General features: G+C 67.5%; 44 protein-coding genes (2 of these 44 cut by a window edge). 19 read left to right on the top strand and 25 right to left on the bottom strand.

Going from position 1 to position 57,671, the window contains the following annotated elements; translation table 11 throughout:
* Nucleotides 1-1,182 carry the 5' portion of an ATP-binding cassette domain-containing protein gene (locus QZ670_RS05060; RefSeq protein WP_294252692.1) on the bottom strand. The gene continues 519 nt to the left of window position 1, outside the view, so only the first 1,182 of its 1,701 coding nucleotides appear in the window; it begins with the start codon at nt 1,180-1,182; the stop codon falls past the left edge of the window.
* Nucleotides 1,183-1,300: 118 nt separating this feature from the next.
* Between QZ670_RS05060 and QZ670_RS05055 the strand changes: the two genes are divergently transcribed.
* Genes QZ670_RS05055 through cydX form a run of 3 tightly spaced genes read left to right on the top strand, consistent with a single transcriptional unit; the run spans nt 1,301 to nt 4,186 of the window.
* The gene (locus QZ670_RS05055; RefSeq protein ID WP_294252691.1) at nt 1,301-2,890 is read left to right on the top strand and encodes a cytochrome ubiquinol oxidase subunit I; all 1,590 of its coding nucleotides are present in this window, start codon (nt 1,301-1,303) and stop codon (nt 2,888-2,890) included.
* Between the two features lie 21 nt (nt 2,891-2,911).
* A complete protein-coding gene (gene cydB / locus QZ670_RS05050) occupies nt 2,912-4,057 on the top strand; it encodes a cytochrome d ubiquinol oxidase subunit II (protein ID WP_294252690.1) in 1,146 nt (381 codons plus the stop codon).
* A gap of 12 nt (nt 4,058-4,069) precedes the next feature.
* Complete coding sequence (gene cydX, locus QZ670_RS05045) at nt 4,070-4,186, top strand: cytochrome bd-I oxidase subunit CydX (protein WP_264607953.1); 117 nt, start codon at nt 4,070-4,072, stop codon at nt 4,184-4,186.
* A gap of 101 nt (nt 4,187-4,287) precedes the next feature.
* Here the strand turns inward: cydX and QZ670_RS05040 are convergent, their stop codons facing one another.
* The gene (locus tag QZ670_RS05040) at nt 4,288-4,515 is read right to left on the bottom strand and encodes a hypothetical protein (RefSeq protein ID WP_294252689.1); all 228 of its coding nucleotides are present in this window, start codon (nt 4,513-4,515) and stop codon (nt 4,288-4,290) included.
* A gap of 150 nt (nt 4,516-4,665) precedes the next feature.
* Here QZ670_RS05040 and QZ670_RS05035 point away from each other — a divergent pair, with 150 nt between their 5' ends.
* Nucleotides 4,666-5,760: a mechanosensitive ion channel domain-containing protein gene (locus tag QZ670_RS05035; RefSeq protein WP_294252688.1), complete on the top strand. Its 1,095-nt coding sequence runs from the start codon at nt 4,666-4,668 to the stop codon at nt 5,758-5,760.
* Here QZ670_RS05035 and QZ670_RS05030 read toward each other — a convergent pair.
* The 7 genes from QZ670_RS05030 to paoA form a co-directional block, all read right to left on the bottom strand.
* Nucleotides 5,711-7,120: a trehalose-6-phosphate synthase gene (locus QZ670_RS05030; RefSeq protein WP_294252687.1), complete on the bottom strand. Its 1,410-nt coding sequence runs from the start codon at nt 7,118-7,120 to the stop codon at nt 5,711-5,713. The genes QZ670_RS05035 and QZ670_RS05030 overlap by 50 nt on opposite strands.
* Nucleotides 7,117-8,910, bottom strand: coding sequence for a glycoside hydrolase family 15 protein (locus QZ670_RS05025; RefSeq protein WP_294252686.1), 1,794 nt, complete (start codon nt 8,908-8,910; stop codon nt 7,117-7,119). Before QZ670_RS05025 ends, QZ670_RS05030 begins: the two co-directional genes overlap by 4 nt.
* Nucleotides 8,907-9,665, bottom strand: a complete 759-nt coding sequence (gene otsB, locus QZ670_RS05020) for a trehalose-phosphatase (protein WP_294252685.1) — start codon at nt 9,663-9,665, stop codon at nt 8,907-8,909. The genes QZ670_RS05025 and otsB overlap by 4 nt, the downstream gene beginning before the upstream one ends.
* A gap of 47 nt (nt 9,666-9,712) precedes the next feature.
* Nucleotides 9,713-11,053: a chloride channel protein gene (locus QZ670_RS05015; RefSeq protein WP_294252684.1), complete on the bottom strand. Its 1,341-nt coding sequence runs from the start codon at nt 11,051-11,053 to the stop codon at nt 9,713-9,715.
* 210 nt (nt 11,054-11,263) lie between these two features.
* Complete coding sequence (gene paoC / locus QZ670_RS05010) at nt 11,264-13,471, bottom strand: aldehyde oxidoreductase molybdenum-binding subunit PaoC (RefSeq protein WP_294252683.1); 2,208 nt, start codon at nt 13,469-13,471, stop codon at nt 11,264-11,266.
* A gap of 3 nt (nt 13,472-13,474) precedes the next feature.
* Nucleotides 13,475-14,425, bottom strand: a complete 951-nt coding sequence (locus tag QZ670_RS05005; RefSeq protein WP_294252682.1) for a xanthine dehydrogenase family protein subunit M — start codon at nt 14,423-14,425, stop codon at nt 13,475-13,477.
* Nucleotides 14,422-15,066: an aldehyde dehydrogenase iron-sulfur subunit PaoA gene (paoA, locus tag QZ670_RS05000; RefSeq protein ID WP_294252681.1), complete on the bottom strand. Its 645-nt coding sequence runs from the start codon at nt 15,064-15,066 to the stop codon at nt 14,422-14,424. The genes QZ670_RS05005 and paoA overlap by 4 nt, the downstream gene beginning before the upstream one ends.
* 306 nt (nt 15,067-15,372) lie before the next feature.
* On the opposite strand from paoA, the gene QZ670_RS04995 reads away from it, so the two are divergent.
* Nucleotides 15,373-18,300 (top strand): TonB-dependent receptor, encoded by a 2,928-nt coding sequence (locus QZ670_RS04995; protein ID WP_294252680.1) that lies wholly within the window; start codon nt 15,373-15,375, stop codon nt 18,298-18,300.
* A gap of 80 nt (nt 18,301-18,380) precedes the next feature.
* Here the strand turns inward: QZ670_RS04995 and QZ670_RS04990 are convergent, their stop codons facing one another.
* Entirely contained in the window at nt 18,381-18,635 is a 255-nt protein-coding gene (locus QZ670_RS04990; protein ID WP_294252679.1) for a hypothetical protein, read from the bottom strand.
* 90 nt (nt 18,636-18,725) lie between these two features.
* Between QZ670_RS04990 and hemN the strand changes: the two genes are divergently transcribed.
* From hemN to QZ670_RS04975, 3 genes are all read left to right on the top strand, one after another.
* Nucleotides 18,726-20,048: an oxygen-independent coproporphyrinogen III oxidase gene (hemN, locus tag QZ670_RS04985; RefSeq protein ID WP_294252678.1), complete on the top strand. Its 1,323-nt coding sequence runs from the start codon at nt 18,726-18,728 to the stop codon at nt 20,046-20,048.
* Between the two features lie 123 nt (nt 20,049-20,171).
* Complete coding sequence (locus QZ670_RS04980) at nt 20,172-23,486, top strand: glycosyltransferase (RefSeq protein WP_294252677.1); 3,315 nt, start codon at nt 20,172-20,174, stop codon at nt 23,484-23,486.
* 351 nt (nt 23,487-23,837) lie between these two features.
* Complete coding sequence (locus QZ670_RS04975) at nt 23,838-26,429, top strand: TonB-dependent receptor (RefSeq protein ID WP_294252676.1); 2,592 nt, start codon at nt 23,838-23,840, stop codon at nt 26,427-26,429.
* Nucleotides 26,430-26,462: 33 nt separating this feature from the next.
* Here QZ670_RS04975 and QZ670_RS04970 read toward each other — a convergent pair whose 3' ends face one another.
* Nucleotides 26,463-27,092: an alpha-ketoglutarate-dependent dioxygenase AlkB gene (locus QZ670_RS04970; protein ID WP_294252675.1), complete on the bottom strand. Its 630-nt coding sequence runs from the start codon at nt 27,090-27,092 to the stop codon at nt 26,463-26,465.
* Nucleotides 27,093-27,260: 168 nt separating this feature from the next.
* Between QZ670_RS04970 and QZ670_RS04965 the strand changes: the two genes are divergently transcribed.
* A complete protein-coding gene (locus tag QZ670_RS04965) occupies nt 27,261-27,611 on the top strand; it encodes a helix-turn-helix domain-containing protein (RefSeq protein WP_294252674.1) in 351 nt (116 codons plus the stop codon).
* Between the two features lie 33 nt (nt 27,612-27,644).
* On the opposite strand, the gene QZ670_RS04960 is transcribed toward QZ670_RS04965, so the two are convergent.
* Nucleotides 27,645-28,652, bottom strand: a complete 1,008-nt coding sequence (locus QZ670_RS04960) for an AAA family ATPase (protein WP_294252673.1) — start codon at nt 28,650-28,652, stop codon at nt 27,645-27,647.
* Between the two features lie 82 nt (nt 28,653-28,734).
* Nucleotides 28,735-29,889, bottom strand: coding sequence for an endo-1,4-beta-xylanase (locus QZ670_RS04955; RefSeq protein WP_294252672.1), 1,155 nt, complete (start codon nt 29,887-29,889; stop codon nt 28,735-28,737).
* 112 nt (nt 29,890-30,001) lie between these two features.
* On the opposite strand from QZ670_RS04955, the gene QZ670_RS04950 reads away from it, so the two are divergent.
* From QZ670_RS04950 to QZ670_RS04935, 4 genes are all read left to right on the top strand, one after another.
* On the top strand, nt 30,002-32,158 hold the full coding sequence (locus QZ670_RS04950) for an alpha-glucuronidase family glycosyl hydrolase (RefSeq protein ID WP_294252671.1): 2,157 nt from the start codon (nt 30,002-30,004) through the stop codon (nt 32,156-32,158).
* A 13-nt stretch (nt 32,159-32,171) separates the two neighbouring features.
* Complete coding sequence (locus tag QZ670_RS04945; RefSeq protein ID WP_294252670.1) at nt 32,172-33,995, top strand: glycoside hydrolase family 9 protein; 1,824 nt, start codon at nt 32,172-32,174, stop codon at nt 33,993-33,995.
* A gap of 66 nt (nt 33,996-34,061) precedes the next feature.
* Complete coding sequence (locus QZ670_RS04940) at nt 34,062-34,343, top strand: hypothetical protein (protein ID WP_294252669.1); 282 nt, start codon at nt 34,062-34,064, stop codon at nt 34,341-34,343.
* 183 nt (nt 34,344-34,526) lie between these two features.
* Nucleotides 34,527-35,219, top strand: coding sequence for a DUF6683 family protein (locus tag QZ670_RS04935; protein WP_294252668.1), 693 nt, complete (start codon nt 34,527-34,529; stop codon nt 35,217-35,219).
* Between the two features lie 138 nt (nt 35,220-35,357).
* Here QZ670_RS04935 and QZ670_RS04930 read toward each other — a convergent pair whose 3' ends face one another.
* Nucleotides 35,358-37,757 (bottom strand): glycoside hydrolase family 3 N-terminal domain-containing protein, encoded by a 2,400-nt coding sequence (locus QZ670_RS04930; protein ID WP_294252667.1) that lies wholly within the window; start codon nt 37,755-37,757, stop codon nt 35,358-35,360.
* A gap of 167 nt (nt 37,758-37,924) precedes the next feature.
* Between QZ670_RS04930 and QZ670_RS04925 the strand changes: the two genes are divergently transcribed.
* The 4 genes from QZ670_RS04925 to QZ670_RS04910 all read left to right on the top strand — a co-directional run bounded on the left by QZ670_RS04925 (nt 37,925) and on the right by QZ670_RS04910 (nt 43,264).
* The gene (locus tag QZ670_RS04925; protein WP_294252666.1) at nt 37,925-38,971 is read left to right on the top strand and encodes a LacI family DNA-binding transcriptional regulator; all 1,047 of its coding nucleotides are present in this window, start codon (nt 37,925-37,927) and stop codon (nt 38,969-38,971) included.
* 116 nt (nt 38,972-39,087) lie between these two features.
* A complete protein-coding gene (locus QZ670_RS04920; RefSeq protein ID WP_294252665.1) occupies nt 39,088-40,494 on the top strand; it encodes a sugar porter family MFS transporter in 1,407 nt (468 codons plus the stop codon).
* A 142-nt stretch (nt 40,495-40,636) separates the two neighbouring features.
* Nucleotides 40,637-42,415, top strand: coding sequence for an IlvD/Edd family dehydratase (locus QZ670_RS04915; protein WP_294252773.1), 1,779 nt, complete (start codon nt 40,637-40,639; stop codon nt 42,413-42,415).
* Between the two features lie 216 nt (nt 42,416-42,631).
* Complete coding sequence (locus tag QZ670_RS04910; RefSeq protein ID WP_294252664.1) at nt 42,632-43,264, top strand: TetR/AcrR family transcriptional regulator; 633 nt, start codon at nt 42,632-42,634, stop codon at nt 43,262-43,264.
* 15 nt (nt 43,265-43,279) lie between these two features.
* Here the strand turns inward: QZ670_RS04910 and QZ670_RS04905 are convergent, their stop codons facing one another.
* The 11 genes from QZ670_RS04905 to QZ670_RS04855 all read right to left on the bottom strand — a co-directional run bounded on the left by QZ670_RS04905 (nt 43,280) and on the right by QZ670_RS04855 (nt 54,067).
* A complete protein-coding gene (locus QZ670_RS04905; protein WP_294252663.1) occupies nt 43,280-45,052 on the bottom strand; it encodes a retroviral-like aspartic protease family protein in 1,773 nt (590 codons plus the stop codon).
* A gap of 173 nt (nt 45,053-45,225) precedes the next feature.
* Nucleotides 45,226-46,119 (bottom strand): SMP-30/gluconolactonase/LRE family protein, encoded by an 894-nt coding sequence (locus QZ670_RS04900; RefSeq protein WP_294252662.1) that lies wholly within the window; start codon nt 46,117-46,119, stop codon nt 45,226-45,228.
* Nucleotide 46,120: 1 nt separating this feature from the next.
* Nucleotides 46,121-46,918 carry an SDR family oxidoreductase gene (locus QZ670_RS04895; protein ID WP_294252661.1) on the bottom strand — a complete coding sequence of 266 codons (798 nt, stop codon included), beginning with the start codon at nt 46,916-46,918 and terminating at the stop codon, nt 46,121-46,123.
* A gap of 8 nt (nt 46,919-46,926) precedes the next feature.
* Nucleotides 46,927-48,039, bottom strand: coding sequence for a fumarylacetoacetate hydrolase family protein (locus QZ670_RS04890; protein ID WP_294252660.1), 1,113 nt, complete (start codon nt 48,037-48,039; stop codon nt 46,927-46,929).
* 116 nt (nt 48,040-48,155) lie between these two features.
* Nucleotides 48,156-48,812, bottom strand: a complete 657-nt coding sequence (locus tag QZ670_RS04885) for a dTMP kinase (RefSeq protein ID WP_294252659.1) — start codon at nt 48,810-48,812, stop codon at nt 48,156-48,158.
* Nucleotides 48,813-48,919: 107 nt separating this feature from the next.
* Nucleotides 48,920-49,396, bottom strand: coding sequence for a hypothetical protein (locus QZ670_RS04880; RefSeq protein WP_294252658.1), 477 nt, complete (start codon nt 49,394-49,396; stop codon nt 48,920-48,922).
* Between the two features lie 97 nt (nt 49,397-49,493).
* Entirely contained in the window at nt 49,494-50,549 is a 1,056-nt protein-coding gene (locus QZ670_RS04875) for a sigma factor-like helix-turn-helix DNA-binding protein (RefSeq protein WP_294252657.1), read from the bottom strand.
* Nucleotides 50,550-50,786: 237 nt separating this feature from the next.
* Nucleotides 50,787-51,851 carry a peptidoglycan-binding protein gene (locus QZ670_RS04870; RefSeq protein ID WP_294252656.1) on the bottom strand — a complete coding sequence of 355 codons (1,065 nt, stop codon included), beginning with the start codon at nt 51,849-51,851 and terminating at the stop codon, nt 50,787-50,789.
* Nucleotides 51,848-52,279 (bottom strand): hypothetical protein, encoded by a 432-nt coding sequence (locus QZ670_RS04865; protein WP_294252655.1) that lies wholly within the window; start codon nt 52,277-52,279, stop codon nt 51,848-51,850. Before QZ670_RS04865 ends, QZ670_RS04870 begins: the two co-directional genes overlap by 4 nt.
* Nucleotides 52,276-53,649 carry a flagellar protein export ATPase FliI gene (gene fliI, locus QZ670_RS04860; RefSeq protein ID WP_125971819.1) on the bottom strand — a complete coding sequence of 458 codons (1,374 nt, stop codon included), beginning with the start codon at nt 53,647-53,649 and terminating at the stop codon, nt 52,276-52,278. The genes QZ670_RS04865 and fliI overlap by 4 nt, the downstream gene beginning before the upstream one ends.
* Nucleotides 53,650-53,662: 13 nt before the next feature.
* Nucleotides 53,663-54,067: a flagellar biosynthesis repressor FlbT gene (locus QZ670_RS04855; RefSeq protein WP_294252654.1), complete on the bottom strand. Its 405-nt coding sequence runs from the start codon at nt 54,065-54,067 to the stop codon at nt 53,663-53,665.
* A 198-nt stretch (nt 54,068-54,265) separates the two neighbouring features.
* Here QZ670_RS04855 and QZ670_RS04850 point away from each other — a divergent pair, with 198 nt between their 5' ends.
* Together QZ670_RS04850 and QZ670_RS04845 are read left to right on the top strand one after the other, a co-directional pair.
* Nucleotides 54,266-55,579 (top strand): flagellar hook protein FlgE, encoded by a 1,314-nt coding sequence (locus QZ670_RS04850; RefSeq protein ID WP_294252653.1) that lies wholly within the window; start codon nt 54,266-54,268, stop codon nt 55,577-55,579.
* A gap of 28 nt (nt 55,580-55,607) precedes the next feature.
* Nucleotides 55,608-57,671, top strand: the 5' portion of a protein-coding gene (locus tag QZ670_RS04845) for a flagellar basal body rod C-terminal domain-containing protein (RefSeq protein WP_294252652.1). 42 nt of this gene lie beyond the right edge of the window; the window shows 2,064 of its 2,106 coding nt (coding positions 1-2,064); its start codon is at nt 55,608-55,610; the stop codon falls past the right edge of the window.

Raw genomic sequence — 57,671 nt, 5'->3', positions numbered from 1 at the left:
TAGCCCCTCCCGCAAGCGGGAGGGGGATTGATGGCTGAGGCGGTCGGGCGCTTCTTCCAGCGATAGGAACCGCAGGCTGCCGGCGCTGGGGACGATCTGTCCTGCAATCGCCGCCAGCAGGCTGGTCTTGCCGCTGCCCGTCGGCCCGGTCAGCGCCACCAGGCCCGTTGTCCCGATCGACAGACTGACCGGCCCAATCGTCCGTCCCGGCCAGGCGATCACCAAGTCCTTTGTCGCCACGCCCGCGAACACCTCCGGTGCAGCGGCAGGCGCCACCACCTCCGGCACCGCCGCGATTGCCCCCCGCGCCGCCTCGCCGAGCTGCTTGTCGTGATACGCCGCCGCCAGTCGCCGCATCGGCAGGTAGAATTCGGGCGCCATCGCCAGCGCGAAAAAGGCTTCGCGCAACGTCAGCGTTTCGGGATCGGGGAAGGGGAGCAAGCCGAGCAGGCTGAACCCGCAATATACCGCGACCAGCGCCACCGCGAGCGCCGAGAAGAACTCCAGTACCGCGCTCGACAGGAAGGCGACGCGCAGCACCGCCACGGTGCGGGCAGCGACTTCGCGCGTAGCGACGCCCACCTGCCGCGCGATCCGGTCCTCGGCACCGAAATGGCGCAGGATCGGTAGGGTGCGGACGCGGTCGACGAACAGGTCGGACAAGTCCCCCAGCGCCTCCAGCTGGCGCTCCGAGGCGCGCTTGGCAGCCGTGCCCGCGAGTATCATGCCGAAGATGAAGGGGACGAGGGTGCCGATCAGGATACCCGCCGCTACCACGCTCGCACAGGCGATGATCGTCACCGCCACCAGCGGCGCGGCGGCCGCCGCCATCCGGGCGGGGACGAAGCGCGTTTCATAGCCTTCGATCGTCGCGACATGGTCGATCGCCAGCACTGCCGATTGCCCGCTCGACGGCGCCGCACCACTGCTCAGCAGTCGCTCGACAAGGCTGCGGCGAAGCGGCGCGGTCGTCGCCTGCGCGCCGCGCACCGCCAGCAGCGGCACACTCCAGGCGGTGGCGGCACGGATCAGCCCGCCGCCCAGCATCGCCGCGAACGCGGCAGCCGGCACGGCATCGCCCGCGGCTGCTGCGGCAACTCCGTCGGCGATGCCCCAGGCGAACAGCGCGGCGCCGCCCAAATCGATGATCCAGGCGAGCCCGGCCTGCTTCTGAAGGGTCATATGCGCCAATGCTAAAGCCGCATTCCGGCTGTGACAGGAATAGGGGATGTTCCGCATAGGCGGCGCCCGTGCCGAAGCCTAGGCCGCGGATCACCGGCTCTTTGCTGAGGACAAACCTATGGATATGGCAGTCGTTGAACTGTCGCGCCTGCAATTCGCGCTGACAGCGATGTACCACTTCCTGTTCGTGCCGTTGACGCTGGGCCTTTCCTTCATCCTCGTGATCATGGAAAGCGTCTATGTCGTCACCGATCGCCCGATCTGGAGGGACATCACCCGTTTCTGGGCCAAGCTATTTGGCATCAACTTCGTCCTCGGTGTCGCCACCGGGCTGACGATGGAATTCGAGTTCGGGACCAACTGGTCCTATTACTCCCATTATGTGGGGGACATCTTCGGGGCACCGCTGGCGATCGAGGGTTTGATGGCCTTCTTCCTCGAAGCCACCTTTGTCGGCCTGATGTTCTTCGGCTGGGATCGCCTGTCGAAGCGCCAGCATTTGATGGTCACCTTCCTCACCGCGCTCGGCACCAATTTGTCGGCGCTGTGGATCCTGGTCGCTAATGGCTGGATGCAGCACCCGGCGGGTGCGGTGTTCAACGCCGACACGATGCGCATGGAAGTCGTCGACTTCATGGCGGTGATCTTCAATCCCGTCGCGCAAGCGAAGTTCGTCCACACCGTCAGCGCCGGCTATGTCTGTGCCAGCGTGTTCGTGCTCGGCATCTCGGCCTATTATCTGCTGCGCGGGCGGCACCTGGAGCTCGCCAAGCGCAGCTTCGCGGTGGCGGCGGCGTTCGGCCTGGCGGCCTCGCTGTCGGTGGTCGTGCTCGGTGACGAGAGCGGCTATGCCCTGACCGACAACCAGAAGATGAAGCTCGCCGCGATCGAGGCCGAATGGCACACCGAAGCGGCACCGGCCGGCATCACCGTGTTCGGTTTCCCCTCCAACTCGGGCCGCGAAACCTATTTCCAGGTCAAGGTGCCCTATGTGCTGGGCCTGATCGGTACGCGTAGCCTTACCGGCCAGGTGGAAGGCATCTACCCGCTGGTCGGCAAGGCCCGGCTGCGCATCGAGAACGGCCTCACCGCCTATGATGCGCTGCAGACGCTGAAGACCGATCGCCAGAACGTCGCCGCACGCGCGAAGTTCGAAGCCGCCAAGGGCGACCTGGGCTATGCCCTGCTGCTCAAGCGCTGGGTCGCCGATCCGCGCCAGGCCACCGAAGCGCAGAAGGATCGGGCCGCCTGGTCGACCGTTCCCAACGTGCCGGCCGTGTTCTGGCTGTTCCGCGGCATGGCAGGCCTCGGCTTCTTCTTCATCGCCTTCTTCGCCGCCGCCCTCTACTACGCCAATACGCGCCGCTTCCACCGCAAGTGGTTCCTGCGCACGGCGATGTGGGCGATCCCGTTGCCCTGGCTCGCGATCGAGTTCGGCTGGGTCGTCGCCGAAGTGGGCCGCCAGCCCTGGGCGGTGGACGGCGTGCTGCCGACCTTCCTCGCCACCTCCAGCCTGACCGTGCCCGCCTTGTGGACCACGATCATCGGCTTCACCGCGCTCTACGGCGTGATGGCGGTGATCGAGTTCCGCCTTATGCTGGCGGCGATCAAGCACGGGCCCGAGACCTACGAGCCCTGGCAACCCCGCCACGATCCGGTGCCGACCACGCCCGAGCCGCGGCCGCTCCACGCCGTTCCTGCGGAATGAGCGCGAGCAAGGAGAAAGAACATGTCCATCCCGCTCGATTATGAAATCCTGCGCCTCATCTGGTGGGCGCTGCTGGGGGTGCTGCTGATCGGCTTCGCGCTGACCGACGGCTTCGACCTGGGGACGGCAGCCTTGCTGCCGTTCGTGGGCCGCACCGATGAAGAGCGCCGCATGGTGATCAACACCGTCGGCCCGACCTGGGAAGGCAACCAGGTGTGGTTCATCCTGGGCGGCGGCGCCATCTTCGCCGCCTGGCCGTTCGTCTATGCGGTCAGCTTCTCGGGCTTCTACCTCGCAATGTTCCTGGTGCTGTCGGCGCTGATCCTGCGTCCGGTCGGCTTCAAATATCGCTCCAAGCGGCCCGACGCCGCCTGGCGTTCGCGCTGGGACTGGGCGCTGTTCGTCGGCGGCTTCGTGCCCGCCCTCGTCTTCGGCGTCGCGGTGGGCAACGTGCTGCTCGGCGCACCCTTCCGGCTCGATAGCGACCTGCGCTCCTTCTACGAAGGCACGCTGCTCGGCCTGTTCACCCCGTTCAGCCTCGTTGCGGGCCTGCTCTCCGTCGCCATGCTGGTGCTGCACGGCGCCGGCTGGCTGAGCCTCAAGGCCGAAGGCGTGGTGGTGGAGCGCGCCCAGCGCTTCGGCACCGTCGCGGCGATCCTCGCGATCGTGCTGTTCGCCGTGGGCGGCATGTTCGTGGCGTACGGGGACATGGGCTACCGCCTGGTCGGCGCGGTCGATCCCAACGGCCCGTCCAACCCGCACCTGATCCAGACGGTGAAGGCGCCGGGCGCGTGGCTCGACAACTACGCCAAGTATCCGTGGATGCTGATCGCTCCGGTGCTCGGCTTCCTGGGCCCGGTGCTGGCGCTGGTCGGGATCCGCGGGCGCAAGAGCGCGCTGGTGTTCGCCGGTTCGTCGATCGCCAATGTGGGCATCATCGCCACCGTCGGCCTGTCGATGTTCCCGTTCATCCTGCCGAGCGCGATCGACCCGGCCTCCAGCCTCACTGCCTGGAACGCCTCGTCGAGCCACCTCACGCTGTTCATCATGCTGGTGTGCACGCTCGTCTTCCTGCCGATCGTGCTGGCCTACACCGCCTGGGTGTACAAGGTGATGTTCGGCCGTGTCAGCGGGGAAGAGCTGCGGCTCAACCCCGACCTCTACTGAGGAGTACGAACCATGTGGTATTTCGCCTGGATCCTGGGGACCTGCCTGGCCGTTGCCGCCGCCGTGTTGAACGGTATCTGGCACGAGTTCCATTCGGACCCCGCCTCGGACCTGACGGTCCTCGACTGACCACTCACGAAAAAGGGGCGGCCGCACCGCGACCGCCCCTGCTTCCCCCAAAGACCGGTGCGATCCTGACAAAGGATCGGCCGGCCTTTTCCGTTTATTCCCTAGACCGGCCCGCCCTCGGCGCGGCGCTCGAAAATCGCCGCGAGCTCCAGATGCAGCCGCTTGTGCCGCTCGTTGGGTGCGCGAGTCGCGCGGTCCCGCTCCTGCTCGGCGCGCAGGCGGAAGTGATTGGTGAGGGGCGCCTGGTGCAGGGAGGACATCGACCCGATCTCTTTTTGGGTTTCGTTCATTGCCTGCCTAATGTCGTATTTATCGCCGTGTTCGGCCATTCCGTAGAAGTCACGGTGTGTGTCGCTACGGGACTGGCCACTTGCGCTGGACGCACGCTCGATCCGCCCTGTCGCGTGAGGCGCACCGCCCGGAACCGAGGGCCGCCGCCTCCCGTTACCCGGGCATCGCCATCACGACAGGAGCATGATTTGGAGCGGTTGATTGCCGACCTTCCCGGCTGGGTGACGAGTACCGTGGTGATCGCGATCGCGATCGCGGTTGCGCTGCTGGTCCATCGCCTGGCTTTTTCGCTGGGTCGCCGGGCGGCGGCGCACAGCAAGGGCCAACTCGACGACATCGTCATCCGGCGGCTGTACCGCCCGGCACGCTGGCTGCTGGTCGCCATCGCCCTGTCCTTTATCCAGCCTGGGCTGGATCTCGGCACGAGCGGCACCCGCGCCTGGGCGCAGGCGGCGGGCCTGCTGGTGCCGGGACTGATCGGCTGGCTGCTCGTCGCGCTGCTCGGCGTGATCTTCGACTGGGTGCTGCTGCGCGCCGACGTTACCGTGGAAAATAATCTCCGCGCCCGACGGCGGCGCACCCGCGCCTCGATCCTCCACCGCGTGATCGTGTTCGTGGTACTCTCGATCACCTTCTGCCTGATGCTGATGAGCATCCCCAGCGTGCGCAGCATCGGCGTGACGCTGATCGCCTCGGCCGGCCTTGCCGCCCTTGCGGTGGGCGCCGCCGCCCAGCCTGCGCTCAAGAACCTGATCGCCGGCATCCAGATGGCCTTTTCCGAGCCGATTCGTCTCGACGACGTGGTGATCGTGGAAGGGGAGTGGGGGCGGATCGAGGATATCCGCCTGACTTATGTCGTGATCCGCCTGTGGGACGAACGGCGGCTGGTGGTGCCGGTGTCGCAGTTCCTCGAAAAGCCCTTCCAGAACTGGACGCGCGAGACCAGCCAGCTGCTCGGCAGCGTCTTCTGGTATCTCGATCCCGCCGCCGACATCCCGCGGCTGCGCGCCAAGCTGGAGGAACTGGTCAAGGCCAATCCGCGCTGGGACGGCCGCTTCTGCAACCTGCAGGTGACCGACACCAAGCCCGAGGCGATCGAGGTGCGCGGACTGATGACGGCCAAGGATGCCTCGACCGCCTTCGACCTGCGCTGCGACATCCGCGAGGGGCTGCTCGCCTATATCCGCGCCGAGATGCCCGAGGCGCTGGTCCGCACCCGCGGGCTGCTCGACTTCACGCCTCGACCGGAAGCCGCGTCTCCGTCTCCATCGGCACGTTCCTGAGCTCGTCGGTGAACTTCTTGAGCCACCACATCACGTCCTGCTCGTCGACGCCCTGCTTCAGCGCTTGCCAGCGCTCGATCCGCTCCTCGAGCGACATGTTGAGCGCTTGGCAGATCGCGTCGGAGACTTCCTCGGCGCTATAGGGGTTCACCAGCAGCGCCTGCTCCATCTGGATCGCGGCGCCGGCGAACTTGGAGAGGATCAGCACACCGGGATCCTTGGGATCCTGCGCGGCGACATATTCCTTCGCCACCAGGTTCATCCCGTCGCGCAACGGCGTGACCAGGCCGATCTTGGCGGCGCGGTACACGCCCGCCAGCACGTCGCGCGGATAGCCTTGGTTGACGTAGCGCAGCGGCACCCAGTCGAGATCGGCATGCGCGCCGTTGATCTTGCCCGACAGGCCTTCCAGCGTGTTGCGGATGCGCTGATAGGTCTCCACCGTCGCCCGCGACGGCGGCGCGATCTGGAGCAGATACACTTCCTTGCGCTGCTCGGGGTACGTCGTGAGGAAGCGCTCGTATCCGAGGAACCGCTCCTCCAGCCCCTTGGAATAATCGAGCCGGTCGACGCCGACGATCAGCGAGCGACCGACCGAGCTGGTGCGCATCTGCTCGAAGGTCTCGCGCGCGGAGTCGCTTTCGGCCAGCGCCGCGAATTCCTTGGCGTCGATGCCGATCGGGCAGGCAACCAGCTTCACGCTCTTCAGGCCGATGCGTAGCACGCCGTCGGGCTGGACCACCGCTTCCATCTCGGCGCGGGCGAAGTCGATGAACGATTCCATCCATTCCTGGGTGTGGAAGCCGATCACGTCATAGGCGAACAGCGTCTCGATCAGCTCGTGCGCCTTGGGCAGGCTGGAGAGCAGGCGGCGCGGCGGCCAGGGGATGTGGAGGAAGAAGCCGATGCGGTTTCGGCAGCCGCGACGGCGCAGCTCCTGCCCGAGCGGGAACATGTGATAGTCCTGCACCCACACGACGTCGTCGGGCTCGATCAGCGGCCGCACAGTCTCGGCGAAGCGCTCGTTGACGCGCTGATAGCCGCCGGCAAAGCCGCGCTCATATTCGGCCAGGTCGATCCGGTAGTGAAACAGCGGCCACAGCGTGCGGTTGGCATAGCCGTTATAATATTCGTCGATGTCCTGCTCTTCGAGGTCGACCGTTGCGGTGGTGACGCCCTCGTTCCGCTGCATGCTGATCTGGCCGGTGAACTGGTCGGTCTGCTCGCCGGACCAGCCGAACCAGATGCCGCCATTTTCGCGCAGGGCTGCGGCGAGGGCGACGGCGAGGCCGCCCTGCGCCCCCGAATTGGAGCCGTTGGGTGCGGTTACGCGGTTCGAGATGACGATAAGGCGGCTCAACGAATCGAACTCCAGGGCTTGCTCAGCAGGACGGCGCAATTGATCATGCCGACCAGCGAGTAGGTCTGGGGATAATTGCCCCACAATTCCCCGGTGACGGGGTCGATATCCTCGGAGAGCAGGCCGGCGGCGGTGCGGCGGCCCAGCATCTCCTCGAACAAGGCGCGCGCCTCATCGGTGCGGCCGGTGATGTGCAGCGCTTCGATCAACCAGAACGTACAGAAGTTGAACGCGGTTTCGGGCAGGCCGAAATCATCCTCGGTATCGTAGCGCAGCATCGTCGAGCCGCGGCGGAGACCCGCTTCCACGGCCTTGAGCGTCGAGACGAAGCGGGGATCGTCGGGTGCCAGGAAGCGCATCTCCAGCAGCTGGAGCAGGCTGGCGTCGAGATCGTCGCCCGAGAAGGTGGCGGAGAAGCGATCGGTCTCCGCGCGCCACGCCTTGTCGAAGATCGTCGTGCGGATCGTGTCGGCGCGGTGCTGCCAGAAGTCGCGGCGCTCGGGGAGATTGAGCACATGCGCGGCGTTGGCGAGCCGGTCGCACGCCGCCCAGCACATCGCCACCGAATAGGTGTGGACGCTCTGGCGCGTGCGCAGCTCCCACAGGCCCGCATCGGGGGAATCGTGATACTGCCAGGCACGCTCGCCGACGCGCTCCAGCGATTCAAAATCCTCGACGCTGGCGATGCGATACAGCCGCTGGTCGAAAAAGGCCTGCACGTTGGACAGGACGATCTGGCCATAGGCGTCGTGCTGGACCTGCTCATAGGCCTGGTTGCCGACGCGCACCGGGCCCATGCCGCGATAGCCGGCGAGATCGGGCGCCTCGCGCTCGACCAGGGTCGGTTCGCCGAGCACGCCATAGAGCGGCTGGATATGGCCGCCGCGCGGCTCGGCGCGGGCATCGTCGACGATGTTGCGCAAGTATCCGAGATAGGTCTCGAGAACGTCGAGCGCGCCCAGCCGGTTGAGCGCCTGGACCGTATAATAGGCGTCGCGAATCCAGCAGTAGCGATAGTCCCAGTTGCGCTGCGAGCCGGCATGCTCTGGGATCGAGGTAGTGAGCGCTGCCACGATCGCACCGGTCTCCTCGTGCTGGCAGAGCTTGAGGGTGATGGCCGAGCGGATCACCACCTCCTGCCATTCGAGCGGAATGGCGAGGCCGCGCACCCAGTGCTGCCACTCCGCGATGGTGTTGAGCAGCATGTCGTCGACCGTCTCGGCGACATCGCCGCTGAAGCTTTCGTCCGGCCCGAGGAAGAAGTGCAGCGGCTTCTCGACGCGGAAGACACGTTCTTCCTCCACCATGCCGACCGGCGCGGTGGTGGTGAGGCGGAGCGTCATCGGCTCGACCAGATAGCGCAGATGATTGGAGCCGCCGATGCGCGTCTTGCAGCCCTTGCCCCAGCCGCAGGTGGGGCGCAGCTTCACCCGGATGCGTGGGCTGCCCGCCACCGGCTTGACGATGCGGGCGAAGGCGACCGGGCGATAGACCCGGCCGAGCCGCGAGAAGCGCGGGCAGAAGTCGGTGACTTCGATCGCGTTGCCGGCGGCATCGGTATGGCGGCTGACCAGGATCGGGGTGTTGCGCAGATAGCGCTGCTCGACCGAGACCACGCCTTCCAGCGCGATGTCCCAATAGCCGGCGTCGGGGTCCTCACCGCCGACAAGGGCGGAGAAGAGCGGATCGCCGTCGACGCGGGGCACGCAGCCCCAGACGAAGCGGCCGGCGCGGTCGATCAGCGCGCTGACCTGGCAATTGCCGATCGGCCAGAGGTCGAGCGTGGTCATGCATGGACTCCGGTTGCAGCGGCCAGCCAGGCGAGCACGCCCGACACGTCGTCGAGGCGGTAGCGCGCATCGGTGGGGCGGGGATCGCCAACCAGCACGCCCGCGCCGCCGAGCAGCGCCACGGCAGAAAAGCCCGGCTCGTCGGTCACGTCGTCGCCGAGGAATACGGGGCGGCCCGCGGCGAAGCGGGGATCGGCCATCAGCGTGCGGATCGCGCTGCCCTTGTCGCCGCCCGCGGTGCGGACCTCGACCATCATCTTGCCGTGCTGGAGATAGAGGCCGTGCTCGGCGGCAAGCCGTTCGCCCAGCGCCATGGCCTCGGCTTCAAGCGCGGGGTTCAGGCGGTAGTGGACGGCGGCGCCCAGCGGCTTGTCTTCGAGGATTGCGCCGTCGTTGCTCTCGGTGAAGGTCCGCATCGCGTCCAGCGCGGCGATCAGCCCGGCGGGGCGCTCCGCCTGTTCGCGGCGGCCGTCAGACCAGTGGAATTCCATGCCGTGGCTGCCCACCAAGGAGGGGGCATGGTCGCCGAACAGCGCTGTCAGGTCGCCCGCGGGACGGCCGCTGACCAGCGCCAGGCGACCGTCGAGCTTTTCCTCCAGCGCACGGATCAGGTCGACCAGCACCGGCGCGACCACCACGCCATCGGGCCGGTCGGCGAGTTCGACCAGGGTCCCGTCGAAATCGAGGAACAGGCTGGCAGTATCGAGCAGATCCGCCGGGGGCGGCATCAGCAGAACGGGGTCCCGGTCGGGCATGCAACTCCTCATCGGGGCGCCAGGAAGGGGCGCCCGCCACAGGATCGTTACGCGCGCGGGCCCGATCCGTTCCCCGCCTCGTCGGATTCATGCTGCACCTGCGTGGTACCGAAGCGCAGCGACAGGCCGTGATAGAGCCGTTCCTTCGAGATGATCTGCGCGGTGAAGTCGGCGATCAGCGCGGCGGCGAGCAGCGGCAGCATCAGGCCGCGGCTGGCGGTGGTCTCGGCGATGATGATCACCGCGGTCAGCGGCGCGCGCACCACCCCGGTGAAATAGGCGACCATGCCGAGCAGCACGATCGTCCCGCCCGGCGCAGTGGGGAAGATCGGGCGGACGAGGTCGCCGACACCCGCACCGACGGAGAGCGACGGCGCGAAGATGCCGCCGGGAATGCTGGCAATCGCGGTGGCGAGCGTCGTCGCGAACTTGGCGGGAGCGTACCACCAGGCGATCTCGCTGCCGGTGATCGCGGCGCGGGCGGCGTCATAGCCGGTGCCCCAAGTCAGCCCCGTCGTCACGCCCAGTACCGCGACGACAAGCCCGCAAACGGCGGCGAAAAGCAGCTTGTGGCGGCGGACGGCGACCAGCGGCCGCCAGTCCGATCCACCTGCGGCAAGCATCAGGCGCGAGAACAGGCCCCCGGCGAGACCACCCACCACGCCCGCGACGGGCGCCGCAAGAACCGCCTGGGCGAGCGGCAGCGTGCTGCGCATCGCACCGAAATAGACATAGTCCCCAGCGATGCCGAGGCTGGTCATGCCCGCGATCAGCACCGCGGCCATCACCAGCACCGCCATGCGCTGCTCATAGGCGGCGGCGAGTTCCTCGATCGCGAAGGCGACCCCGGCGAGCGGCGTGTTGAACGCCGCCGCCACGCCGGCCGCGCCGCCGGCGATGAACACCGAGGCGCGGATCGGCACGCGGGCGAGCCGGTGCGCATAGCCCATGATCGAGGCGGCGACCTGCACCGTCGGCCCCTCGCGCCCGGTGGACGCGCCGACCAGCACCGCGCCGATGGTGAGGATCAGCTTCAGCACCACCGTCCTGGCGGAGGTGAGGCCGTTCATCGCGTCGTCGGGATCGCGCGTCGCCGCCATTACCTGCGGGATGCCCGAGCCGACTGCGTCGGGGGCGAAGCGGCGCGTGGCCCAGGCAAACAGTGCGAAGCCGGCGGGGGTGAGGAGGAGAGGGAGCCACCACCAGGTCCGCTCCAGCGTGGTGAATCGGCGCGCGGCCCAGTCGGCGGCTTCGGCAAAGGCGAAGGCGACGAGGCCGATCACGATCGCACCGCCGAGAAACGCGACGCGGCGGCGCCACGTTTGAGCGGTGGGCCCATGCCGGCGCACGATCGCGCGGACGCGGCGGGTGGTCCGGTGGTGGTCCATGCACTCCCTCAGCCTGCCCCCCGGCGCGGGTGCTGTAGCGGGGGAGGGAGGGGAGCGCCAGCCCAAGATCCTCCCCGGCACGGGGAGGGGGACCGCCGCCGAAGGCGGTGGTGGAGGGGGACTTCCACAAGGGGCGTCCCTCGCGGCGATCCCCCTCCACCAAGCCGCTGCGCGTCTTGGTCCCCCTCCCCTTACAGGGGAGGATCTAGGTCACACGAACGCCGGCATCCCCGGCAGCAGCTTGTCCAGCGTCACCGGATAGTCGCGCACCCGCACCCCGCAGGCATTGTGGATGGCGTTCGCCACCGCCGCGCCGACGCCGCACAGGCCGAGCTCGCCGACACCCTTCGCCTTCATCGGCGACGTCGTGGGATCGGTCTCGTCGAGGAAGATCACCTCCTGGTGCGGGATGTCGGCATGGACCGGTACTTCGTAGCTCGCGAGATCGTGGTTCACGAAATAGCCGAAGCGCTTGTCGACCGCGAGCTCCTCCATCAGCGCCGAGCCGACGCCCATCGTCATCGCGCCGATCACCTGGCTGCGCGCGGACTTCGGGTTCAGGATCCGCCCCGCCGCGCAGACCGCGAGCATCCGCCGCACGCGCACCTCGGCGGTCGCCGCATCGACGGCAACCTCGACGAAATGCGCGCCGAAGGTGGACTGCTGGTACTTCCTGGCGAGGTCGCCATAGTCCATAAAGTCCTCGGCGACGAGCTCGCCGCCCTTGGCCGCATCGGCCAGCGGCACGCTGCGATTGCCCGCACGGACCTTGCCGTCCTCGAACACCACATCGGCCGAGTTGAAGCCAAGCGCCGCGGTCACCTTGTCGCGCAGCATCGCGCAGGCGGCGTACACGCCCGCCGTCGAGCTGTTGGCGCCCCATTGCCCGCCCGAGCCCGACGAGGCCGGGAAGCTGGAATCGCCGAGCCGCACCACCACCGTCTCGAGCGGCACGCCCATCATCTCCGCCGCGGTCTGGGCGATGATGGTGTAGGTGCCGGTGCCGATGTCGGTCATGTCGGTCTCGACCGTCACCACGCCCTTGCCGTCCAGCCGCACCCGCGCGCCGGAGCGGCCGTTGAGGTTGTTGCGGAACGCGGCGGCCATGCCCATGCCGATCAGCCAGCGGCCCTCTCGGATCGCACCGGGCGCCTTGGCGCGCTTGGCCCAGCCGAACTTCTCGGCGCCGATCCGCATGCACTGGACCAGCTGGCGCTGCGAGAAGGGGCGGTTGGCGGCCTCGGGATCGACCTGGGTGTCGTTGAGCGCGCGGAACGCCACCGGGTCCATCCCCAGCTTCTCCGCCATCTCGTCCATCGCGATTTCGAGCGCCATCAGGCCGGGCGCCTCGCCCGGCGCGCGCATCGCATTGCCCTCGGGCAGGTCGAGTACCGCGAGCCGCATCGCGGTCAGCCGGTTCTCGCCCGCGTAGAGAAGGCGGGTCTGGCTCACCGCCGTCTCCGGGCCGCCGCCGGGCAAGTCGCCCGACCAGCTCTCATGGCCGATCGCGGTGATCTTGCCGTCCTTAGTGGTGCCGATGCGGATGCGCTGGATCGTCGCCGGACGGTGGGTTGTGTTGTTGGCGATCAGCGGGCGCTGGAGCGACACCTTGACCGGTCGCCCGGCAGCGCGCGCGCCGAGCGCCGCGAGGATCGCATCGGTGCGGACGAACAGCTTGCCGCCGAACCCGCCGCCGACGAAGGGCGACATCAGCCGCACCTTCTCCTTGGGAATGCCCAGCGTCCGCGCGACATCCCCCTTGCCCCAGTTGATCATCTGGTTGGACGTCCAGAGCAGCAGCTGGTCGCCTTCCCACTTGGCGGTGGAAGCGTGCGGCTCCATCATCGCGTGCGAATGGTCGGGCGTGGTGTAGCGTGCGTCGAGCTGGACGGGGGCGCTGGCGAAGGCGCCCTCGAAATTGCCGACCTTGCTCTCCGCCGGGCCGCCAAAGCCTTCCTTGGGCAGCGTGGCACTCGCCATTTCCGCTTTGAGATCGAACCGCCCCTTGCCGCGCGCATAGTCGACGCGGATCAGCGACGAGGCGGCGCGCGCCTGCTCGAAGGTTTCGGCCACCACCAGCGCGATCGCCTGGTGGTAATGCTCGATCTCGGGCCCGCCGAGCAGGTTGGCGGTGTTGAAATTGCCCTTGGTCAGCTTGCCGGCATTCTCGGCGGTGACGATCGCGAGCACGCCCGGCGCTGCCTTGGCGGCGCTGAGGTCCATGCCGGTGATCCGGCCCTTGGCGATCGCCGAGCCGAGCACATAGCCGTATGCCGCACCCGGCGCTACGTCGTGCCGCTCATAGGCATAGGGCGCGCGGCCGGTGGTCTTGAGCGGACCGTCGATCCGGTCGGTGGCCTTGCCGACCACCTTGAGGCGGTCGATCGGGTTGGTCGTGGCGGGGGTATCGAACTTCATGGCTCAGCCCCTTGCTTCGCTCAGCACCGCGGCGAGCGTGCGCTCGGCCAGCGGCAGCTTGAAGGCATTGTCGTGCGTCGGCGTGGCGCCGGCGAAAGCGATTCTCGCGGTGGCCGCCGCGCCTTTGGGCAGCGCGGCCTCCGCCGCTTCGACGCGCCACGGCTTGTGCGCCATGCCGCCGAAGGCGACGCGGCCGGTGCCGTCCTTCTGCACCACCGCCGCCACCGAGACGAGCGCGAAGGCATAGGACGCACGGTCGCGCACCTTGTGGTAGAAATGCTTGCCGCCCAGCGGCTTGGGCAGGGTAACCGCGGTGATCAGCTCGCCGGTCTGCAGATTGTTGTCGAGGTGCGGGGTGTCGCCTGGCAGGCGGTGGAAGTCGGCGATGGCAATCTTGCGCGTGGCGCCGTCAGGCTTCACCGTCTCCACCGTCGCATCGAGCAGCCGCATCGCGATCGCCATGTCGCCCGGGTAGGTGGCGATGCACGCTTTGCTGGTGCCGATCACCGCGAGCTGGCGGCTGAACCCGCCGATCGCCGCGCAGCCGCTGCCCGGCTTGCGCTTGTTGCAGGGCTGGTTGGGGTCGTAGAAATAGGGGCAGCGGGTGCGCTGGAGCAGGTTGCCCGCGGTCGTCGCCTTGTTGCGCAGCTGGCCGCTCGCGCCCGCGACGATCGCGCGGGTCAGCACCGCATAGTCGCGGCGGACGCGCTTGTCGGCGGCCAGATCGGTGTTGCGCACCAGCGCACCGATGCGCAGCCCGCCTTCCGCAGTCTCCTCGATGCGGTCGAGCGCGAGCTTGTTGACGTCGATCAGATGCGCCGGGGTCTCGATCTCCAGCTTCATCAGGTCGAGCAGATTGGTGCCGCCGGCGATGAACTTGGCGCCGGGCGTCTTGGCGGCGAGCGCTGCGGCGTCGGCTGGGCTGCTCGCGCGGGTGTACTGAAAAGCCTTCATGCCTGCCTCCGCCCCGCGGCCTCGCGGATCGCCTCGACGATGTTGGAATAGGCGCCGCAGCGGCAGATATTGCCGCTCATCCGCTCGCGGATCTCCATCTCGGAAAAGGCGGGACTGGCGGCGACGTCGGCGGCGACATGGCTGGGGATGCCGGCCTTGATTTCGTCGAGCACCGCCACGGCCGAGCAGATCTGGCCGGGCGTGCAATAGCCGCACTGATAGCCGTCATGCTTCACGAAGGCGGCCTGCATCGGGTGCAGATCCTCGGGCGTGCCCAGGCCTTCGATGGTGGTCACGCTGTCGCCGTCGTGCATCACCGCCAGGCTGAGGCAGGAATTGATGCGGCGGCCGTTCACCATCACCGTGCAGGCGCCGCATTGGCCGTGGTCGCAGCCCTTCTTGGTGCCGGTGAGGTGTAGATGCTCGCGCAGCGCGTCGAGCAGCGTGGTGCGCGTGTCGACGGTCAGCGCGGCCGGCTTGCCGTTGACCTTGAGCTGGACGGGCAGGGTGGGGGGCGTCTCCATCGGCGCTACCGGCTCCTTGTTGCTGGCGCTCGCGGGCAAGGCCGTCACCGCAGCGCAGGCTGCGCCGCTCGTCAGCAACCCGCGTCGCGATACGCCGATATCGCTTGGACTTTCCATCTTGGGCATCCCCTGTCTGCACTTCCCCGTGCCCGTAGCGCCTGATTGCCGGGCTAGTTCCGGCGGCGAGGCGGGCAGGGTGCAACTGTTCGACGCGTCTACCGGCTTTCCGTAGCCGCGGCAAATGCCCTCGCGGACACGGCAGGCCCGAGATGCCATTGCAAATGTGCAACAGTTCAGTGACATTTTGTTTCTGTCCGTGTCTGGGGCGTTGCCATTAACGACAGTACGTGCAGACATGCCGCAATGCGAAGGCGCACGAAAGTTGCGCCAGCTGCGGAGAAAATTTCAGACAAGGGGCTTTTAATGACGTCCACCTTCCGATCCTGTCTGCTCGCGTCGACAATGCTGGTCGCGAGCATCGCGGCACCGGCCTATGCGCAGCAACAAAGCGTGCCCGAATCCGAGAGCCAGGCCGAACCGTCCAGCGAGATCGTCGTCACCGGCACCCGCATCTCGCGGCCCGATCTCGAGCTTGCCAGCCCGGTGAACGTGATCAGCCAGCAGGAAATCACCTTCCGTCAGCCCGGCACTGCGGATGATCTGCTGCGCAACCTGCCGGCAATCCGGCCGTCGATCGGCGCGGGCGTCAACAACGGCTCGGACGGTTCGTCCACGCTGAACCTGCGGGGCATTGGCGAGCAGCGCACGCTGGTCCTCCTCGATGGCCGCCGCCTGGTGCCTTACGGCCTCGACGGTCTGACCGACACCAACAACATCCCCGTCGCCCTGCTGCAGCGGGTGGAAGTGTTCACCGGCGGCGCATCCTCGACCTATGGTGCCGACGCGGTTGCCGGCGTCGTCAATTTCATCACCCGGCGTGATTTCTCGGGCATCGACGCCTCGGCGAGCTACCGCGTGTCCGAACGCGGCGACAGCCAGCGCTTCAAGGCTGACCTCGTCGTCGGCGGCAACTTCGCCGATGGCCGCGGCAACGTCGTGCTCAGCATCGGCTACACCAAGGCCGATCCGCTGCTGCACCTAGATCGTCCGATCAGCGCCGTGCCGATCAGCTCGACGACCGGCTTGTTCGCCGGTTCGACCACCGCTGCGGTGACGATCTTCGGCGCGCCGAGCAACGCGGCGCTCGGCCTGCCCGCCAGCAGCTTCGGCGCGGTGGTCAACCCGACGACCGGGCTGCTCCAATCGGCGACCGCCAACGACACCTACAACACCAATATCGGCACCTATTTCCAGACGCCGCTCGACCGGATCAACGTCTATTCGGCCGGCCATTACCAGATCACCGATGGCGTAGAGTTCTACGGCTCGGCGATGTTTACCCGCAACCAGATCGCGACCCAGCTCGCATCGTCGGGCACGTTCAACAACACCTACCAGCTCGGCCTCAACAACCCCTATCTGCCGAGCGGCATCCGCAACCAGCTGTGCACCGCGAGCAGGATCTCGGCGGCGGATTGCGCGACGGCGGCGGCGGTGCAGGGCGGCCCGGGCACGCCCGGCTACCGCGAGATCGCGGTGGTGGCGCAGCGCCGCTTCACCGAGTTCGGTCCGCGCGGCAACATGTTCGAATCGCAGATGTTCCAGGTGCAGGGCGGCTTCCGCGGCGACATCACCACGGGGCTGAAGTACGACGTTTCGGCGCAGTATGGCGAGACGACGCAGAACCAGACGCGCCAGCGCTGGGGCTCGTTCAGCAAGGTCCAGCAGGCCCTGCGCGCCTATCGCGACGCCAGCGGCACCATCCGCTGCGCCGATACCACCAATGGCTGCGTGCCGCTCAACCTGTTCGGGCCGAACGGCTCGATCACCTCGGCACAGGCGGCGTTCATCAATCTCGATGCGATCATCAACCGCAAGGTGCGCCAGACCGTCGTGACCGGCAGCATTTCGGGCGACCTGTTCACTTCGCCGCTCGCCGCCAGCAAGATCGCGTTCGCGGCGGGTGCCGAATATCGCAAGATCAGCGCCGCCAGCCAGCCCGACGGCCCGTCGCAGATCCAGGGCGAGGTGCTCGGCACCGGCGCGCGCACGCCCCCGGACGTGGGCAACTACAGCGTCAAGGAAGTGTTCGGCGAGCTCATCGCCCCGCTGATCGAGAACCAGCCGTTCCTCTACAAGCTGACGGCGGAAGCGGGCATCCGCTATTCGGACTATACGACCACCGGCGGCAGCACGACCTGGAAGGCGGGCGGCACCTGGGAGCCGATCCAGGGCTTCAAGTTCCGCGGCACCTACCAGGTCGCCGTCCGCTCGCCGAACATCCAGGAGCTGTTCCAGTCGCCGGTGCAAGGCCTGGGCAACCTGACGGTCGATCCGTGCGCGGGTGCCTCGGTCGCCGCCAACCTCGCCGCGCTGTGCGTCGCCACCGGGGCGCCGGCCGGCACGATCGGCTCGATCCCGCAGCCGAGCTCGGGCCAGATCAACAACACCACCGCGGGCAATCGCGACCTGGACGTCGAGAAGGCCAAGACCCTCACGCTGGGCGGCGTGTTCACGCCGACGTTCCTCAAGGGCTTCTCGGCGACCGTCGACTATTTCCGGATCAAGGTGTCGAACGCGATCACCCAGCCGGCACAGGCCGACATCCTGAACGGCTGCTATTCGGCGACGCTGAACCCCAGCTTCTCGAACAATGCCTTCTGCGCGCTGATCGGCCGTAACCCGCTGACCGGCACGCTGAACGGCGCAGGCGAGACGCCGGGCGTGATCCTCAGCTACTCGAACCTCGGTCTGATCAAGACTGCGGGCATCGACCTGGGCGTCAACCAGCGCGTGCTGCTCGACGATATCGGCATCAAGGACAGCGGCGCGATCACGATCGGCTTCAACGGCACCTGGCTCGATTATTATCGCTTCCAGGCGAACCCGAACTCGATCAACCGCGACTGCACCGGCCGCTACAGCCCCGGCGGCTGCACCAATCCGCGTGCGAAGACCCGCTGGAATGGTCGCCTGACCTATGATCGCCCGGGCTTCGACGTCTCGCTGCTGTGGACCCACATCAGCAGCGTGAAGCTGGAGGACTCGGTCGCCAACATCCTGCCGGCGTTCCGCAGCATCAAGGCGTACGACTATTTCGACCTGTCGTTCGGCGTGCGCCCGACCAAGAACCTCAGCTTCAACCTGACGGTGAACAACCTGCTCGACAAGGATCCGCCGCTGGTGGGTTCGGGCGTCGGCGGTACGTCGTACAACAGCGGCAACACCTTCCCGACGATCTACGATCCGATCGGCCGGTCCTACACGCTGGGTGCGCGCCTCACCTTCTGATGCGTTCCTAAAAACATAAATGTCTCCCAACACCTGGAGCGGCGGGCCGAAAGGTCCGCCGCTTTTGTGCTGGAGTCCGGTCAGTCCTGGTGGTCGGACAGGTCCATGAAGTTGCGCGCGGCCTCGCGATCCGCCTCGTCCTCGAAGGTCACGTCGAGATCGGGCGCGTTGCCAAGCATGAACAGCAGCGCCCACAGTGCGAAGCGGCGCGGGCGATCGGTCTCGAGGCCGAGATCGACCTTCATCCGCTCGATGCCGGAGGCGAGCGCGGGCGGGGTGAGGGCGCCGAGGTCGGCGGTGCCGAAATAGCGGACTAGCTGGTCGTCGAGTTGCATGCCCCCGCGCCTACGCGCGCCCGGCCCGGGCGGCAAGGATACGGGACATTCCCAAGCGACGCGCCTCCCACGACGGTGCATGCGCCGCACATGTGGACCTATCATCCCGATTTGCTCGCCACCCCGGTGCCGCGCTACACCAGCTATCCCACTGCCGCCGAGTTCCACGAAGGCGTGGGGCCGGCGGAGATGGGCGCGGCGCTGGATCGGGTGGACGCGGATGCCGAGCTGTCGCTCTATCTCCACATCCCATTCTGCCACGAGATCTGCTGGTATTGCGGCTGCAACACGGGTGCTGCCAATCGCACCGCTCGGCTCGACGGCTATCTCGCCCGGTTGTCCGAGGAGATCGAGCAAGTTGCGCGGCGGCTCGGCGGGCGGGGGCGAGTGGGGCGCATCGCGTTCGGCGGCGGCAGCCCCAACGCCATCAGCCCTGAGGCCTTTCTGCGGCTGGTGACGCAGGCCAAGGCGGCGTTTGGAGCCGGCGCTCCCGTGCTGTCGGTGGAGGTCGATCCGCGCGGCTTCGATTCAGCCTGGGCCGACGCGCTGGCAGAAGCGAGCGCGTCGCGGGTCAGCCTGGGCGTGCAGACGTTCGATCCCGCCATCCAGGCCGCAATCGGCCGGGTGCAGCCGCGCGCCGACATCGCCGCGACCGTCGACCTGCTGCGCCACGCCGGGGTCGAGTCGATCAATTTCGACCTGATGTACGGCCTGCCTGGGCAGACCGACGCGGCCGTGGCCGACGCGATCGACGAGAGCGTGACGATGGGCGCCGATCGTCTCGCCGTGTTCGGCTATGCCCATGTGCCGCACCTGATCCCGCGCCAGCGCCGGATCGATGCGACGGCGCTGCCCGATGCCGAAGCGCGCTTCGCCCAGGCCGCGCTGGCGCACGAGACGCTGGTGGGACACGGCTATGCCGCAATCGGCTTCGACCATTTCGCCAGGCCCGGCGACGCCATGGCGCTCGCCGCGCGCGAGGGCCGGCTGCGGCGCAACTTCCAGGGCTTCACCGAGGACGAGGCCGAGGTGCTGATCGGGCTGGGGGCCAGCGCGATCAGCCAGTTCCCGGACCTGCTGGTGCAGAATGAGAAGAATGCCGGTCGCTGGCACATGGCGGTTTCCTCCGGGCGGTTCGCGGCGGCGCGCGGGGTGCGGCGCTCGACCGACGATCAGTGGCGTGCGGCCGCGATCGAGGAACTGCTCTGCCGGGGCCGCGCCGATCTCGGTGGCATCGCCTGTCGCGCAGCGATCGCGTTGCGGCTGGCGCGCTTCGCGGCGCTTAAGCTGGTGCGCTGGGAAGGCAGCGTGCTTCTGCTCGCGCCCGAGGCACTGCCCTACGCGCGGGTGATCGCCGCCGCACTGGACAGCCATCGCGGCCCGGCCGCCACGCGCTTCAGCAGCGCGGTGTGACCCGCATCGCTGCTCCGGGAATCTACCCAAGCTTCGGTGTATAGCTTCGGTTAATTTCGACCCTTATAAGGCGCGGGCCCGCCACGCGCCGGGCAGAGTTTCGCGCGTTTCGAAAGAGCATCGATGTCGCGTCCCGTATTCTTCGATCCCACCGGCAGCCGCAAGCGCTGGACGATGCGCACGGTGTTCGCGCTGATCGGGGGTGTTCTCGTCGCCGCGATCGTGTTCGCCGCCACCATCGTAAACGTGCCGCCCGCGCAGGACCTGCCGGTGCGGTGGGAGAATGCCAAGCCGGCGGCGCTGCGCTCGCTGAGCGCCCGCGGCCAGCCGCGCTCCCAGCGCTGGTTGCCCGGCGGCTCGGCGAAGAAGCCGGGTGCCCCGCTCACCGTTGGCTTCTATGTGCCCTGGGACCCGGCGAGCGCCGACTCGCTCCGCCGCAACATCGGCGATCTCGACTGGGTCGTGCCGGCCTTCGTCTCGGTGACGGGCGCAAACCATGCGATGCAGGTGCTGGACGATCCGAAGTTCGCCAGCATCGTCGCCGCCGCGCCGCGCCGCCCGCGCGTGCTGCCGATGGTGCAGAACGTGTCCGACGAGGCCTGGGACACCGCCGGTTCGGCCAGGCTGATGGCCAGCCCGGCCGCTCGCGCCAAGCTGGCGCGCGACCTCGCCGCCATGGTCAAGGCGCGCAACCTGCCCGGGCTGGTGATGGACTTCGAGAGCCTGCAGCCCGCCTCGCTGCCCGGCTATGCCCAGCTGCTCGACCAGATCAACAAGGCGATGCCCAAGGACAAGCTGCTCGCGGTCACCGTGCCGGCGGGCGACACCAGCTGGGATCTCAAGCGCTTCGCCGCGGTCACCGATCGCGTGATCCTGATGGATTATGACGAGCACTGGCAGGGCGGCACCGCCGGGCCGATCGCCTCGCAGCCCTGGTTCGTCGAGGAACTGCGCAGTGCCGTCGCCAAGGTGGGTGCCAACAAGCTTATCGTCGCGCTGGCCAGCTACGCCTATGACTATCACGGCGACGGCACCGAGGCGATGAGCATCGAAGAGGCCTGGTCGGCCGCGCGCGACAGCGACGCCAAGGTCACCTTCGACAAGACCAGCGGCAACAGCGCCTTCGCCTATGACGAGGACGGCAAGCACCACGAGATCTGGATGGTCGATGCCACCGCGACCTGGAACCAGCTGCAGGCGGTTCGCGCCGCGGGCGTCGGCAGCGTCGCGCTTTGGCGCCTGGGCACCGAGGATGCCGGCGTGTGGACCGCGCTGCTCGCCTATCGCCATGGAGGCCGGCCGGATCTGAGCCGGATCGTGCCGGCGACCAATGTCGACGTCGAAGGGCCGGGCGAGATCCTGCGCGTCACCTCGACGCCGACAGTGGGCGAACGCGCGATCAGCTTCGATGCCGCCAACATGATCCGCGACGTGCAGTATCCGCAGCTGCCGACGCCCTATGTCGTTATGCGCACCGGCGCCTCGAAGCACGAGATCGCGCTGACCTTCGACGATGGCCCCGATCCCACCTACACCCCGCGCATCCTCGACATCCTCAAAGCCGAGCATGTGCCGGCGACCTTCTTCATCATCGGCGAGAACGGGCTGCAGCACCCGCTGCTGCTGCGCCGGCTGGTGGCGGAGGGGCATGAGCTGGGCAACCACACCTATACTCACCCGAACCTCGCCACCACCTCGGCGGCGAGCACCGCGCTGGAGCTGAACGCCACCCAGCGGCTGGTGCAGGCCTATACCGGCCGCGGCATGCGGCTGTTCCGCGCGCCCTATTTCGGAGACGCCGAGCCGACCACGCCGGACGAACTAGATCCCGCCGTGGTCGCGCAGAAGCAGGGCTATACCGTGGTCGGCCTCCACGTCGATCCGGACGACTGGAAGCGGCCGGGCGTCGATGCGATCATTCAGGGCGTGCTGAGCGACGTGGCGGGTGCCTCGCCGGACCATTCCACCAACGTCGTGCTGCTGCACGATGGCGGCGGCAATCGCGAGCAGACCATCCAGGCGCTCCCGGTCATCATCCGCGAGCTGCGGGCGCGGGGTTATACCTTCGTGCCGGTCTCCAAGCTAGCCGGGCTGTCCTACGACGCGGTGATGCCGCCGATCCGCGGCAGCGACCTGCTGGCGGTGCGGGCGGACGTGGCGATCTTCGTCGCGCTGGCGGCGATCGCCTCGGGGCTGCGCTGGATGTTCTTCATTGCGATCACGCTCGGCATCGCCCGCGCGCTGACCCTCGCCGGGCTGGCGCTGCGTCAGCGGCTGCGCGAGCGCGGCGAACCGCCGGTGTTCACGCCGACCGTCTCGGTGATCATCCCCGCCTATAACGAGGAGCGGGTGATCGAATCCTCGGTGCGCCGCGTGCTCGCCAGCGACTATCCGGCGATCGAGCTGATCGTCGCCGATGACGGCTCCAAGGACCGCACCAGCGAAATCGTCGCCGCCGCGTTCGGCGACGACCCGCGGGTGACGCTGCTGACGCTGGTCAATGGCGGCAAGGCGGCGGCGCTTAACCGCGCGCTGCAGCAGGCCAGGGGCGAGGTGACTATCGCGCTCGACGCCGACACCCAGTTCGAGCCCGAGACGATCGGCCGCCTCGCGCGCTGGTTCGCCGACGACAAGATCGGCGCGGTGGCGGGCAGCGCGCAGGTGGGCAACCGGGTCAATCTGGTCACCCGATGGCAGGCGGTGGAATATATCACCGCGCAGAACCTCGAACGCCGCGCGCTCGCCGGGTTCAACGCCATCACCGTGGTGCCGGGCGCGGTCGGCGCGTGGCGGCGGGCGGCGCTCGATGCGGTGGGCGGCTATCCCGAGGATACGCTGGCCGAGGATCAGGATCTCACCATCGCCATCCAGCGCGCCGGCTGGCGGGTCACCTATGATCCCGACGCGGTCGCGTGGACCGAGGCGCCGGAAAGCTTCCGGGCGCTCGCCAAGCAGCGCTATCGCTGGGCGTTCGGCACGCTCCAGTGCCTGTGGAAGCATCGCGGGCTGTATCGCGACAAGCAGGCGCGCGGGCTCGCCTGGATCGGGCTGCCCCAGGCCTGGGTGTTCCAGATCATCTTCGCCGCGATCTCACCGCTGATCGACCTCGCGCTCGTGTCGGCCATCTTCGCCACCGGCGTGCGGATCGCCCAGCATGGCTGGGAGCAGACCCGCGGCGACGTCGGCACCATGGCAATCTACTGGGTGGCCTTCACCGCGATCGACGTAGGCTGCGGCTGGGTCGCCTATCGGCTCAACAGCCGGCGGATCCGCTACCCGGCGCTGCTGCTGGTGGCACAGCGTTTCGTCTATCGCCAGTTGATGTACTGGGTGGTGCTGCGCGCGATCAGCTCCGCGCTGGGTGGCTGGTTCGTCGGCTGGGGCAAGCTGGAACGTACCGGCCGAGTCGGTGCCGCAGGCACGGCGGCGGCCGAATAATTCGACTGCGCTGTAAAGCGGGATTCTCCGATGCGCCCGTCGCGCCGTTCAGGCGAGGCGGGCGCTTTCGATTCTGTCTTGGCGCTGAGGGAATACCCCAGAAAATCCGTGTCCTTTCTGCATCACTTTCGGCTTTTCGAGCGTTGCCCAAAAGTTTTTCGCGGCGTTAACGCTGTCGCATCCGGGCTGCGGTAACCTTCTCGCACCGCGGATTCCCACGTAGAATCCTATACATGAATTGAAAATGAAAATCGCGCGTCATGCGTGCTGCGGCAGGTGTAACAAACCTGCCAAATCGCGTCCCTAGGGCGCCCCCCGAACCACATACCACCTACCTCGGGGAAAGCTTTCATGCTCGATCGTTCCACCTTCCGCCTTGCGCTGCTGGCCGGTGCCACTGCGATGGCGCTTGCCGCCGTCCCGGCCGTGGCGCAGACGGCCGATGCGCCGGCTGCCGATACCGCGCAGCCCGAAGGCCTTGCCGACATCGTCGTCACCGCCACCAAGCGCGAGACCAACCTGCAGAAGACGCCGATCTCGATCAGCGTGCTCAGCACCGAGGCGCTGCAGGACCGCCACGTCCAGAGCCTGTTCAACCTCGCTGATGGCACCGTGCCCTCGCTCCGCGTCGCGACCTTCGAGGCGCGCCAGTCGGCGCTGACGATCGGCATCCGCGGCATCGTCCCCTACGACCAGAACCAGACCGCGCGCGACGGCGGCGTCGGTGTGTACATCGACGGCGTCGCACTGGGTAAGACCCAGGGCCTCAACGCCGCGCTGTTCGACATCGAGCGCATCGAAGTGCTGAAGGGCCCGCAGGGCACGCTGTTCGGCCGCAACACCGAAGGCGGCGCGCTGTCGCTCGTCACCCGCGCGCCCACCGGCGAGTTCGGCGGCCGCATCAATGGCGGCGTCGGCAATTACGGCAGCCGCAGCGTCGATGCGCACCTCGACCTGCCGGCCTTCCACGACATCTCGCTGAAGCTGGACGGTGTCTACCAGCACCAGGATCCGACCGTCGACAACCCGCTCACGGGTTCGACCGGCTGGAACTATTATGATCGCAAGGGCGGCCGCGTCGCTGCGCGCTGGAAGCCGGCCAGCAACTTCACTGCCGATTTCGCCTATGACTATGCGAAGGACGAGAACACCCCGCAGTTCAGCCAGCTGGTCAGCTACAACCCGAACAACTATGCGGTCGGCACGTTCAACAACGGCGCATTGCAGCTGAACGGCGTCGCCTGCGGCGGCACCATCGCCGCCGGCAGCACCAAGCCGATCTGCATCGCCCCGAAGGCACCGCTCGTCGGCGTCCACCCCGATCGCCAGCGCGTGGCCGATGTCGGCGTGCCGCAGCAGCCGAGCGTCGACATCACCCATGGTGTCCTGTCGAACCTGAAGTACACGGCTGCGCCGTGGCTCGAACTGCGCTCGATCACCGCATGGCGCGGTGTCAGCACCGATCAGTGGGATAACTCGGGCGGTCCGCAGCGCAGCTCGTTCGCGCCGTTCGTGCCGAACACGGCCAACCCGACCGCGATCAACACCACCGGCACCTTCAGCCGCTACAGCCTGTCGTTCCTGCGCCAGCACCAGTTCAGCCAGGAGTTCCAGGCGGTCGGCAGCGTGCCGCAGTTCGATTATGTCGTCGGCGCCTATTATTTCACCGAGCACGCCACGGAATATGCCGCGACGCCGCTCACCAACCAGTGGAACACGGACGGCACGGCCTACACCATTCGCAGCCCGATCCCGGGCAATTCCAGCGCGATCACCGGCGCCAACTCGGGCTATCAGCAGTTCGATCCGTCGTGCAACAACACGCTGGCGACCACGGTGCCGCAGTTCGCCAACAGCTGCCAGTTCATCACCCGCGCCAGCCAGGCGACCGACCACAACTATTCGCTGTTCGGCAACCTGACCTACACACCGGACGCGCTGGGCGACGTGGTGCATGTCACCCTGGGCGGCCGCTGGACCAAGGACAAGCGCCACGGCACGCTCTATGTCGTCAACAACCGCGCCGACCTGGTGAAGGCGGGCACGGTGTCGCCGTTCGGCTTCAGCAACAGCGTCAGCAGGTTCGATCCGATGATCAACGTCTCGTTCGACGCGACGCAGGACATCCATCTCTACGCCAAGTACGCGACCGGCTTCCGCGCCGGCGGCGCGAACGACCGTTCGCTCCAGTTCAACGCCTTCGGCCCGGAATCGGTCAAGTCGTATGAAGTCGGCGCCAAGATGGACTTCTGGAACCACAAGGCGCGCCTGAACCTGGCGGGCTACATCATGGACCGCTCGAACACCCAGTTCGACTTCGACTATTTCGACACGAACGGCCAGAGCCCGACCAATGGCAGCCATATCGAGCAGACCACCAACGCCGGTGACAGCAAGATCCGCGGCATCGAGGCGGATCTGACCGTGGCACCGGTGCAGGGCCTGACGCTCACCGCGTCCTACGCCTATACCTACTGGCGTGCGCCGTCGGCGGTGAACCCGCTGACCCCGGGTGCGCCGGCGCAGCAGCTGTACATCGTCTACACGCCGGAGCACGCGGCGTCGGGCGCGATCGACTATGCCCTGCCGATCGGCGGCGGCGATGCGACCCTGCGCTTCCACCTCGACGGCAATTATTCGAGCAGCCAGTACAGCTTCCAGCTCGAGCCGACCAAGACCGATGCCGCCTTCATCATGAACGGCCGCATCGCGATCGCCGACATCGCGGTGTCGGATCACAACAAGGTCACCTTCGCCGTCTGGTCGCGCAACCTGCTCGACAAGACCTATATCTACCGCCGCTCGTCGGCCAACTCGTCGCCGGTGCTCAACTATGGCGCGAACGGCCAGCTGGTCTCGACCAGCTACGGCGGCATCCTGGGCGACTATGCCAACTTCAATCCCCCGCGGACCTGGGGCGTGGAAGCCAGCGTCAAGTTCTGACGCGATGGTCCCGCCGCTCCGGCGGCGGGATGGTCAACCAGTGCGGCCCGGGCGGGGATCCCCGTCCGGGCCGTTCTGAGTCTGGCGCAGGCCCAGCGCAGAGAGCGCACGGAAGGTGATCGACCAGCGCGGTTCGGCCATCGGGGCGATGCTGTGCTCCCAGGCGTGGCGCACCTCACCGGCGAGCAGGTAGATCGAGCGGGGGGCGAGCAACTGCTCGGCGCGATCGAAGGCGCGCGGGCCGGTCCGGCGGCGCAGGCGCAGTGTGGCGGAGGCGCCGAGCGAGATGCCCACCACTTCCTCGAAGACCGGCCGGTCGCGGTGCCAGCCGATTCCGGCGCCGACGGGATAGTGGATCAGCAGCGCCTGGACGAGCGTGCCCGGCGCGAGACCGGCAAAGGCCTCCGCCCGATCGCGCAGCGGCGCCAGCCAGTCGGGGAAGGGCTCGGCGCGCGCGAAGCCGCCGTCCTCGAAGTCGTAGCGCCAGCCGTAACTTGTTGTGTGGCGGTTACCGGTCCAGCCCTGGAAGCGGAAGGGCGCCAGCCCGGACGAGTCGATCGCCGCGACGGCAGCGGATTCCTCGGTGTCGGTCAGGAAGTTGGCTTGCGTTCTCAGACCGGAGGGGCCCGGCACGTCGAACAGATCCGCTTGGTGCGCCGTCATGCTCGCTCAACCTTTGAAACGTTGGTACGCTCCCAAAATGCGCATGCTGCGCGAGACACATGGCCGCAAAAATGCATATATATGATGTCTCATATTGATCCAGGTTTATGAATTTCCTGGATTTTTTGTCGCGTGACGGGTTGCTTGGCATAGGATACACGCATAGCCATGGTCGCCGTGAAGAACGATATGATCGAGGTAATCGACCACGCGTCGCAGTTTTTGAAGGCGCTGTCCGGCCGCAGCCGCCTGCTGCTTCTCTGCCATCTGGTGGATGGCGAGAAATCGGTAGGGGAACTGGCACGGCTGACCGGTGCTCGCGACACGGCGGTCTCCCAGCAACTCGCCCTGCTGCGCCGCGAGGGCATGGTCTCTGCCAGGCGTGCCGGCCAGATGATCTTCTACTCGCTGGCCAGCCCGGAGGCACGCCGCATGCTCGAGGCGCTGAACGACCTGTTCTGCGCCAATGACAGCGTGAACGGCATCCTGCTCAAGCCCGAAGTTCCCGAGAACGCCTGACCCGCACCGGCGGGACAGACCCGCCGGACGCGTTCAGCGCCGCGGTCGCTCGATCGCGGCGCGCGCTGCGGGCACGATCAACTCCATCGCGCGGTTCGCCCGCATCCGGTGCCAGCCGAACAGGTCGCCGACGGGGCGGCGTGCCTGGTCCCGGGCCACCTCTGCCGTGGCATCGGATGCATCGCCGGTGCGCGCGCTGACCCGGGCGATGCGGTCGCGATCCGGTGCCTCCAGCCAGATGCCGGTGAACGGCACCCGCGCCTGCAGCGCCAGCGCCTCGGCCACTTCGCGCTCGCTCCGATTGAGGAACACTGCGTCGAGGATCACCGTCGAGCCGCAGGCGAGGTGGTCGTCGGCCGATTCGAACAGCGCCTCATAGGTTTCGGCATCATTGCGGCGAGTATAGTGCGACGGCGGCAGCCGCGTCTCGGGCGGCAGGCCGGCGAGCCGCTTGCGGAACACGTCGGAGCGCAGAACCCGCGCGCCGGGGCGGCGGCCATAGAGACCGCCGAGCAGCCGTGCCAGGCTCGACTTGCCGGTGCCCGAAAGGCCGCCGATCACGATCAGCTGCGGTGCCGAGGGCTCAAGGAAGCGGTCCGCCGATTCGGGATCGTCCATCTGCAGCGACAGCATCAGCGGCAGCAGCGCCCAGCCGGTGGCGCCCTGGGGCGACAGGTCGAGATAGCGGTTGGCGAGAATGCTGGCGTCGGTCGCCCGCCCCTCGGCGAGCAGCGCTGCCAGCGGCCCGGCGAGATCGAACAGGATGTCGACCGGCGCGCCGTCGTCGATCCTCCGCACCCGGCCCGCGCGTGCGCGCCGCTCGATATCGCCGCCGAGCAGGGCGAGCGCGCTGCGCTGGGCGCTGGTACGGGCGCGCTCCATCAGCATCTGGCGGAAGGCGGCGCCGGCGGGGGTGACGGTGGCGCGACCGTGCGCCCGCACGGTTGCCTCGGCCAGGCGGTGCAGTGCCGCGACGTCGATCGTGCTGGGAAGCGGTATCTCTCCGCCCGATCCTTGCCGTCTCGCGGCCGCTGCGGCCATTGCCCTGCTCCCTGGTTTCGACGGCGACTCAGCCGATCGGACAAGTCTATACTTCCAAAATCTGAACGGGAGCGTACCGAGGTTAGCGCCGTGTGGCGGTTTTCATCAATTTCGTCGCAGTCATTGTGTGGAGCGGCGTGCGCTGAAATTCCCGGTCGTATGGCGCCACCCGCGGTGCGCTGCCGTCCTTGCGCGGCTTGAAGCCGTTCAGCCAGCTATACTTGTCGCACATCCCCCAGAACAGCATGTCGCGCAGCTGCGGATAGCCGAATAGTATGTCGAGATAGACGCCGGCATAGTCGGCCACTTGCCGGTCGCGCGCAGCGATGTCGGTGGGCAGATGCTGGTCGGCGACGTCGAACTCGGTGATCAGCAGCGCATAGCCCATGCCGGTGACCGCATCGAGAAACTGGCGCCACGGCTTCTCCTGCCGCGCCGCGAGCACGCCGGCCGGAGCATCGCTGGCGGGCTCGATATGCGACTGTACGCCCAGTGCATCGACCGGCACGCCGCGCTTGCGGAAGCCTTCGAGCAGGCGGAGCACGCCGTCGCGGTGCGCCTCGTTGCCGGGCTCCCAGCTCATATAGTCGTTGTACACCAGCTGCGCGTGCGGCGCGGCGGCGCGGGCGGTGTGGAAGGCGTGGTCGAGCATCGGCACGGTGCCGCCGAACGCGCGCGACAGGCTTGTCTCGCGTAAGCCGCCGGTTTTCTCATCGACCGTCTCGTTGACCACGTCGTAGCTGCCGATCCGCTTGGCGTAGCGATGGCAGACCGTGTCGACATGGGTGGTGAGCAGCCGTTCGGCCTCGCGCCGCGGCGTGCCGCCGAATTCGTACTCGTTCAGCCAGCGGGGGAAATACTGGCTCTTGTGCCAGAGCAGCGTGTGGCCGCGCATCGCCATGCGGTGCGCCTCGGCCCAGTCGAGCATCGCGTCGAAATGGGCGAAGTCGAACCTGTCCGGGGCAGGGCGGGTGGCCTGCCATTTGAGCTGGTTCTCGGGCACGAGCAGCCCGCAATCGCGCTGGAGCAGCGCGGCATAGCGCGGATTGGCGAACGAGCCGGCATCGGCGCCGGGCGGGCTCCAGGCGAAGGCGGAGCCGATCCGCATGTTCTTCTGGCCCGCCATGGTATTGAGCCCCGGCAGCTGGGAGGTCGCGCGGGCGGCCAGCGGCAGCGCGGCGGTAGCGGCCGCACCGGCGAGCAGCGCGCGGCGGTCGATGGAAACTCCGTTGGCCATGAAACCCTCTCCTGATCGCGCCTTGGGGCGTCGCGTGTTTGGTAGCGATACCATGTTTGGCCTGCTACACGCTTGTCAACAACGCGAACGATCGCGGACGAGAGAGGGCGCAATGCGGGCGGCATATCAGGCGATTTTATGGATTTTGGCGGCATTTGCCTTTGCGAATCAGGCGCATGCCGAAACCGGCTATGATCTGTGGCTGCGCTACCGGCCGCTCGACGCGGGCACCGTGCAGCGGGTGGCACCCAAGCTCCGCTACGTGGTGGCCGACGGCAGCCGCCCGACCGTTCGCGCGGCGCTCGACGAGCTCGATCGCGGTCTTGCCGGGCTGATCGGCACCGCGCCGGCACATGCGAGCGCGGTGCAGGGCGAGGGTGGGGTGGTGCTCGCCACCGTGGGCTCGCCGCTTCTCAAGGGCATGAACCTGCCGCTGGCCGCGCTCGGCCGCGAGGGTTTCCTGCTCCGCACCGTGACGATCGGCGGGGCCAGGGTGACGCTGATCGCCGCGAACAGCGACTCCGGGCTGCTCTATGGCAGCTTCCGCCTGCTCAAATTGCTCCAGCTTCGCGAACCGATCGATGCGCTCGACGTGCAGGATGCCCCCAAGCTGCAGCTGCGCGTGCTCGACCATTGGGACAATCTCGATCGCTATGTCGAGCGCGGCTATGCTGGCCAGTCGCTGTGGGACTGGCAGAAGCTGCCCGGCTACAAGGATCCGCGTTACACCGACTATGCCCGCGCCAATGCCTCGATCGGCATCAACGCGGTGGTGCCCAACAACGTCAATGCCAATGCCGATATCCTGACCGCGCCATACCTCCAGAAGGTGAAGGCGCTGGCGGAGGTGTTCCGCCCCTATGGCATCCGCATCTACCTGACCGCGCGCTTCTCCGCCCCGATCGAGATCGGCGGGCTCAAGACCGCGGACCCGCTCGATCCGGCGGTCCGCGCCTGGTGGAAGGCCAAGGCCGACGAGATCTACGCGGTGATCCCCGATTTCGGCGGCTTCCTGGTCAAGGCCAATTCGGAGGGCCAGCCGGGCCCTTCCGACTACAAGCGCAGCCATGCCGACGGCGCCAACATGCTCGCCGATGCGCTCGCCTCGCACGGCGGCGTGGTGATGTGGCGCGCCTTCGTCTATTCCGAGCATAATGACGCCGATCGCCACAAGCAGGCCAATGACGAGTTCGTGCCGCTCGACGGGAAGTTCCGCGATAACGTCCTGCTCCAGGTGAAGAACGGCGCGATCGACTTCCAGCCGCGCGAGCCGTTCCACCCGCTGTTCGGCGCGATGCCCAAGACGCCGCTGATGCTCGAGGTGCAGATTACCAAGGAGTATCTCGGCTTCGCGACGCATCTCGCCTATCTGGGGACGATGTGGGAGGAGGTGCTGGAAAGCGACACCTTCCGCCCGCGCGCGGGCAGCACCATCGCCAAGGTGCTGGAGACGCCGGTCGCCCCCAAGGCGCTCACCGGCATGGCCGGCGTCGCCAATATCGGGACGGACGTGAACTGGAGCGGATCGCAGTTCGACCAGGCCAACTGGTACGCCTATGGCCGGCTCGCCTGGGATCCGGCCGCCAAGGCCGCTGACATCGCCCGCGACTGGGCACGACTGACCTGGAGCCTCGACCCGGCGGTGGTCGACCCTATCGTCGCGATGATGCTGGAATCGCGCGAGGCGGTGGTGAATTACATGACGCCGCTCGGGCTCGGCCATGTGATGGCGACCGGGCATCATTACGGCCCTGGCCCCTGGGTGTCGAACCTCGCCCGGCCCGAGTGGAACCCGGCCTATTATCACCGTGCCGACGCGAACGGGATCGGCTTCGATCGTACCCCCACCGGCACCAACGCCCTCGGGCAATATGCGCCGCAGCTGGCGAAGCGCTGGGGCGACCTGAAGACGGTGCCGGACAGCCTGCTGCTCTGGTTCCACCACGTTCCCTGGGACTATCGGATGCGCTCGGGCGCAACGCTGTGGGACAGCCTGGTCGTCCATTACGACACCGGCATCGCCACGGTGGAGGACATGCAGCACCGCTGGGCCGGGCTGGAGGGCAAGGTCGACGCCCGCCGCTGGGCCGAGGTGCGCGACTTCCTCGCCATTCAGCGCGGGGAAGCGCAGTGGTGGCGCGATGCCTCGATCGCGTACTGGCAGTCGCTGTCGAAGCGCCCGCTGCCCGCCGGCCATCTGGCTCCGCCGCATCCGCTCAGCTATTACGAGGCGATCCGGACGCCGCATGCGCCCGGTAACGGCAAATAACGAGGGGAGCGGGATGCGGACGCTAGGGATGGGGCTGCTCGCCGGCATGGTGCTGGCGAGCCCGGTGGTGGCGCAGCAGCGCGCCGTGATCGACCTCAACCAGATCGGCTTCGAGCCCGGCGACGTGAAGCTCGCCGTGCTGCGCGGCGCGGGAACGGCCCCGCTGCCCTGGTTGTTGCTGGACGCCGATGGCAACGCTGTCGGCAAGGGCGAGACGTTCGTCTACGGGCCCGATGCAAGCTCGGGCGCGGTGGTGCAGCGGATCGACTTTTCGGGCTTTCGCCGTGCGGGGAAGGGCTATCGGCTGTCGGTCGCCGGGGTGACCAGCGATCCGTTCGCGATCGCGCCGAGCCTCTACCGGCCGCTCGCGCGCGACGCCGCCAACTTCTTCTACCAGCAGCGCGCCGGCACGCCGATCGAGGCCAAGTTCGCCGGTGCCGCCTGGGCCCGACCCGCGGGCCATGCGCACGAGGTAGCGGGCTGCTTCTCCGGCGCCGACGAGCGCGGCACGGTCTGGCCGGGCTGCAGCTACACGCTCGACGTGACGGGCGGCTGGTACGACGCGGGTGACCACGGCAAATATGTCGTCAATGGCGGCATTGCGCTGTGGACGCTGCTCAACGCCTATGAGCGGCGCCCCAAGGCCTTCCCGGACGGGTCGCTGCGCATCCCGGAAAGCGGCAACGGCGTGAGCGACCTGCTCGACGAGGCGCGCTGGGAAATGGAATTCCTGCTGCGGATGCAGATCGCGGACGGGGTGCGGACGCGGGTGCCTTCGGGCCCGCTCGGCGCGCCCAAGCCGGGCCGCCCCGCCTGGGAGCCGAGCTTCCCGCCCTTCGCCGAGATCGACGCCGGCGGCATGGCCCACCAGAAGGTCGCCGAACGCAACTGGACCGCGCTGCCGACCCCGCCGCAGAACGATCGCGAGGAACGGCTGCTCTACCCGCCGACGACCGGCGCAACCCTCAACCTTGCGGCGACGGCAGCGCAGTGCGCGCGGCTGTGGCGCGGGGTGGACGATGCGTTCGCTGCGCGCTGCCTCACCGCCGCGCGACGGGCCTGGGCGGCGGCGCAACGCAACCCGCAGGTTTTTGCCACCAGCAGCTTCACCGGCAGCGGCGGCTATGGCGACACCAGCCTGAGCGACGAGTTCTACTGGGCCGCCGCCGAACTCTACGCGACCACCGGCGAGGAAGCCTTCCGCAAGGCGGTAACCGGCTCGCCGCATTTCGGCGAGGCGGTGCGGGCGCCGGGCTGGAGCTTCACCGCGCCGCTCGGCACGATCACGCTGGCGACGGCGAAGACGGGCCTTAGCGACGCCGAGGTGCAGAGGCTGCGCGCGACGCTGATCGCGGCCGCCGACGGCATCCTCGAGCAGCGCCGCCAGAACGGCTATGCGGCCCCCTATCGCGCCACCGGCTATCCCTGGGGATCGAACGGCGACCTGATGAACCAGGCGATGCTGCTCGGCGTGGCGAGCGACCTGACCGGCGACGCGAAGTATCGCGCGGGCATCGTCTCCGCGCTCGACTATCTGCTGGGGCGCAACCCGATGGGCACCTCCTATGTCAGCGGCTACGGCACGCGGTCGCTCCAGAACCCGCACCACCGTTTCTGGGCGCATTCGCTGGACGCCAAGCTGCCGGGGCCGCCGCCGGGCGTGCTCTCGGGCGGGGCGAACGACACGGCGCTGGCCGATCCGGTGGCAATGCAGCTCAAGGGCAAGTGCGTCGCCCAGACCTGCTGGGCCGACGACATCCACGCCTATGCCCTCAACGAAGTCGCGATCAACTGGAATGCGCCGTTGTTCTGGGTGGCAGCGTGGATGGATGATTAGGGGTCTGTCACGAGCCGCGAGTACCGCGATACCGGACTCTTTGCGCATGGTGATAGGCTTGTGATCATGGCTGAACTGATCTTCGAAATCTGGCGCGATGAGGCCACAGGGGAGCAGGCCATGGCGCGGGTAAGTGAGCAAAGCGACCGAGTACGCGTGGCCACAATGCCGAATGCGGCGCTGATCCATCGCTTTAGCGCCGTTTCCGATTTTGACGCATTCCGAAAAAACCATGATCTGAATGGCTCGGGCATCTGGAGACCGGAGCCGGACTGGACGGAACAATTGTTCACCGACGAAGAGGCCGCTGAGCAGGCAATCTTCATCTCGAAGCGGAACGGCAGCTAGCCACCATTCTTTGCCAAAGCACCGCTTCGCGTGTCGGGACGAAAGAAGCACCCGCATGCAACATCGCAAGTCAGGCTGCAGTCAACGCGCTGAAGGCACGCTTTGACGATTTGGCCTGGGCCGGGCGCAGACAGCTGACACGCGTCTGGGCAGGTAAAGCACGAGATGCGGGAGGACTTCAGCTTGAAGGCAGGATTGGCAGCGATCATGACGGTGCTTGTGGCGAGCGCGCCTGCAAAAGCACAGGAATGGTTCGCGCCTGGTTACTTCGACAACTGGGCGTTCAATAACCATGCTGCTGAGGTGCTGCGACGCTCGCACAAGCAGATCTTCGGCGAGGATGTGGAAGAGACGCTGCGCTCTCGGCATCCTGCGGAAAAGTCCGCCCCGCCGGCACCGATCATCGCCGGCGATGCGGTACAGAGGATCGCCCGGCAGCTATCGAACAGCTTTCCCGCCGGTGATCGCGACAAGGCTAGACGCATGTTCGTCGATCTCTATGGCAAATATGGCCAGCTCGAACGGCAATTGCGCGTTCGTCCGGGGGATCCGGCGGGTGCGACGGCTGCGCTGATCGCCGCAAGCTACATGGCCTTTGCGGACGCCGACCTGGGCGACGCTGCGTTCCGCAGCCTCTATGCCCAGCTGCGCGCGCCTGTTGCTGCGGTGCAAGTCGATGCGTCCGCAGCCGAGGCTCATGTCACCATGGCAATCCTCGCTACCTATCTGGCGGCCATGCGCGAGGCGCTCAAAGCACACCCGGATCCCACGCGTTCCGCAGCGCTGCGGAACGCGGGCGGCAATTACCTGCGCGCGCTGCTGGGTGTTGACCCGGAAAGGGTGCGGCTCGGCCCCAAGGGGCTCGATCTCCTCTAGCGGCTTCTTGCAAGCGGATGCGTCGCCGCAAAAGCGTTCAAGCCGAAGGGTGGCTGGCGGAGCAATAGCGGCGTCGAACGGCCCCTGCAAAATCCGGCAGGGAGGCTGCTGCGCTTCGCAACCTCCCTGCCACGCACCTCACTTCACCGTCAGCGTCGCGCTCTTCAGCGTCGCCGAGTCCGGGCCAGACGAAATCGTGAACGTCCCCGGTTCCACGACATGGCGCATCTGGCTGTTCCACAGCGCCAGATCGTCCGGCGTCAGTTCGAAGCGAACCGTCTTTTTCTCGCCCGGCTTGAGCGTCACCCGCTCGAAGCGCTTGAGCTCGATCACCGGCCGGGTGACCGAGGCCTCGTCGTCATGGACGTAGAGCTGGACGACCTCGTCGCCGGCGACCTTGCCGGTGTTGGTCACGTCCACCTCGACCGTCGCCTTGTCGGCGATGCCGATCGTGGGCGTGCCGAGGCGCGGGGCCGCGATGTCGAAGCTCGTGTAGCTCAGGCCATAGCCGAAGGGATAAAGCGGGCTGGTGTCGCCGAACAGATAGCCGCGCCGCGCGCTCGGCTTCTTGTTGTAGTAGATCGGCAACTGGCCGACGTTGCGCGCGATCGACACCGGCAGCTTGCCGCCCGGATTGTAGCGGCCGAACACCACGTCGGCGATCGCATTGCCGGTCTGCTCGCCGAGATACCAGCCCTCGATCAGCGCCGGTGCCTTTTCCGCCAGATAGTTCACCGCATAGGGGCGGCCGTTGAGCAGGATCACGACGACCGGCTTGCCGAGCGCGATCAGTTCCTTGGCGAGCTGGTCCTGCGGCCCCGGCAGGTCGAGCGTCTCGCTGTCGCCGAGGTGATTGTCGGCCCAGGCCTCGCGGCTCACCGCCTCGTTGCCGCCGAGCACCAGCACCACGACATCGGCATTCTTCGCCGTCTCCACCGCCTGGGCGCGGAGCTGGTCGTTCACCGATGCGGGTACCTGCGCCACCGCATCCTTCGACCATTCGCGATGGTCGGTGATGCGGATGCCCTCGGCATAGTCGACCGCGAACTTGCCCTTGCCCTCGGCCTGCATGCCTTCGAGCACGCTGACGACATGGTTGGGCAGGTCCGAATAGCCGCCGATCGGCGTATCCTTGGCATGGGTGCCGATCACCGCCATGCGCTTGATGCCCCTGGCGTCGAGCGGCAGCAGGCCCTGCGCGTTCTTGAGCAGCACGATCGATTCGCGCGCCGCCTGGCGGGAAAGGGCGATCGCCTCGGGCGTGTTGGTGCGCGCCGCCGCCAGCTTCACTTCGGGATAGGGGTTCTCGAACAGCCCGCCTTCGAACTTCATCCGCAGCACGCGGCGCACGGCATTGTCGATCTCGCCCTGGCTGACCCGGCCTTCCTTCACCAGCTGGAGCAGGTGGGTATAGGCCTCGCCGTCCGGCGTCTCGACATCGACGCCCGCCTCGAGCGCGCGCTGCGCCGCGTCCTTGGGATCCTTGAACATGTGGTGGCGGGTGATCAGCTCGCGGATCGCGAAATAGTCGCTGACCACGGCGCCCTGAAAGCCCCATTCGCCGCGCAGCACATCGGTCAGCAGCCATTTGTTGGCGTGGCTGGGGATGCCGTCGATCTCGTTATAGCTGGCCATCACCGACATCACGGGGAGCGTCTTCACCGCGGCTTCGAACGGCGGGAAGAAATCCTCGCGCAGCGTCCGCTCGCCGAGCGAGGCGGGGCCGACATTGGTGCCGTTCTCGGGCTGGCCATGGCCGGTCATGTGCTTGAGGGTGATGAACACCTTGTCCGACTTGAGCGGCAGCGTGGTGCCCTGGAAGCCGCGGATCGCGGCCAGGCCCATCTGGGTGACGAGATAGGGATCCTCGCCATAGGTTTCCTCGATGCGGCCCCAGCGCGGATCGCGGGCGACATCAACCACGGGGGCGAGGACGAGATTGGCGCCACGCGCGCGGGCCTCCCGGGCGGCCATCGAGAAGATGTTCTCGACCAGCTTGGGGTCCCAGCTGCTGGCAAGGCCGATCGACTGCGGGAAGCTGGTGGCGCCCGGGGCGACCAGGCCGTGCAGCGACTCCTCGTGCATCAGCATCGGGATGCCGAGCCGCGTCTTCTCCATCGCCCATTTCTGGGCGGCATAGACGTAGCGGGCGGTTTCTTCCGGGCTGCGGTTGACCGCGCCCGCCACGGCGCCCGCGGCATCCCCCTGGCCGGCGGCGACGCCGCGGCGGTCATAGGGGCGCGAGATCATGCCCAGGCCGTTGGGGAAGTTGGCGCTCGCCTTGGCCGGATCGAACTCGCCCTTGGCGTCCTGGATCAGCCCCTTGTTGAGCCACAGCGCCTGGAGCTGCTGGACCTTCTCCTCCAGCGTCATGCGGGCGAGGAGGTCGTCGACGCGCGCCTCCACCGGCTGGCTTGCGTCCTTGTAAAGCGGCTTGCCCGCGCGCTCGGTCTGGGCGGCGGCGGGCTGGGCGGCGATGAAGGGCGTGAGAGCGCTCGCAGCGATGGCAAGCGCGGCGACGCGACGAAATGAGCGCATGTTCCTCTCCCTGAAGACGGGCGACTATCGTACCGTCGCCTCTTGCCATGGTGGTAGCGCTATCAGCTATAACGGGGCGTAACGAACCGGGTCAACCGGGGGTGCCGGGGCACGCGAACGATTGCAATCATGATAGCGCGCACTTAAGCGTTCGTGCAGGAGGGGGGATGACCAAACCAAGCCGGCGCAGCCGGGGCAGCATCACCGTACAGGACGTGGCCCGCGAGGCAGGCGTTTCCGCCATGACCGTGTCGCGTGTCGTCAACGGCGGCACCAATGTGCGCGAAGCGACTCGGGAAGCCGTGCTCGCGGCGATCGCCAAGCTCAACTACTCGCCGAACAGCGCCGCGCGCAGCCTGGCCGCAGGGGAAGCGACCCAGATCGGGCTGCTCTACTCCAACCCGTCGGCCGCCTATCTCTCGCAATTCCTGATCGGCGCACTGGCCGCCGCGCGGCGGGCAGGGTGTCATCTCGTGCTCGAAGCCTGCGAAGGCGAACGCGCTGAGGAGCAGGCCGAGGCGACCCGCGGTTTCGTGCAGACGCATGTCCAGGGCGTGATCCTCCCGCCGCCGCTCTCCGAAGTGACGGCGGTGCGCGACGAGCTGGAAGCGGCGGGGATTCCCTGGGTATCGGTGGCGATGGGGCTGCCGCCCGAGGGCAGCCTCAACGTCCGCATCGACGATTTCGCCGCCGCCTGCGCGATGACCCAGCATCTGATCGACATGGGGCATCGGCATATCGGCTTCATCCGCGGCAACCCCAACCAGACCTCCAGCGCCGAGCGCTATCGGGGCTTCTGCGCGGCCATCGAGGAGGCGGGGCTGGACCTCGCCGCGATGCCGGTCGAGCAGGGCTATTTCACCTTCCGCTCGGGCATCGTCGCCAGCGAGGCGTTGCTCGACCTGCCGGAGCCGCCGACTGCGATCTTCGCCAGCAACGACGACATGGCCGCAGCCGCCGTGGGCGTGGCGCACCGGCGAGGCCTGCACGTGCCGCAGGATTTGAGCGTCGTCGGATTCGACGATACCGCGCTCGCCACCACCATGTGGCCCGAGCTGACCACCGTCCGCCAGCCGATCGCGGCGATGGCGGAGGCGGCGCTGACCATGTTGCTCGACGAACTTCGCCCCGGCGGAAAGATCGACGAGCCCGAACAAGTGCTTGCACATCAGCTCATCGTGCGCGAATCCTGCGCGCCGCCACCCCGGCGATAGGACAACGCTGGCAGAATCTTGCGCATCGGCGCCTGCCGGCTTGCTTTTCCAGGTTGCACGCGCCAGCGTTACCGCTAACAAATCGGCCCAACTTCCCGGGCTAGGAGAGGGATCGGATGAATCAGACGGCGGAGCGGGCCAATATCGGCCTGATCGGCGCCATCGTGGCCGTAGCCACGATCGGCGGACTACTTTTCGGCTATGACAGCGGCGCGGTGAACGGCACCCAGCCGGGCCTGCAGGCGGCGTTTGCGCTCGACGAGGCGGGGCTCGGCTTCACCGTCGGCTCGCTGCTGATCGGCTGCGTCGCGGGCGCCTTCTTCGCCGGCACGCTGGCGGACCAGATGGGCCGCCGCAACGTGATGCGGCTCGCCGCGCTGCTGTTCCTCGGTGGCGCGCTCGTCCAGGGCTTCGCGCACGACCACACGATCTTCGTCATCGCCCGTATCGCCGGCGGTATCGCGGTGGGCGCCGCCTCGGTGCTGTCGCCCGCCTATATCTCCGAAGTCGCGCCCGCGAACATTCGCGGCCGGATGACGACGGTGCAGCAGATCATGATTATCTCCGGCCTCACCGCCGCGTTCGTGGTCAACTATTACCTGGCCGGTGCTGCCGGTGCCTCGACCAACAAGTTCTGGGCGGGTCTGGAAGCATGGCGCTGGATGTACCTGATGCAGGCGCTGCCGGCGGCGATCTTCCTTGTCGCGCTGTTCTTCATTCCGGAAAGCCCGCGCTTCCTGGTCGCCAAGGGCCGCACCGAGGAAGCCACCAAGGTGCTGACCGACCTGTTTGGTCCGCATACCGCGCGCACCAAGCTGGAGGAAATCCGGGCCAGCTTCACCGCCGATCACCGCCCGAGCTTCCGCGATCTGATCGATCCGCGCACCGGCAAGATCCGCACCATCCTGTGGGCGGGCCTGGTGATCGCCGTGTTCCAGCAGCTCGTCGGCATCAACGTGATCTTCTATTACGGCTCGACGCTGTGGCAGCTGGCGGGCTTCACCGAAGCGGACTCGCTGCTGATCAACATCGTCTCGGGCGCAGTCTCGATCGCCGCCTGCCTCGTCACCATCGGTCTGGTCGACAAGATCGGCCGCAAGCCGCTGCTGCTGATCGGCTCGGCGGGCATGGCGGTGACGCTGTTCGTGCTCGTCTATGCCTTCGGCCATGGCTCGCTCGACGCGGCCGGCAAGCTCGTCCTTTCGCCTGAACTCGGCAAGATCGCCGTGGTCGCCGCCAATCTGTACGTGATCTTCTTCAACGTCAGCTGGGGCCCGGTGATGTGGGTGATGCTCGGCGAGATGTTCCCGAACCAGATCCGCGGCTCGGCGCTGGCCGTCTGCGGCTTCGCCCAGTGGTTCGCCAACTACCTGATCGCGCAGAGCTTCCCTGTGATGGCGTCCAAGCTCGGCCTGGCCGCCAGCTACACCTTCTACGCCGTCTGCGCGGCGGTCAGCTTCTTCCTCGTCCTGAAGTTCATCAAGGAAACCAAGGGCAAGGAGCTTGAGGCAATGGAGGGGTAAGAGCCTCCAGCCCCTCCTTCTGCGCTCCCCTCCCGCTTGCGGGAGGGGCTGGGGGAGGGGATGATTACAGGCGGGAGGTGCCCATTTCAGCCCCTCCCCCGACCCCTCCCGCAAGCGGAAGGGGAGTTTGGTTTGGGAGATTATCGTGACCCGCACGCCCGTCCGTCCGTTCCGATCGCGCGAATGGTTCGCCGCCCCCGGCCGCGCCGACATGGCCGCGCTCTATCTCGAGCGCTTCATGAACTACGGCATCACGCCGGCGGAGCTGACCTCGGGCAAGCCGATCATCGGCATCGCCCAGTCCGGCAGCGACATCGCGCCGTGCAACCGCATCCACTTGGAGACGGTGAAGCGCGCCCGCGAGGGCATTCTGGCGGCGGGCGGCATCCCGATGGAGTTCCCGCTCCACCCGATCTTCGAGAATTGCCGGCGGCCGACCGCGGCGCTCGATCGCAACCTCGCCTATCTCGGCCTGGTCGAGATCCTCAACGGCTATCCGATCGACGCGGTGATCCTCACCACCGGCTGCGACAAGACCACGCCGTCGTCGCTGATGGCCGCTTCCACCGTCGACATCCCGGCGATCGTCCTGTCGGGCGGGCCGATGCTCGACGGCTGGCACGAAGGCGAGCTGGTCGGCTCGGGCACCGTGATCTGGCGCTCGCGCCGCAAGATGGCGGCGGGCGAGATCGACGAGGCCGAGTTCCTTCGCCGCGCGATGGAAAGCGCGCCCTCCTCGGGCCACTGCAACACCATGGGCACCGCCTCGACGATGAACAGCATGGCCGAGGGGCTGGGCATGTCGCTCCCCGGCTGCGCGATGATCCCGGCGCCCTATCGCGAGCGCGGGCAGATCGCCTATGAGACGGGCAAGCGCATCGTCGAGATGGCCTATGAGGATCTGCGCCCGTCGAAGATCCTGACCAAGCAGAGCTTCCTCAACGCGATCAAGCTGCTCACCGCGATCGGCGGCTCGACCAACGCCCAGCCGCACCTCAACGCGATGGCCGCGCATGCCGGCATCACTATCACGCCCGAGGACTGGCAGACCGGCTATGACCTGCCGCTGATCGTCAACATGCAGCCGGCGGGCCAATATCTGTCCGAGCGCTTCCACCGTGCCGGCGGCATCCCGGCGGTGCTCAAGCTGCTGGTGGACGCGGGCATCCTCGACGGCAGCGTCGCGACCTGCACCGGCCGCACCATGGCGGAGAATGTTGCCGAGGCGCGGGTCCTCGATCCGGACGTCATCTTCCCGCTCGACAAGCCGCTGATGGAGAAGGCCGGGTTCCTGGTGCTCACCGGCAACCTGTTCGACATGGCGATCATGAAGACCAGCGTGATCTCGGAAGCATTCCGCGCGCGCTACCTCTCGACGCCGGGGCAGGAGGGCGTGTTCGAGGTCCGCGCGGTGGTGTTCGACGGGTCGGACGACTATCACCACCGGATCAACGACCCGGCGCTCGCCATCGACGACAATTGCATCCTGGTGATCCGCGGCGCGGGCGTACTGGGCTGGCCGGGCTCCGCCGAGGTGGTCAACATGCAGCCGCCCGACGCATTGCTCCAGAAGGGCATCCAGAGCCTGCCGACGCTGGGCGACGGCCGCCAGTCGGGCACGTCGGACAGCCCGTCGATCCTCAACGCCTCGCCGGAGAGTGCGGCGGGCGGCGGGCTTTCCTGGCTGCGCACCGGCGACGTGATCCGCATCGACCTAAATGCGGGTCGCGTGGACGCGCTGGTCGAGGCAGACGAGATCGCCCGCCGCAAGGGCGAGCCCGCGCCGCCGATCCCGCCGAGCAACACGCCGTGGGAGGAGCTGTACCGTGAGAAGTCGGGCCAGCTGCATGAGGGCGGCGTGCTCGAATTCGCGACCAAATATCGTGGTACCGGGCTGAAGGTGCCGCGGCACAACCATTGAGGACGGTTGGGGTGGGGGCCCGACTCACCCTCACCCTTCCGGCGCTTCGCGCCTCCCTCCCTCTCCCGCCTGCGGGAGAGGGAGGGGCCCGCTGCCGAAGGCAGTGGGAGGGTGAGGGTGACTCGCCACCAGCTACGCATCTCGCACCTCCGGCCCATTCCGGAGATGGAAAGTGTCACTCGCCAGTGATAGTTAACCATCACCAGACAACAGGGGATGGACGGGGTGGACGAGACGGCACCGGCGAAGCGGCCGCGCAATGCGGCGAACACGCGCGGCGTGATCCTGGCGGCGGCGAAGACGCTGCTCGCCGAACAAGGCTTTGCCCGCTGGGGCGTGAACGCGATCGCGCGCGCCTCGGGCTATGACAAGCAGCTGATCTACCGCTATTTCGGCGGGATGGACGGCCTCGCCGAGGCGATCGCCGCCGATGTTTCCGCCTGGATGGAAACCGCGCTGGTGCGCCCCGAGGACGTGCCGCCGCCTGCCAGCTATGCCGAGATGATGGCGCGAGTCGCGGTGGCGCTGCTCGATGCACTGCGCAGCGATCCGCTGGCGCAGAAGATCCTCGCCTGGGAACTTTCCGCCCCCTCCAAGCTCGCCACGGCCTTCACCGAGGCGCGCGGCAAGGCGCTGAGCGCCTGGATCGCCCGCGAGCGCGGCACGCTGCAGCGCCCCACGGGAATCGACGCGCCGGTACTCAATGCGCTGCTGATCGCCGCGATCCAGCAACTGGTGCTGTCGGCCGCCCAGAACGGTCGGTTTCTCGGGCTGGACCTCAGCGAGGAAGCGGGCTGGGAGCGCGTGCGCACCGGCATCGCCGTGCTGACTAAGGCGATGTTCCAGTAAAAGGCGGATCGCGCCTCAGCTCTTCGGCGGGGGCACGATCCCGTATTTGGCGGCGCGGGTGGCGACGCGGGGAGCAATCGCGGTCGCCGCAGCAATGTCTTTCGCGGCGGCCTCGCTCTGGCCCATCCGTGCCTCGATCACCCCGCGCAGGTAGAGCGTCCAGGCCTGTCGCGGCCGGATCGCCAGCGCTGCATTGAGGTCGGCAAGCGCGGCCGCCATATCGCCCTCGCGGAACGCCACCAGGCCCCGGCTATCGAGATAGGCGGCGTTGGAGGGGAGGGCGCGTACCGCCGCATCGCAGTCGCTGCGTGCGCGCTTCAGATCGCGATTGGCGAGTGCGAGCGCCCAGCAGCGGCCGTTCTGCGCCTCCGCGCGACTGCCATCCTCACGATGCGAGGCGAGCCACAGATCATATTGCCCGATTGCCGAATCGAACGCGTCGAGCGCGGTGTAGAGATGGGCGATGCGCAGCCGCTGCATGTCCTCGCGGGGCAGCTGCCCCGCGACCAGATCGAGGTCCTCCATCGCGCCCCGGGCATTGCCCGCGCGCTCCCGCACCGCGGCGCGGGTCATGCGGGTGCTGGTGTCGGCCGGGTCGAGCGCGAGCGAGGCGTCGAGGTCGTCCATCGCCAGGATCGGCCGGCCCGCAGTGAGATAGACCAGCGCGCGCTGCCGGAGATAGCGAGGATCCTTCGGGGCCAGCGTCACCGCCTGCGAATAGGCCTCGATGGCGTGCGGCAGGTCGCGCTGCGTCTGGTACATCGCACCTTGCTGGGCATAACCTTCCGCATTGAGCGTCGCACCGGCTGCAGGAGCGCCCACGGTGCTGAACCCGCTGGCGGTGTCGAGCTTCGCGCTCGCGTCGAACAGGCGGCCGCCCGTATAGGTGAAGTAGATCCGGTGCTGGGCATTCGACACGTAGACCCGGTGGGACACGAAATAGTCGGCGCCGAGCAGCATGTCGGTATCGAGGTCGCCCATATCGGCCATGCGCAGCCGCACATTGTGCAGCTCCTCATTGCCGATCTTGAGCAGCTTGAAGCTGCCGATCCAGCCCTGCTGGGCGCGCTTGCCGATACCGAAGGACCAGCCCGCCTGCTGCACGCCGGGATCGCCGGGCTTCACGCCGGCGCGCGCGGCCGCACGTAGCGAGATCACGGTTCGCTCGGCGCCGGTGTCGAACGTGGCCTTGAGCTTCGCGCCATCCAGTTCCACCGTGCCGACCGTGTGGTTGCGCGCCTCCTCCTTCGACTGGATAGGGATTTCGAAGAACGGCTTGCCCTCGGTCCAGTAGGCGAAGGCGGTCTTGCCGCAATCCTTGGGCCGGAACAGTCGGACGGCGCCGCCCGGAAAATCATATTCGACGTCGGCGAGGCCGAGGACGTTCTGGCCGAGCAGCCCGGTCTGGCCGGTGTCGGACCCGCCGACCAAAAATTCGATGTTGGGCAGGTCGGCGCCGGCAAGGCCGAAATGCGCCACGCGCGCCACTTCGGCGCTGGTGCTTCCGCCGATGCCGCTGAGGTGAAAGCCCGGCGGGGCGGCAGAGCGCGGGAGGTTCAGCGCCTTGGCTACCGGCTGCGGGATCAGGCTGAAAAATGCCCCGCTGTCGAGGAGGAAGGGGGCGGTTTTGCCGTTGATCGTGGTGTCGATGATCGGTTCGAGGCCTTTCATCGTCACCTTGAGCTCGGCGATTTTCGCGAGTTGGCAGTTGCCGGCAAGTGCAGGGCTGGCGCTGCTCGCGCCAAGGAGTGCCGAAATCCACAAATATGCGAGACGGTGGACGTGCATCGACATTCCCCCCTTTGTGCGCACCCGCGCGAATTGCGGATCGTGGCAGGGAATAGCCTAGGCGCGCAAGATGACGCGAGCCTTACGCTGCGCGGGTTTGAACGCCATCGTTGCGAAGGGAACGCTGTCGGCAGACGCCCTCCCCGGAACGATGCCGGGGAGGGGAAGGGCGTTCAGGCGCCGACGCGGATCATCGGTGCGGGCTGGCCCGCCACCGTCACCCGGAAGCTGAACAGGTCGCCCGAGGTCGGCCGCGCGACCTTGTCCTCGGCCGAGAGGTGCTTGTTGGCGGTGGTGGCGTAGACCGTCTTGAGGTCCGAGCCGCCGAACGCGATCTTGGTGATCGCATCGACCGGGAAGGGCACGGTCTCGACCAGTTCGCCGGCCGGCGAGTAGCGGCGCACCGCGGAGCCCGCGTAGAGGCTCACCCACACATAGCCTTCGCTGTCGACGCACGGGCCGTCCGGGAAGCCCTCGCCCTCGGCGATGCGGACGAATTCGCGGGGATTCGCCAGCGTGCCTTCCGCCGCGATGTCGCAGGCATAGATGACCTGGCCGAGCGTATCGACATGGTAGAGGATCTTGCCGTCGGGCGAAACGGCAGGGCCGTTGGTGATCGAGACCTTCGGGGTCGAGGCGATACAGGTTCCGTCGGCGGCGAGGCGGTAGATGGCGCCGCTGGCTTCGCTCTCGCCATCGTCCATCGTGCCGAACCATAGGCGGCCTTCGGAATCGACGGTACCGTCGTTCAGGCGGTTGCCGGGCAGGCCGGGCTCCGGATCGACCAGCGGGGTGAAGCTGCCGTCGGCGGGATCGAACTTGGCGAGGCCGGTCTGCAGCCCTGCGACGAACCCGCCGCTCGCCGCCGGGAGCGCGAAGCCCACCTGGGCCGGCGCATCCCAGCTCTGCTTGTCGCCGGTGGCGGGATCATAGCGGTGGATCTTGTGGCTCTTGATGTCGACGAACCACAGCGCGGCGTCGCGCTCCACCCAGACGGGGCCTTCGAGAAGCGGGGCTGCGAGCCCCCACACGCTCTCCGGCGCCGATACCACCACTGTGTCGGTCATCTTATCTCCAGCCTGCATCCACGAAGAATTCGTGGCTCGTTATCAGGCGTGCATCGTCGGATGCAAGGAACAGCGCTGCCGCTGCGATGTCGTCGGGCACGAGGCGGCCGGGCAGGCACTGCGCCTTGACGATCTCGGCCTCGCCCTCGGGCGTGTACCACTTCATCTGGCGCGGGGTCTTGACGTTGCCGGGGACGATGCAGACTGAACGGATGCCGTCCGGACCCAGCTCGCGCGCCAGGCTGCGGGTGAGGCCCTCGATGGCCGCCTTGGCGGTCTGGTAGAGCGTCAGCTCCTCCAGTGCGAGGTGCCAGGAGATCGAGCCGAGGTTGATGATCACGCCGGCGCGCTTCGCCTTCATCGCCGGGATCACCGCCTGCGCCATGAAGAACTGATGGCGCAGGTTCACGTTCATGCGGTTGTCCCAGTACTCCGGGGTCACCTGCTCGATCGTGTGGCGATCGTCATTTGCGGCGTTGTTGAGCAGCACGTCGAACGCGCCCTCGGCGTCGATCAGCGCCTGCACCTGCGCCTGCGCGGCGCGGATGTCGGTGAGGTCGACCTTGTGGAAACGCGGTGCGATCGGCGCATCCGCAAGGCTGGCGACCAGCGCCTTCGAATCGTCCTCGGCGATGTCGAAGAAGGTCACGTCCGCACCCTGGCGGACGAACCCTTCGACCAGCCCGGCGCCGATCCCCGAGCCACCGCCGGTGATCAGGACCCGCTTGCCCTTCAGGCTCGGATAGACGGCACGCTCAGCGGCCGGAATCGGGCCCTGCTGGAGATCGGCTTGCGACATGAAGTACCTTACGCGTTGGAGAGAAGGCCGCGGGCGGCGAGGTTGCGCATCAGATCGCGGATGCCGAACGTCCAGGGCGCGGCGGCCTTGGAGGTGGTGACGCGGTTGACGAGCGTGCCGAGCTTCGGCGTCGAGATACGGACGACGTCGCCCGGCTTGTGGGTGAAGCCGCGGCCGGGATGGTCGCGATCCTGCACCGGCGCGAACAGCGTGCCGAGGAACAGCGCAAAGCCGTCCGGATACTGGTGCTCGCTCAGCGTCTGGCGGACCAGCTCGGTAGGATCACGGCTGATCTCGGTCATCTTGTTGGTGCCCGAGAGGCGATAGCCCTCCGGTCCGTCGATGGTGAGGTCGACCACGGCGCTGCGCACATCGTCCATGGTGAAGCTGTCGTCGAACAGGCGGATGAACGGGCCGATCGAGGTCGAGGCGTTGTTGTCCTTCGCCTTGCCGAGCAGCAGCGCGCTGCGGCCTTCGAAATCGCGCAGGTTGACGTCGTTGCCGAGCGCCGCACCCTTTATATTGCCGTTGCGGTCGACGACCAGCACCACTTCCGGTTCCGGATTGTTCCAGTCGCTGTCCGAGCGGATGCCGATCTCCGCACCCCAGCCCATCGCCGACAGCACCGGGGCCTTGGTGAACACTTCCGCGTCCGGGCCGATCGCCACTTCCAGGTACTGCGACCACATGCCGGCATCGATCAGCGCGGCCTTGAGGCTGGCGGCTTCCGCCGTGCCGGGGACGACCGAGCGGATGCCCGAGCCGACCTTGGCTTCGAGATCGCCGCGGATCTCGGCGGCTTTGGCGGAATCGCCGCGGGCGCGCTCTTCGATCACCCGCTCCAGTGCCGAGACGGCGAAGGTGACGCCGGCGGCCTTCACGCATTGCAGGTCGACAGGGGCCAGGATCTGCGGCGCCGACTCGGTGCCGAGCGCCTCGACGCTGCACAGCACCTCACCGCTGAGCGTAGCGATGTCGTCGCGCTCCAGCAGGTCGGCGACGGTGGGCGCAGCGGCCGACACGTCGATCACCTGGCCGTCGCGGAGGATTACGGGGCTGGGGCCGGCAGCCGTCTGCACGCGACCGACCAGAATCGCCTGCGCATGATCGGCAGGCAGCATGTCTCTAAGCGCTTCCAAGGGACCTCTCACCAACTCGTTTCGGATTGTGATAGCGCTACCATTGGCGCTCCGGCAAAGCAAATGTCAAGCCGGGCATAGCCGGGTTCAGCGCGGTTTCAAATATAAGATAAAATTTCGCCGACGATCGCCTCGGGCGCCCGCATCGCGCCGTCCTCGCTGGCGCGGACGACCTTCCACGGGCCGAGCAGGTCGGCCGCGACGATCGCCTCGTAATTGCCGCGCACGCGCTGCTGGAGCGCGATGTCCGCCTCATATTCGTCGAAGCTGCGGGTCGTGTAGCTGCGCTGCGCCTTTTGCAGGATCAGCGCGCGGGCAAGGTCCCAGGGCGTATCCAAGTAGATCGAAAGGCGCGGGCGGGGCAGGGCGAACTGGCCGGCTTCGAGTGCCAGGATCCAGTCCATCAGCGCACGGCCTTCGTCACCGCCCAGCTTGGCGCCCTGGTACGCCATGTTCGAGGCGATGTAGCGATCGAGCACGACCACGTCATGGGTCGCCTGCGCCTCCAGCAGCGCATCGCGCCACTCGAACCGGTCGAGCGCGTAGAGCACGGCGGCGGCATGCGGGGTGACGGGGACGGGCAGTTCGCCGGCGAGCATCTTGCCGATCGTCACGCCGGCGACGGTCTCGCCATAGCGCGGGAAGCCGAGCACGGTGGCGGTGCGGCCCGAGGCCTGCAGCGCCGCGCACAGCCCGCGCGACGCGGTGTTCTTGCCGACGCCGTCGGCGCCCTCGATCGCGATGAGTTCACCCATAAGGGCGCCATAGCATGCTGCGGCAGGTTGTCATCAAGACTCCCCGGCGCCTGAAAACTCCCCTCCCGCAAGCGGGAGGGGGAATTGGCGTGGGAGTATCTATCGGGTCAATGAAACGACGCCGTCTCGGGAGGCGCGCACAGCAGCGCGCAGGGGCCTTCGCCGTCGAGCGGCAGGATCGCGGTGAGCGCGCCCTGTCCGCCGGCATGGTGCATCAGCCAGCCCGGCTCGGCCACGGCAGGACGTTCGGGCGAGAAGGCGACGCCGATGCCGTCGGTGATCACGCCCAGCCGACGCGGTGGGGTCGGCCAGCGGCCGGAAAGATAGGTGATGCAGGCACTCGCGGCGTCCTGGAGCGCGCCCTCGTCGCTATCCTCGGGGCAGAAGCCTTCGGGGGTGGCGTCGATCTCGGCGACCAGGCGGAAATCGTCGCCGCGCCACCAGATCATTCGCAGCGAGCCATCGGTTTCCTGCTGCAGACCCAGAAAAAGCCGACCGCCGGCCGGGAGCAACGGTTGCGCGCAGCGCACCATTTCCTCGGCCAGTTCGGTCAGCTTGTAGTTCGACCGGGGTAGCATCTGCATCGCACCTCGGCCGATCGTCTGGGAGTTTCGGGGCATCGGGTTGTTCCGAAGGAAAGGTTACCCTTCCCTTATAGAACGCTTTTGCCCCGATCGGGTATCAATGCAGCGCAGCGCGGTTCGCAAGCGGGGCGGCGGCGATCGCAATCGCTTCGACGGTCTCGCGGTTCGCCTCGGCGGCGACCACCGTGTCGATGCTCGCGGCGTCGATCGCGACGACGCTGGAGAGCAGGTTGTGCGGCTGGCTGGCGTCCGGCAGGATCGGCGTGGCGTTGCGGGCAGCGGCCGGCTGGCGACGCTTGGCGGTGGCGGGCTCGCCATATTCGGCCATCACCGAGAAGCGCGGATCGGCGGCGGCGATCTCCGCGATCACCTTGGCGGCGCGCTTGGTGATCTGGCGGACGCGTTCCTTGGTCACGCCCGTTTCGAGCGACAGGTCGTCGAGCGTGGCGGTCTGGAACACGCGGCGGGCGACGATCTCGCGGTCGCGCTCCAGCTTGGCTTCCAGCTTTTCCAGCTCGGCCGGATCGATGCCATGGGTGGCGGTGCGGAGACGCGGACCTTCGCGGCGCAGCGCTGCCTCTTCCCGCTTCGGGCGGGGACGGCGGCGGAGCTGCTCGATGCCCACCTTGCGGAGGTGATCGACATAGGCCTCGATCAGCGAGGAGATCGCGCCATCGGCGAGATAGTCCGACGCGGCGCTCTCGGTGCGCTCCAGCGCGTCCTCGTCCTCGATCATCGCTTCGGGCGACATTTCGTCGCCATCGGCGGAGCTGACCATCGCGCTCAGCGAAACGGTGGTGGCTTCGACCTTCTTCGCCGAGGGGCGCTGGTCGGTCATCAGGCGGAAGCGCAGGCTCTGCAGCTCGCCGCGGATCTGCCAGTTGACGAAGGTGGTGAACTGGGCCTTTTCCGGCTCATAGGCCTGGATGGCGCGGTGCACGGCAATGGCGCAGCACTGCTCGGCGTCGTCCCAGTGCGCGGTCAGGCCGTACTGGCGGATGAAGTGACGGATGCGGGGAGCGATCAGCTTCAGGATGCGGGCAAAGGCGCGATCGATTTCTGCGCGCTGACGGTTGGTCTGCTTGCCGTCCTTCGGCGCGTTCTCGATGACGGTTTGGACTGCGGCCTCGAGAGCGATCGTGATCTTCGACATACGTATTCCCCTGGTTCAGCGCCGGTCCGATCGTTTCGGCGCCGTCGACAGGAGACACATTTCGTCTGAAACCTTTAAAGGAGTGCTAATCGCGGGCTTAGGTAGTTTTCCGCAAACGCACTCCCAAGCTTTATAGCAACGCCGATTCGCTTGGCGAGCCAAGTGCCTGAAAAAATGATGGTTAATCACTGTTCAACAGGAGTGTGAACAGGCGAAAAAACGACCTAAGTCGCTGTTTTACGAGGAGAATTTGTCCGGCTGGACGTGGCGATCGATGAAATCGAGCAACCATTGCCGATGCGCGCGGGTGGCGTCGCCGGCATGGGCGATGCGCTGGTCGGCCGCCGATCCGCCGACCTGGGCGGCCAGCAACGTGCGCGCACGCTCTGCATCAATGTTGCCGGCAAGAAACTTCTTTGCATCGCCGAGGCCTAAATGGTGGCCGAGATAAGCCGCCTTGGCGAGGGTTTCCGAATCGGCGCGGACATTGAGGCCAGCCGATTCGAATTGTTGCAGATTGTTCTTCGCCATGTCGGCGATGCTGAGAATCGACGCATGCGGATCGTAGCGGAGCGCGAGCAGTTCGCTGCGACGGGAAGGATCCACCTTGCCCTTTTCATTCAGCCAGCCGCGCGCCTTGGCGACGTCGTTCAGCCACGTCCCGCCCTGTTCGGCGAGCGTCTGCCAGGTGCCGCTGAGGAACTGGCCGAGCCCCGCCGCGCTGGAGCGTGGGTTGCGCGACAGCGGGTTCCAGCTGCCGTCCTGCCCCTTGCCGGCTTCGGCATCGACGATCGCGGCGATGGCGGAACGCGGGATACCGCTGCGCGCTTCGGCGGCGGCAAGCGTATCGGCGTAGCGGGCGTTGTTGCCGAGCGCGAGCGGGCCCGAGGCCTCGCCCGGCTTGGCAGACGTGCCGCCGGAAAGCGCACTGACGATCGAACCCGCGCCCGGCAGGCTGCCCCGGTCCACTGCTGCCGCGGCATGTGCGCCCGTCAGGGCACGCTTGGCGAGTGCGGCGATGTCGTCGGGCGAATCCTCGTCGTCATGGCACGAGCAGGAACACTGGCATTTGCACTTCCCCTTGGCCGATTTCGGCGCCTGGGTGCCGAGCAGTTCGAGCAGCGAATCCATCGCCATGTCCGATCCGCCGCCCAGCGGCGAACGGGTCTTGTCGTTGTCGCGGTCGCCATCGCCGATCGCGGCGCGCCACAGGCGGGTCGAGAGTTCGGACTGGGCCTGCGCGTAGATCACATTGGCGCGCTGCGCGGGCGTGAGCGCGGCAAGGTCGGTACGGTGGATCATGCGGCCTTCACCAGCATCCGCTTGCGCTCGCGCAGGAAGCGCGCCGCTGCAATGTCATCGATCGCCGCCTGTTCGGCGGCTTCGGCTTCGCGTTCGGCATCGGCGCGGAAACGCTCGGCGGCGCTTTCGATCGCGCGGAAGGTGCCATAGGCTTCGCGTGCCAGTTCGCGCAGGTTGAGCAGGCGTGCCTGTTCGGCCGCGACTTCCTCGGCGATGCGCGCCTGGGCGTGCTTGGCGGTGGCGAGCCACGCGTCCGATGCGAAGGGCAGGGCGTGCGCCAGCACACGCTCCTCGCGGATGCGTACCACGAGGTCGCGGCCCTGCTGTTCCAGCTCGGTGATGCGTTCGATCGCGGCGCCGATCTTGACCTTGAGGTCATCGACGGTGCGCTGCTGCATGCGCAGCGCGGTATCCAACGGCGTCTTCATGCGGCGAGACCCACGTCATGGCCGTGGCCATGGTCGGGATCGCCCGCGGCCTCGCCGGAAAGGATCGCGGCCAGCTCGGCGAACGCCGCTTCGGCATGGCCCTGGTCGTTCTTGCCCTGGTTGAGCAGCGCCTCGATACGGGGCGCCAGCGCCACGGCGCGGTCGACATCGGGGGAGGACCCCGCCTTGTACGCGCCTAGCCGCACCATCTCTTCCATATCGGCATAGGTCGACAGCAGCTTGCGCGCGGCGAGGCGGACCTCGTTCTGCTCGTGCTCGAGGCAATGGGGCAGGGTACGCGATACCGACTTGAGGATGTCGATCGCCGGATAGCGGCCGCGCTCGGCGATCGCGCGGCGCATCACGACGTGGCCGTCGAGGATGCCGCGCACCGCATCGGCGACCGGCTCGTTATGGTCGTCGCCATCGACGAGGACGGTGAACAGGCCGGTGATCATGCCCTGGCCAGGCGCGCCCGGGCCGGCGCGCTCGAGCAGCCGCGGCAGCTCGGCGAAGACGGTGGGGGTATAGCCCTTGGTCGCCGGCGGCTCGCCCGAGGCGAGGCCGATCTCGCGCTGCGCCATCGCGAAGCGGGTGACCGAGTCCATCAGGCACAGCACGTTGAGGCCCTGGTCGCGGAAATGCTCCGCGACGGCGAGGGTGGTCCACGCGGCCTGACGGCGCATCAGCGCCGGCTCATCCGAGGTGGCGACGACGACGACCGAGCGGGCCATGCCCTCGGGTCCCAGATCGTCCTCGATGAATTCCTGCACTTCGCGGCCGCGTTCGCCGATCAGCCCGATCACCGCGACGTCGCACTGCGTCCAGCGCGCGAGCATCGAGAGAAGGACCGACTTGCCGACGCCCGAGCCGGCGAACAGGCCGAGACGCTGGCCGCGGCAGAGCGGCACGAAGGTATCGAGGCAGCGCACCCCGGTCTCGATCCGCTCGGCAACGCGCGAGCGGCCGGCGGCGGCGGGCGGGGAGGCCTTGATCGGCTGCGGATCGGCGCCGTTGACCAGCGGGCCGAGCCCGTCGACCGGGCGTCCCAGGCCGTTGATCATGCGGCCGAGCCAGGCCTTGGAGGGGCGGACGGTGAACTGGCCGGCGCCGAGCTCGGCGATCGCGCCCAGGCCGACGCCCTGCGGGTCGACGAAGGGCAGGCACAGCGCCACGCCGCGATCGAGTGCGGTGACTTCGGCTTCCACCTTGCCGGTGGGGGACTGGATCTCGACGCGGCTGCCGATCTGGGCGACGCCGGTCAGGCCTTCCACTTCGATGAGCGCGCCGCGCACCGCCACCACGCGCCCGAAGCGACGGTCGGGGACCATCTCCTTGATGGCGCGGGCGGCACTGGCGAGCGTCTGCATCGCGCGGACTCCCTCAGGCGGCCTGCGTCGTGGCGGTTTCGGCCGCGGCGGCGTCTTCCATGGCGATCAGCTCGCGGGCGACCGAGAGTGCCTTGTAATATTCCGCCTGGGCGAGATCGTTGGCGAAAAGGATGCAGCGCTCGCGCGCCTCGGCGGTGCCGAGGCTGGCGATCAGCAGGCTGAGCAGCTGGACCACGGCATCATGGTGCGCGTCGCGGCCTGCGGGATCGATATAGGCCAGCATCGTTGCGAAATAGAGCTGGCGGGCAGGCGTGGTCGCCTCTTCGGGCCGCATCACTTCGCGGCCGCGCAGGATCGATACCATATTCTCGACGGCGATCTGGGTCCGGCCGACAGCGCGCAGCACCGCACCGTTGACGATCGCCTTTTCACCGTCCCGGAGCGTAATGCGAAGCATGGAACTGGCCTTTCAATAAGCGTTCCTAAACTTATAGCGAGGTTTTGCTTGCGCAGGGGCAAACACCCGGCAAATTTTGCCGCCCCGTTCACGAATGCGGCAAAAATCGCCCCTCCGATTTGGGCCAAGTGCTTACCCCTCTACAATGAGGATGTCGCCGGCGTGGGGATCGCGCGGGCATCTCGAGGAGTTTTGAACTTGAGCCTCTATTCCGCTCTTTACGCTGGCGTTTCCGGGCTGAGCGCGCAGTCGAGTGCCATGGCCACCGTCGCCGACAACATCACCAACATCAACACCGTCGCCTATAAGGGCGTCGAAGCCCAGTTCCGCACGTTGGTGACCGATGGTCGCACTTCGGCGAGCTACTCGGCAGGTGGTGTCGCGGCCGCGCCGCTCGCACAGGTTTCCAAGCAGGGCCTGCTCCAGGCTTCGGGCAGCAGCACCGATCTCGCAATCGACGGCGGCGGGTTCTTCATCACCCGCAACGGCCTGAACGAAAGCGACCCGGTCGCCTATACCCGCGCGGGTTCGTTCAAGCCGGACGAAGAAGGCTATCTGCGCAATTCTTCCGGTCTGTATCTCTATGGCTGGCGCCTGGACGCCAGCGGCGGCTACACCAACACCGGCAATCTCGACACGCTGACGCCGGTGCGTCTGACCGATCTGGTCGGCACCGCGGCGCCGACCAACAAGCTGCAGGCGCACATCAACCTGCAGTCGGACGCAGCCGTCTATTCCGGAACGCCCGCCTACACCACCGGATCGCTCGCGAGCGGTGCGGTCACGCCGAACTTCACCCGCTCCTTCACGGTCTATGACTCGCAGGGCGGCAGCCACGAGCTGAAGATGTCGTTCCTCAAGACTGGTTCCAACCAGTGGGCGATGGAAACGTACATGAACCCGGCGAGCGCCGTCGGTGCTCCGGCCGTCGGCGGCCTGGTGCGCAGCGGCACCGTGGCGTTCAATGGCGACGGCAGCCTGAACACGACGGCGTCGACCGCCGGCCTGTTCGACCCGCTGACCGTCAACTACACCAACGGCGCCAGCTCGGTTCCGATTAACCTGGACCTCGGCAAGAACGGCGCGACCAACGGCCTTACCCAGTTCGGCCAGCCTTCGTCGCTGGTCTCGGGCGGCACCAATGGCGGCGTGCTCGGCAATATCGCGGCGACCGAAGTCTCGAAGGAAGGCATCGTCAGCGCGATCTTCGACGACGGCTCGAGCCGTCAGGTGTTCCAGCTGCCGATCGCCACCTTCCCGAACCCGAACGGCCTCACCCGCCTGTCCGGCAATGCCTATTCGTCGACGCGCGCCTCGGGCTCGATGACGATGAACCCGCCGGGCCAGCTCGGCGCGGGCAAGATTTCGTCGAACACGCTGGAGGCCTCCACGGTCGATCTGGCGGGCGAGTTCACCAACATGATCCGCTTCCAGCGCGCCTACAGCGCATCGTCGAAGATCATCACGACCGTCGACGACATGCTGCGCGAAGTCAGCGACCTGAAGCGCTGACGACGACTGAGGCCGGGGGACGCACGACATGGCGCTGAACGATATCCTAGGAACCGCCGCTTCCGGCCTGGCAGCTGCCCAGGCCGGGTTGAAGGCGGTATCGAACAACATCGCCAATGTCGGCGTCACCGGATATGCCCGCGAGAAGGTCAATCTGTCGACCTCGGTGCTGGGCGGCACCGTCACCGGCGTCACCGTCGGCGAATTCGAGCGCGTGGCGGATCGCTTCCTGGAAGCGACCGTCTACCGCCGGGCGGGCGATTATGGGAAGGCCGAGGTGACGTCGAGTTACCTCGATCGGCTTCAGTCGCTGCTCGGCGAGCCCGGCGCCAAGTCGGGCCTGCCGGCGCGCCTCGATGCGATCAACGCCTCGGCGATCTCCATGACAGGCTCGCAGTCCTCGGCACAGACCAGTGCCGTGTTCATCGGCAACGTCTCCGACACGCTGTCGTCGATGCAGCAGATCACCAAGGACGTCGAAGGGCTGCGCGGCGACGTGGAGTCCGAGGTCGGCTATTCGGTCGACAAGATCAACACGCTGCTCCAGCGCATCTACGACCTGAACGGCACCGTCTCCCAAGCGACGGGCCTAGGCCGCAACGCCAGCGGCGCCGCCGATCAGCGAATGAGCGCGATCGAAGAACTGAGCGGCATGCTCTCGGTCAACGTCCGCGACCAGCCGGACGGCCGGGTGATCATCGAGACGACCTCCGGCCAGATGCTGCTCGACTCGCGGCTCCGCCAGCTCGACTATCCGAACAAGAACAGCGGCACCGGCAGCGCCCAGGCGACCTATCCGGACATCTCGATCCGCTTCTCCGACAAGAACGGGAACATGGGCGCGCTGACCGGCGAGAAGCTGGATTCGGCGGCGGTGGGCGGCAAGCTCGGCGGCCTGCTCGACCTGCGCGATCGCGCGCTGCCCTCCTTCTCGGAGCAGCTCGGCGTCACGTTCAGCGGCCTGTCCGAAGCGCTCAATGCGGTTTCCAACGAAGGCACCACGGTGCCGCCGCCGGCCAGCCTCACCGGGCGGCAGAGCGGTCTGGTCGGCACCGATCGGCTGGGCTTCACCGGCAAGGCGACCTTCGCGGTGGCCAGCGCCTCCGGCACGCTCGTCGCCAAGACCGAAATCGATTTCGACGCGCTCGGGCCCGGCGCCACCGTGAACGACATGGTCAACGCGATCAACGCCGGCTTGGGCGGCGCGGCGACCGCCAGCTTTACCAACGGCGTGCTGAGCCTGAACGCCGCGGGCGCCGGCAATGGCGTGGCTATCTCGCAGTCCTCGACCGCGCCGAGCAGCCGCGCAGGAGTCGGCGTGTCGCAATATTTCGGCATGAACGACCTCATCCAGAGCGGCAGCAGCACGCTGGTGCCGACCGGCTTCAATGCGTCGGATCCGCACGGCTTCACGACCGGCCAGACCGCGCAGGTGATCCTGCGCGACTCCTCCGGCCTGGCGCTGACCAGCTATACGCTGCAGCCGACCACCGGCGGCACGATGGGCGATATCGTCACCGAACTCAACGGCAGCGATCTTGGCAAGTTCGGTTCCTTCTCGCTCGACAGCCGCGGTCGCGTCCGCTTCGATCCGGCAAGCGGCCTGTCCGGCGCTACGCTGACGATGGCATCGGATTCCACCGACCGCTTCGGCAGCGGCCGGAGCTTCTCGTCGCTGTCGGGCCTGAGCGGCATCAACAGCGGGCTGGACGTCGCCAAGGTCCGCAACGACATCGCCAACAATCCAACGAAGCTGCCGCTGGTGCGGATCGACACCAGCGTCGCGGTAGGCGCCAAGGCGATGGGCGCCGGCGATACCCGTGGCGCCACCGCCTTTGCCGATAAGCTGGCGAGCACGCTCGACCTCGGCAAGGACGGCGTCGTCACCGTCGGCCGCTTCTCGACCCAGCTGCTCGGCCGCGCGGGCTTGGAGGCCAGCCAGGCGCAGAACCGCTTCGACGATGCCAACGCGCGCAAGTCTGACGCGGTCAACCGCCGCGACAGCTATTCGGGTGTCAACATCGACGAGGAGCTTTCGCAGATGGTCGTCCTGCAGAACAGCTACTCGGCGTCGGCGCGGGTGATGAGCACC

The organism is uncultured Sphingomonas sp., from assembly GCF_913774285.1.
Taxonomy (GTDB): Bacteria; Pseudomonadota; Alphaproteobacteria; order Sphingomonadales; family Sphingomonadaceae; genus Sphingomonas.
This window is presented reverse-complemented; position numbering and strand designations above follow the sequence as displayed.

Excerpts from the sequence above, each read along its gene's own strand:
- QZ670_RS05055 (WP_294252691.1), top strand. The coding sequence starts at position 1,301 with ATGGATATGGCAGTCGTTGAACTGTCGCGCCTGCAATTCGCGCTGACA.
- cydB (WP_294252690.1), top strand. The coding sequence starts at position 2,912 with ATGTCCATCCCGCTCGATTATGAAATCCTGCGCCTCATCTGGTGGGCG.
- cydX (WP_264607953.1), top strand. The coding sequence starts at position 4,070 with ATGTGGTATTTCGCCTGGATCCTGGGGACCTGCCTGGCCGTTGCCGCC.
- QZ670_RS05040 (WP_294252689.1), bottom strand. The coding sequence starts at position 4,515 with ATGGCCGAACACGGCGATAAATACGACATTAGGCAGGCAATGAACGAA.
- QZ670_RS05025 (WP_294252686.1), bottom strand. The coding sequence starts at position 8,910 with ATGACCACGCTCGACCTCTGGCCGATCGGCAATTGCCAGGTCAGCGCG.
- otsB (WP_294252685.1), bottom strand. The coding sequence starts at position 9,665 with ATGCCCGACCGGGACCCCGTTCTGCTGATGCCGCCCCCGGCGGATCTG.
- QZ670_RS05015 (WP_294252684.1), bottom strand. The coding sequence starts at position 11,053 with ATGGACCACCACCGGACCACCCGCCGCGTCCGCGCGATCGTGCGCCGG.
- paoC (WP_294252683.1), bottom strand. The coding sequence starts at position 13,471 with ATGAAGTTCGATACCCCCGCCACGACCAACCCGATCGACCGCCTCAAG.
- QZ670_RS05005 (WP_294252682.1), bottom strand. The coding sequence starts at position 14,425 with ATGAAGGCTTTTCAGTACACCCGCGCGAGCAGCCCAGCCGACGCCGCA.
- paoA (WP_294252681.1), bottom strand. The coding sequence starts at position 15,066 with ATGGAAAGTCCAAGCGATATCGGCGTATCGCGACGCGGGTTGCTGACG.
- QZ670_RS04995 (WP_294252680.1), top strand. The coding sequence starts at position 15,373 with ATGACGTCCACCTTCCGATCCTGTCTGCTCGCGTCGACAATGCTGGTC.
- QZ670_RS04990 (WP_294252679.1), bottom strand. The coding sequence starts at position 18,635 with ATGCAACTCGACGACCAGCTAGTCCGCTATTTCGGCACCGCCGACCTC.
- hemN (WP_294252678.1), top strand. The coding sequence starts at position 18,726 with ATGTGGACCTATCATCCCGATTTGCTCGCCACCCCGGTGCCGCGCTAC.
- QZ670_RS04980 (WP_294252677.1), top strand. The coding sequence starts at position 20,172 with ATGTCGCGTCCCGTATTCTTCGATCCCACCGGCAGCCGCAAGCGCTGG.
- QZ670_RS04975 (WP_294252676.1), top strand. The coding sequence starts at position 23,838 with ATGCTCGATCGTTCCACCTTCCGCCTTGCGCTGCTGGCCGGTGCCACT.
- QZ670_RS04970 (WP_294252675.1), bottom strand. The coding sequence starts at position 27,092 with ATGACGGCGCACCAAGCGGATCTGTTCGACGTGCCGGGCCCCTCCGGT.
- QZ670_RS04965 (WP_294252674.1), top strand. The coding sequence starts at position 27,261 with ATGGTCGCCGTGAAGAACGATATGATCGAGGTAATCGACCACGCGTCG.
- QZ670_RS04960 (WP_294252673.1), bottom strand. The coding sequence starts at position 28,652 with ATGGCCGCAGCGGCCGCGAGACGGCAAGGATCGGGCGGAGAGATACCG.
- QZ670_RS04955 (WP_294252672.1), bottom strand. The coding sequence starts at position 29,889 with ATGGCCAACGGAGTTTCCATCGACCGCCGCGCGCTGCTCGCCGGTGCG.
- QZ670_RS04950 (WP_294252671.1), top strand. The coding sequence starts at position 30,002 with ATGCGGGCGGCATATCAGGCGATTTTATGGATTTTGGCGGCATTTGCC.
- QZ670_RS04945 (WP_294252670.1), top strand. The coding sequence starts at position 32,172 with ATGCGGACGCTAGGGATGGGGCTGCTCGCCGGCATGGTGCTGGCGAGC.
- QZ670_RS04940 (WP_294252669.1), top strand. The coding sequence starts at position 34,062 with ATGGCTGAACTGATCTTCGAAATCTGGCGCGATGAGGCCACAGGGGAG.
- QZ670_RS04930 (WP_294252667.1), bottom strand. The coding sequence starts at position 37,757 with ATGCGCTCATTTCGTCGCGTCGCCGCGCTTGCCATCGCTGCGAGCGCT.
- QZ670_RS04925 (WP_294252666.1), top strand. The coding sequence starts at position 37,925 with ATGACCAAACCAAGCCGGCGCAGCCGGGGCAGCATCACCGTACAGGAC.
- QZ670_RS04920 (WP_294252665.1), top strand. The coding sequence starts at position 39,088 with ATGAATCAGACGGCGGAGCGGGCCAATATCGGCCTGATCGGCGCCATC.
- QZ670_RS04910 (WP_294252664.1), top strand. The coding sequence starts at position 42,632 with ATGGACGGGGTGGACGAGACGGCACCGGCGAAGCGGCCGCGCAATGCG.
- QZ670_RS04905 (WP_294252663.1), bottom strand. The coding sequence starts at position 45,052 with ATGCACGTCCACCGTCTCGCATATTTGTGGATTTCGGCACTCCTTGGC.
- QZ670_RS04900 (WP_294252662.1), bottom strand. The coding sequence starts at position 46,119 with ATGACCGACACAGTGGTGGTATCGGCGCCGGAGAGCGTGTGGGGGCTC.
- QZ670_RS04895 (WP_294252661.1), bottom strand. The coding sequence starts at position 46,918 with ATGTCGCAAGCCGATCTCCAGCAGGGCCCGATTCCGGCCGCTGAGCGT.
- QZ670_RS04890 (WP_294252660.1), bottom strand. The coding sequence starts at position 48,039 with ATGCTGCCTGCCGATCATGCGCAGGCGATTCTGGTCGGTCGCGTGCAG.
- QZ670_RS04885 (WP_294252659.1), bottom strand. The coding sequence starts at position 48,812 with ATGGGTGAACTCATCGCGATCGAGGGCGCCGACGGCGTCGGCAAGAAC.
- QZ670_RS04880 (WP_294252658.1), bottom strand. The coding sequence starts at position 49,396 with ATGCAGATGCTACCCCGGTCGAACTACAAGCTGACCGAACTGGCCGAG.
- QZ670_RS04875 (WP_294252657.1), bottom strand. The coding sequence starts at position 50,549 with ATGTCGAAGATCACGATCGCTCTCGAGGCCGCAGTCCAAACCGTCATC.
- QZ670_RS04870 (WP_294252656.1), bottom strand. The coding sequence starts at position 51,851 with ATGATCCACCGTACCGACCTTGCCGCGCTCACGCCCGCGCAGCGCGCC.
- QZ670_RS04865 (WP_294252655.1), bottom strand. The coding sequence starts at position 52,279 with ATGAAGACGCCGTTGGATACCGCGCTGCGCATGCAGCAGCGCACCGTC.
- fliI (WP_125971819.1), bottom strand. The coding sequence starts at position 53,649 with ATGCAGACGCTCGCCAGTGCCGCCCGCGCCATCAAGGAGATGGTCCCC.
- QZ670_RS04855 (WP_294252654.1), bottom strand. The coding sequence starts at position 54,067 with ATGCTTCGCATTACGCTCCGGGACGGTGAAAAGGCGATCGTCAACGGT.